We start from the raw sequence: 57671 nt of genomic DNA on the forward strand, positions 1-57671 counted from the left end.
ATATCAAATACTATAACGAACAAAGAATCAAAGAAAAACTAGGCTGGAAGAGTCCTGTCAAATACAGGCTGTCCTTGTCCGCGGCATAAAAAAGTAACGAGATAGCAAAAACTACCTCGTTACTAAAGTCTAACTTTTTGGGGTCACATCAGAACCCCTTGTCACAAGGGGTTCCTGGTAATACGAAATTTGAAAAGCCGTTGTAAGACAGCATATTTTAGGGGAATTTGTGCCAATTGACCTGCCTCCAGGCAGCACAATTTGCGAAGAAACAACACGGGGAAAATACATCTGAACAATTTACGAAATGGTACGTTGTACTGCTAAAGCCAACGCCAATTACGTCGGATTGACCGAAGATGTCGTTCTGGGTGAAAAGAATAATGACGAAACCTTTAATTCCGGCAGATTGACAGTCCAAAAAGATGACAAAGGCAACGCTATTACAATCAATAAAGAAGATGAAAACGGTGTTGGCGACGGTTTGGTTTACCGAAACGAAGATGGCACAGTCAACAAAGTGGATATCTATCTCGACCAAGGCGGTACGGTCATTCACAATGTGGCAGCCGGTACGGCAGATACGGATGCCGTCAATGTCAGCCAGCTCAACGAAGCATGGGATCAGATCAACAACAATACGACGGCTATTACCAACATCGGCAACAAAGTCGGCGAATTAGACAGCCGCATTGATGAAGTCGGCGCAGGTGCAGCTGCTTTGGCGGCCCTTCATCCGCTGGATTTCGACCCTGACGACAAGTGGGATTTCGCCGCAGGCTACGGCAATTACCGCGGTGAAAACGCTGTGGCTATCGGCGCATTCTACCGTCCGAATGAAGACACCATGTTCAGCGTCGGCGGTACTGTCGGCAATGACGACAACATGGTCAATGCCGGTGTGTCCTTCAAGATTGGACAAGGAAACGGCGTATCGACGTCCCGCGTCGCCATGGCTAAGGAAATCAAAGACCTGCGTAAGGAATTGGAAGCCATGAAGTCAGCGATGCTCGACGTCAACGCCGGCCGCAGACTGGATACGTCGAAGCTTCAGCTCTTCCCAGACGTGCCGCAGAACCACTGGGCGTATGAATACGTTGCGACCCTGGCTGGCAACGGCGTCATCGAAGGCTATCCTGACGGGAATTTCGACGGCGCTCGTCCCATGACGCGGTATGAATTTGCAGCTATGTTGTATAAAGCGATGCTCAACGGCGCGAAGTTATCCGATAAGATTTTGACGGAATTTGCGCCTGAATTAGAACGATTCACTGTCGACGTTGTTCACAAAGATAAAGACGGCAACCCGACGGTCGAACGCGTCCGCGTCGTAAAACGGGACGACGCAGCAAAATAAGCTTGCGTTTTTGACGCTGTATGTGCATACGGAACAGACACTGCCCTCGTTTGGCAGTGTCTGTTTGCGTTAAGCAGAAGATTACATCTGGGAGGTAGTATCGCTCTGCAAAATGTAGCGTCGAAGGCGTAACAACTGCATATACAAATAAATCCCTATAAAGCGATGGAGCTTTACAGGGATTGTTAGTATGCAAATGGATATATCGTTTTTTTATACTATATTGACAGCATGTCCACCTGTCAAGTATCATCTTAATACAGGCATGACGCATACAACGGCAGGCGGTTATGTCGCCCCTATCCATTTGAAATGAATGGGGGTGATGCCCATGAACGATACGAATCTTTTTTTAGCATTGCTTATCGTTTTAGTGCTTCTTATCCAAAAGAAATGACCGCCCTCTAGTCTCCAAACTTAGGCGGTCTATTTCTCGCTTTTTAGTATAGGGGCTATAACCGTTTGTCGGCGTCATGCCTCTTTTCATGTTTATTATATGCTGTCGGCCTCGTAGTCGTCAAGTAAAATCGAAGCGTTTGACGATGAGACGGCGGCGTGGCTTGCATTTTTATGTTTTTTTTGCTATTCTTTTGAAAAATGAAATATCGATTCGGCTGTTGCCGGACAGGGGGAATGACGTATGAATTATCCTGATTTGCGGGGATTGCTGGTGTGCCGGGAATTTTTGTCCGACCCGGTGTTGTTGATTATGGGGGAATATTTGCTGAGTTCGGACAACGTCAATAAGCGGAATGCCGCGGCTGCGGCGCTGCTGGCAGCGGCAGAACGGCTTGGCTTATCGGGGAATGTTTGGCGGCAGTATCTGCTGTATCTGCTGTGCCGCGGCAACAACATCGCCGCGACGGCTATCGAGGACTGCGGTTCCTACGGGGCGGGGCTGCTGCGGGCTTTGCAGAAGGACATGCATTTGCTGCGGCCTTACTTGCAGGCCAAGCCTTCCGATTTCCGCTTCGACGCCTTCTTGGACGACTACGAGCCTGCTGCTCCGAAGGAATATGAGTTCTTGCAGGCTTTGACAGAGGCCATGGAAGAGGCCGACGCGGCGCAGATGGCCGAAGCCCTGCTCCATCACTACAAGGCCTACGGCCGGGGCGATATGGCCCGGTATATGGCCTTTTACCTGCTGCCGTCAGGAGAGCTGAAGGGCATCGAGACATTCCGCCATCGCGAATGGGACGACCTCATCGGCTACGCCGTACAGAAGGAAAAGCTCCTGCGCAATACGGTCAATTTCATCGAAGGGCGGCAGGCCAACAACGTCCTCCTGACGGGCGCCCGCGGCACGGGGAAATCGACGGCCGTCAAGGCCTTGGTGTACAAATTTCACAAGGAGGGCCTGCGCCTCGTCCAGGTCGAGCGGGGGCAGATGAAGAAGCTGCCGCCTCTCATGGAGCATCTCAGCGCCATCAAGAGCAAGAAGTTTATCCTCTTTTTCGACGACCTGTCCTTTGATGAAGATGAAAAGGAATACAAATACCTGAAATCGGTCATCGACGGCGGCATTATCCCCCAGCCGGATAACGTGGTCATCTACGCCACGTCCAACCGCCGCCACCTGCTCAAGGAAACGTGGCGCGACCGGCGCGACGATCTGGACGAGGTATACCGCGACGACAGCCAGAACGAATCCATTTCCCTGTCGGACCGCTTCGGCCTCATCATCCACTACGCCGCGCCGACGCAGGACGAGTATCTGCAGATCATCGACCACGAGCTGCGCAAGGCCGGCGTTGTCCTGGAGGCTCACGAGCTACGCATCCTGGGATTGCGCTGGGAAATGGAACATTCAGGCCGCAACGGCCGCATCGCCCGCCAGTTTGTCCGCTGGTACCTTGGAAATCAAACATGAAATAAACGTTTTACTTAACAAATGCAACGTTTAACTTTGCTTTTTTGAGAAAAATGTAAGTAAAATGTATTGACAAACGGGACGGCATTTTGTAGAATAAGTTCAAGTTCTTCAGAAGGATGTCCTTCTGAGGGCGACATAGATGAAATCTGATGATGGGAAAGAGTAATTGCCTCAGTCAATTCACAGAGAGCCGGCGGGCGGTGCGAGCCGGTAATTGCAGGGCCGTGAAAATCATCCCGGAAGAGGAGCGCTGAAGTACGTATTAAGCGCTGACGATTTTTCCACGTTATAGGAAACGCGTATGTTGGTACGTTGTAGAGAGCCTGGGTCCAGTAATGGATTTGGGAATCAGGGTGGTATCGCGGAATTCAATCCGTCCCTCAGTGAGGGACGGATTTTTTTATTTCCCTATTGCAGTATTCTCTAAAGGCCAACGAAATCATTACTTGTTACATACAAAAGGAGAGATGTTCAAATGGCAAAGGTATTTTATGATCAGGACGTAAATTGGGATGTCATGCACGGCAAAAAGGTAGCCATCGTCGGCTACGGCAGCCAGGGCCACGCGCACGCGCTGAACCTGAAGGAAAGCGGCGTCGACGTCGTCGTCGGCTTGTACGCAGGCAGCAAATCTGCTGAAAAAGCGAAAGCCGCAGGCCTGGAAGTCAAAACGGTAGCTGAAGCAGTAAAGGAAGCGGACATTACGATGATCCTCATTCCCGACGAAAAGCAGGCCGACGTATACAACGCCGAAATCGGGCCGAACTTGAAATCCGGCAGCGCCCTGGCCTTTGCCCACGGCTTCAACATCCACTTTAAGCAGATCGTGCCGCCGGCCGACGTCGACGTATTCATGGTAGCTCCGAAGGGGCCGGGCCATCTCGTACGCCGTACCTTCGTGGAAGGCGGCGGCGTTCCCGACGTATTCGCCGTCGAACAGGATGCTACGGGCCAGTGCTTTGACATCGCCCTCGCTTATGCCCGCGGCATCGGCGGTACCCGGGCCGGCGTCATCCAGACGACCTTCCAGGAAGAAACGGAAACGGACTTGTTCGGCGAACAGGCCGTCCTCTGCGGCGGTATCTGCCAGCTCATCACCAACGGCTTCGAAACGCTCGTCGCCGCAGGCTATCAGCCGGAAATCGCCTACTTTGAAACGTTCCACGAAATGAAGCTCATCGTCGACCTCATGTACGAAGGCGGCATGGCCAAGATGCGCAAGTCCATCAGCGACACGGCGGAATACGGCGACTACACGGCCGGCCCGAAGGTTATCCCGGCTGAATCGAAGGCGGCTATGCAGAAGATCCTGAGCGATATCCAGGACGGCACCTTCGCCAAGGACTGGCTCCTGGAAAACAAGGCCGGCGGCCGGGCCCACTTCATGGCGATGCGCCGCCAGCATGCGGAACACCCGATCGAACAGGTCGGCGCGAAGCTGCGCGACATGATGCCGTGGCTTCATGAAAACGACACCAACGACTAATCATTCCAATACATAGAAAAGAGGGTATGTGCCTATGAAAATGACCGGAGCACAAGCGATCATCGAAAGCTTGAAACGTGAACAAGTACAAGTCGTCTTCGGCTATCCCGGCGGATCTGTTCTGACCTTGTACGATGAATTATACAAAGCCAAATTTCCCCATATTTTAACAGGCCACGAACAGGGCGCCGTCCACGCTGCCGACGGCTACGCCAGGGCGACGGGCAAGGCGGGCGTATGCTTCGCCACGTCGGGCCCCGGCGTGTGCAACATGGTCACGGGTATTGCGACGGCCAACATGGACTCTATCCCTCTCGTCGTCATCAGCGGGCAGGTCGCGACGCCCCTCATCGGCCGCGATTCCTTCCAGGAAGCCGACATTTCGGGGATTACGACGCCTATTACGAAGCACAATTACCTGGTAAAGAACGTCAAGGACCTGCCCCGCGTGCTGCGGGAAGCCTTTTACATCGCCACGACGGGCCGGCCCGGCCCGGTCCTCGTCGACGTAGCCAAGGACGTATTCGACGCCGAATTCGACTATGAATATCCCGAAACGGTAGAGCTGCGGGGCTACAGCGGCGTATATACGGGGCAGGCTTACGATATCGACCGCACCGTGGCGGCGCTGGAACAGGCGAAGCGCCCCGTCCTCCTGACGGGCGGCGGCATCATCCTTGCCGATATGGCCGCACCCCTGTGGGACGTCGTCCAGAAGACGCAGGTGCCGGTCATTACGTCCCTCATGGGCAAGGGGGCCGTGCCCGATTCGTACGACGCCCATCTGGGCATGGTAGGCATGCACGGCTCGTACGCCGCCAACATGGCTGTGACGAAGTGCGACCTGCTCATCGCCGTAGGCACGCGGTTTGACGACCGCATTACAGGCGACGTGGAAAACTTTGCGCCCAACGCCCAGATCGTCCATTTCGACATCGACAAGGTAGAAATCAACAAGATCGTTCATGCCGACATCAGCGTCAACGGCGACCTCCGCTGGTCCCTGCCGCTGTTCGATGAAAAGGTACGGCAAAGCGGCGTTGATTTCGCCGCCCAGTTTGCCGACTGGCGGAAGGAAGTCCTGGCCATGAACGAGGTCCATCCCTTTGCGACGCGGGACCTTCCCGACGCCGTATCGCCGCAGAAGCTGTTTGAAGCCGTCAACAGCCGTTTGGGCGCAGACGACTTCGTCGTCACCGACGTAGGCCAGCATCAGATGTGGGCCGCTCAGTTCTGCGACATTTCCAAGCCCCGCCACTTCATTACCTCCGGCGGCTTGGGAACTATGGGCTACGGCCTGCCGGCGGCCATGGGGGCTAAGCTGGGATGCTCCGGCTCGACGGTCGTGCTGTTTACCGGCGACGGCAGCATCATGATGAACTGCCAGGAATTTGCGACGCTCCATAAATACGGCGTCGACGTCAAGGTCATCGTCCTGCACAACAGCGTCCTCGGCATGGTAAACCAGTGGCAGCGCCTGTTTTACGGCCAGCATTATTCCCAGTCGGTCATCGCTGACAACCCGGATATTACGGCCGTATCGGGAGCCATGGGCGTGCCGGGGCGGACTGTCCGCAAGCCTGAGGAACTGGCACAGGGCCTGGACTGGCTCTTTGCCTCCGAAGGGGCGGCGCTGCTGGACGTCTACATTCCGGCCGATGAAAACGTATATCCCATGGTACCGGGCGGCAAGCGCCTGGACGAAATGGTCTTAGGAGGAGAAGCACAATGATGAGACAGCACTTGGCTATTTTAGCCGACAATAAACCGGGCGTACTCACCCACGTGGCCGGCCTCATCAGCCGCCGGGCCATCAATATCGAATGCATCAACGCCGGCTATACGGAAGAGCCGGACGTGACGCGCATCAACATCGTCGTATCCGTTGAAAACCGCTGGGAGCTCGACCAGGCCGTCAACCAGCTGGCCAAGCTCATCGACGTCATCAAGGTCGTCAATCTGGACGACGCGCCTCTCGTCAGCTACGAGCTGGCTATGGTCAAGGTAAAATGCGATACGCCGGCTGTGCGGGACGAGCTGACCAATATTGCCAACTTGTTCCACGCCAAGGTCGTCGACGTACAGCGCGACTCCCTGATTTTCCGCCTGACAGGACGGGAAGACCATATCGAGGCGCTGCTGCGGATGCTCGACGACTACGAGGTCATTGAAATCGCCAGAACGGGGCAGATTTCCTTGTCCCGCGGCGTCATCCCCGTCAAGCAGATGCGCATGAGATAATATACCCTATATACGAAAGGATAGTTGATATGAGAAGCGACGTAGTAAAAAAAGGAAGCACCCGTACGGCCCACCGCACCTTGTTTCACGCCATGGGCTACAGCGACGAAGACTTGCAGAAGCCGTTGATCGGCGTGGTCAACGCCTTTAACGAAATCATCCCCGGCCACATGCACCTGCGGGAAATCGCCGAAGCTGTCAAGCTGGGCATCGCCGCCGCCGGCGGTACGCCTATCGAATTTCCGGCCATCGGCATCTGTGACGGCATCGCCATGGGGCACGACGGCATGAAATACCCGCTGGCCAGCCGCGAGCTCATCTGCGACTCCATCGAAGCCGTCGCCAACGGCCACGCTTTCGACGGCCTCGTCATGATTCCAAACTGCGATAAAATCGTGCCGGGCATGCTCATGGCTGCCGGACGCATCAATATCCCGACAGTTGTCGTCAGCGGCGGCCCCATGCTGGCCGGACGCCACAAGGGCAAGGATATCAGCGTCAGCACCATGTTCGAAGCGGCCGGCAAGGTCGAATCGGGCCAGATGACGCCGGAAGAAATGCATCTCATGGAACACGAAGCCTGCCCGGGCTGCGGCTCCTGCGCCGGCATCTTTACGGCCAACACGATGAACTGCATGACCGAAGTCCTGGGTATGGGCCTTCCCGGCAACGGCACCATTCCGGCGGCTTATTTCGGAGCCCGCCGCATGCTGGCTAAGAAGGCCGGGGCCGTCGTCATGGAGCTGGTGAAGAAAAATATCTGCCCGCGGGACATCATGACGATGGAATCCTTTGAAAACGCCATCGCCGTCGACATGGCTATTGGCGGCTCGACCAATACGGTGCTCCACCTGCCGGCTATCGCCCATGAAGCGGGCCTCGACCTGCCGCTGCAGAAGTTCGACGAAATCAGCCGCAAGGCGGCATACATCTGCAAGATGAGCCCCGGCGGCACATACCACATGCAGGACTTGAACGAAGCCGGCGGCATCAGCGCCGTCATGAAGGAGCTGACGAAGCTGGGCATCATACATACGGAAGCCAGGACCGTGACGGGAACCATAGGCGAGCGCATTGACCAAGCGGATATCGAACGGCCTGACGTCATCCACAGCGTAGACAATGCTTACATGAACCGCGGCGGTATCGCTATCCTGTCGGGCAACCTGGCTCCCGACGGAGCGGTCATCAAGGAAAGCGCCGTCGAACCGGACTTGCTGGTCTATCAGGGCACAGCCAAGTGCTACGACTCGGAAGAAGAAGCCATCGAAGCGATTATCGGCGGCGACATCAAGGAAGGAAACGTCGTGGTCATCCGCTACGAAGGGCCGAAGGGCGGCCCAGGGATGCGGGAAATGCTCAACCCGACGGCAGTCATTACGGGCATGGGCCTGAAAGTGGCCTTGATTACGGACGGCCGGTTCAGCGGAGCCAGCCGGGGCGCGTGTATCGGGCACATTTCTCCGGAAGCGATGGAAGGGGGACCTATCGCGCTCATCGAAGACGGCGATATGATTTCCATCGACATTCCGAACCGCAAGCTGGAACTGCTGGTAAGCGACGAAGAACTGGCGGTCCGCAAGGCGGCCTGGAAACAGCCGGAACCAAAGGTCAAGACGGGATACCTGTCCCGTTACGCCCGCTTGGTTACGTCGGCCAATACGGGAGCCGTATTGAAATAATTCCTTTCTTTGCAGGATACAGGATATACGACAAGCCCCGGCGCTCGGAAGCCGGGGCTTTGCTGTAGGCAATATACGCAGATGATCTGTACGTTAGGACCGAAGGGGGAGCGAGTCCTGCAGGGCCTGGCGCAGGTGCCCGATAAACTGCAGGCATTCTTCCGACAGCAGGGCGTCTTTCCGCTGCAGATAGCCGACGCAGAGATTCCACGGCACGTCCAGGGGGACAGGGACGATATCCGGCGGAATAAAGCCCTCGCTCAGGCAGCCCGTGCCGAGGCAGTAGCTATCCGTATGGACGATGAGGTAGTTCATCGTCGCCCGGTCTTCGACGAAGATTTGGCGGGACGCACGGCGGAGGGTGAAATAGCTTTCCGTAATATCGAGAAGCGTATCGTCCTTGCGGAAGGTGATATAGGGGTAGGGCGCGAGCTGTTCCGGGCGCAGTGTGGAAAAGGCCGACAGGGGATGGCGTCTGCTGAGGATGACGTGCTCCGGCAGCGTCGCCAGCTGCGTGAAGACCAGCCCATAGGCGGCCAGCTTGCGCTCCAGTACGGCCTGGTTGAGGGATGAGGCGCACAAGATGCCGACGGATGCCGCACCGGAGCCGACTTGCTCGACGACGTCCGTTCCCTTTCCTTCGCGCAGGGCGATTTCATAGGAACGATCGGCCATCTCGCCGATCAAAGCGGCCAGGGCCGGCGTGACGAAGTGGTAATGCTGCGAGGCGATGGTCAATTTCAGCGGCGTCGGTTCGTGTTTGCCGGTGAAACGACTGCGCACGGCGTCGGCCTGCTCGACGAGGAGCCGGGCGTACGATGCCAGCTCTTTGCCTTCCGGCGTAAAGTCGACGCCGCGGTTCGTCCGCTTTAAAATCGTGATGCCCAACTCTTTTTCCAGCTCGCGCACGGCCTTCGTAATGCTCGGCTGGGTGACGAAGAGGCGTTTCGCCGCTTCCGTGAGGGAACGGCACCTCTCGATTTCCATGATATAACGACATTGCTGCAAGGTCATACATTTCATCCTTTCGGGTGGCTGATATAACTTCATTCTATGGCCGGGCATGAATAATGTCAAATTTCTTTTTGACCTATCGTATGGTATGCTTGTAGTACAGAGAGGCAAAGGAGGCCATAGCAATATGAAGTATATCGTTCGTCCCTATCGGCGCGGCGAAGAACAGTACGTCGCCGACACCCATTGCCGGCTGAATACGGCTGGGGGCCGGCTTTTACGGAGTATGCCGCGAAGATCGCCGTGGATTTTGCCGGCGCGCAGCAGGAGGGGGAAGCCCTTTGGGTAGCCGAGTGCGGCGGCAGGCTGATCGGCAGCGTCATGCTTTGCCAGCGTGGCGAGGCCGGCGAAGGGCAGGTTCGTCTGTTTTGCGTGGAACCGGACTACCGGCGCTGCGGCGTCGGGTCGGCTTTAATGAAGGTGGTGTTAGACGGGGCAAAGGAAATGGGATATACCCGCCTCATGCTCTGGTCGGCAGAGCCCCTGACCGACGCGATACGCCTGTACGAGAGGGCAGGATTTCATATAACGGAACGAGTGAAAAATACGGAATGGCGTCCTGACGGTGACCCGGTATACGAAATAAAAATGGTCAAGGAGTGCCTGTAAGACGCCGCTAGAAGGGGAGTGCCCTATGGAACTGATAGCATTTTTATCGTATACCTTCGTCATGGCCTTTACGCCGGGGCCAAATAACCTCATGGCCATGTCCGAAAGTCGGCGTCTCGGCTTTCGCGGCGCGGCGCCCCTGCTGTGGGGGTTGTTCGTCAGCTTTTTTATCTTAAACGGCGTGATTTACGGATGTATCCATTCGCTGCAGGCGGCCCTGCCGTGGATAGAAATTCCCTTAAAGGCCGTCGGCTCGGCGTATATCTTATTTTTGACCTATAAGATGTTCGCGCCGTCGGCAGGCGGCGGCAGCGGCAAGGCCGTCGACAAGGGGAAACGGTTTCTGGTCGGCATGCTGCTGAACTTTACGAATGTCAAGGTCATGATCTTCCTGCTCATCGGCTACACGTCCTTTCTCCTGCCCGTATATACGAGCGAAGGCCTCATCGTCGGCCTGGGAATCGTCATGTGCCTGGCCTGCGCGGCGTCCAATGTCGTCTGGGCCTTGGCCGGGGCGGCGCTGGACCGTTTCTTTAAAAACTACGAACGCCTTTTAAACTGGATATTGGCGGCTCTCCTTGTCTTTTCCGTCATAGAAATATGGCTGTAGGCGGCGGAGATGCTGCAGCGTATGAGTACCCCGATGGTCTGCGTGAAACAGGCTGTCGGGGTATTTCTATGCCCTTTGGCTGCCTGGTCATGGCGATGACCTCAGTGGGAGCGGAGTGAATTTGGGACAATAAAAAATGCTCGTATCGTATTTTAAGCGATAAAACATAGGCATTAGACATAATAAGAAACAGGGTGTAAACTAAAGTCATCCTAAAGGAAATAAAAAATTAAAAGCATTGTTTTTAGGATTAATAGCGTAGTTTCTTAACTATTTATTTAAAGGAGAGAGATTCGATGATGAAAAAAGTAACGGCTGCTATCGTATTATGCCTGATGAGCGCGTCTGCCTTTGCCGCCGCGCCGGCCTTTGATTCACCTGAACAGGAAGCTGCCCATTACCAGCAGGAACAGGCAAGACAGGCCTTTGAAGAACGATATACCAACCAGACTGCTTCGGAAAACGCGTCGTATCATGCCGTACGGGCCTTCGATTCGCCGGAGCAGGAAGCGGCCTATTATGACCGGGTGGCCGAACGGGAAGCCTTTGAAGCGTTGTTTCATCAGCCCAGCTACAATTAATTGGCGCCAGACAGATGGAACCTTGCCGATCTGTAAAAATGCTTGCGCCGTATTTCTTTTTATTTAAGGCTATGTCACAACAAACAGTTGATAAATAGCCATTTTTATAGGGGAGTATCAGAACTCCCCTACAAACTGTTATTTGCAGTTATCTATACTCATTTGGAATTTCGATATGAAGTGTCTCACACAATAACTTCACATCATGTGCATCATTTTCATCAAACTCGTATCCCAGATGGAACATTACTTGACTATATGGTTCAATACAGGAAACCTCTATTTCCTCAATTCTTCCTTTACCCGAAAAAGTTTCTACCGGAAAACAATCCCCATCATAAAGAATTTCACCTTCGTCCGTATATTCAAAACAATGCAAATCAATAATTCTGTTTTTCAAATCTTCCCATACAGTATGGTTCAATGTTGTATATTCCATCTTAATCTCATAAAAGCCATTAGCTTTCATTATTTCTATAAAGTTCTGATAATCGTTCTTTTCTACAAAAATGTCAATATCATTATGGGCTCTTGACTGATATCCAAGAAGAGCATCTACACCCCAGCCACCATCAAGAAAGACTTTAATCTCCGCATCTATTGCAAATTGAAGAATCTGTTTTACATCTGTTATATTGACCATCTTATCATCTCCACAAATTCTAATTAGGCGACCAGAGGAACTGCTGGTCTGTTTGATAAATCTCTGCATTTAGCAGTTTTCAATGTTGCCAAAACGAAAGTTAAGAAGATGTTCCTTTTCTCCATGTCGCTTTCTTTGGCGTAATTTACAAGGTTATTCCACACAAGATAGTTGTTCAGATACTTGGTAGAAACACCGTTAAAGCCACGCATAAACCTCTTTAGCTGGCTATGGTAGCTATTGATATGTTGGATATTATAAATGCCTTTCTTGGCTTTGCCAGTCTTTAACTGCACAAGGTCAATGCCATTGGCATTTGTAAATCTCACATAGGAGTTCATCTTGTCCGTAACAAGAGTGGAATTGGTCTTAATCCTACCATCATAAATATGATGTAAATCTCTTGTAGAAACTCTACCAGTATTCGTAATCTTGGAGATAGACAAGCCATTCCTATTAACCGCACAAGGAACACATACCTTTTCTTGGGACAAGCCTCTGATATGTGTAGAATGACCACGCTTATGAGCCTTGCGTGGCATAGCAAATGTCTTACTCTTGCTATGATTGCCCTTGTACGAGATGGCGAAAAAAGTTTCGTCAGCCTCAATAATGCCGTCAAGGGTAACATCGTCTGCCATATTCTGAAGTGCATCCAAAATCTTGTGTCTCCAAAGGAATGCGGTGTTTCTGTGAATCCCACAAGCAACAGCAGTCTTACGAATGGATAAGCCATTCATCATACAATCAATGTACTGCTCCCACACGGACAAGTCTTTTCTTGTACCAGACACAATGGAGTTCGTAGCAATCACGAAGGACTTGCCACAATCCTTACATACATATCGCTGTGTGCCATCTTTACGATGACCATTGCGAACCACATGGATACAGCCACAAAGAGGGCATACACGACCATTTGCAAAGCGTTCCTTTGCTACGAAATCTTCAATATTCAAAGACTTTACAAAGGCAGGACTTAAAAGCATTGTTTTAAGGCTTTCCTGCTCTGCGACAGTCAACTTACCGATAATATCTAATGCGTCTTTGATAGTAGGCATATCCAATTACCTCCTTCGGTGGTACTGTTTCTTACTATTATTATACGCTATTTCTCGTCAAAAATCAACCATTTGTTGTGACAGAGCCTTATTTAAAACAAGCATTAGCCCCACCGTTATGGAAGGGATACAATACGTATAGAGGCAGGTGCTGTACGGCGGCTGCTTGGTATATGTATAACGTTTTGTATTAAATTGCTATGGGACAAGGAGGAATCATGCCATGCGTGAGGGATTTACATATACGCGGCGGGAATTTTTGAAAAAAGCCGGGCTGGCCGGCGGCGCTATGGTCATGGCCAATGTGGCCGGCGGCATCCCGTCGGCTGCGGCGGCGATGGAAGAAGGGCAGGGCGCTGCGGACGAACTATTGAAGGGAGTCTGCGACATCCACATCCACGCCGCGCCGGATGTTAAAGGGCGGTGCATCAATGAATTTGACTTTGCCTGCAAGGCTAAGGACCTGGGCTATCGGGCCGTCATGTACAAGTCGAACGAATGGAGCTGTCACGACCGGGCCTATCTCATCCGCCAGGCCCTGCCGGATTTTGAAGTGTTCGGCAGCTTCTGCATGAATTACGCCGTCGGCGACAAAATCAACGTCCACGCGGCGAAGATGGCCGTGGAAACGACGGGGCACTGCTGCAAGTGCATCTGGATGCCGACGATGGCCGCCGTATATCCTAACGCCGTCGAAGGCCGTGCGGGACAGGGGATTCCCGTCGTCCAGGACGGCAAGGTCCTGCCGGAGGTCGTACAGGTCATGGAAATCTGCGCCGACCACGACATCATCTTTGCGACGGGCCATTCGTCGCCTCAGGAGAGCCTGCTCATGGCGGCCAAGGCCAAGGAAGTGGGCGTACACAAATTCGTCGTCACCCATGTCAATTCCCTGATTTGGCGCATGACGGCCGATGACATCAAGCGCTGCGTCGAGCTGGGCGCATATATCGAGCTGTGCTACCTGCCTCGCGTATGGGGAGCCGGCACGGCGATGAGCCAATATGAACGGGAATCAGCCCGGGATTTTATGAATTACGTTTCCGTCGCGCCGGAACGGAGCTTTATTTCTACTGATATGGGCCAGGCGAACATGCCCGACCCGTCGGAAGGAATGCGGGCCTGCATCGGCGAGCTGCTGGACGGCGGCGTGTCCCAGCGTGTCGTCGATACGCTGGTGCGGCAAAATCCGGCCTACTTACTCGGACTGGAGGGATAAGGAAATGGCGATGAACCGACGAGATTTTCTCAAAAGCGCGGCCCTGACCGTCGCCGCCGGCATGGTCATGGGGCCGACGGCCCTGGCCAAGGATAAGCAGGAAAGCGTTGCAGAAGACGGCAAAGACATATTAAATTACAATCCTAAGATGAAGTACCGGCCTATGGGTCAGACCGGCGTCAAGGTATCAGCCCTGGGCTTCGGCATGCTGCGCCTGCCCATGCTGGCCGACGGCAAGACCATCGACATGAACCAGACCGTCGATATGGTCCATCGGGCCATCGACGGCGGCGTCAACTACATCGACACGGGACGGGTGTATCTGGGCGGACAGAGCGAGCTGGCCGTAGGCAAGGCCCTGGCCAACGGCTGGCGCGACCGGGTATACGTCACGTCGAAGTCGCCGTGGTGGATCATGGAGACGCCTGACGATTTCGAAAGGATGTTTGACGAATCGCGGCGGGCTATCGGCACGGACGTCATCGACTTTTACCATATCCACATGATCATGCACCGCGGCTGGAAGGAAAAGGTCATTCCCTTCGGCCTCATTGAAAAGATAGAAAAGTTGAAAGCCCAGGGAAAAATCCGCTTCATGGGATTTTCCTTCCACGACCGGCTGGAGCTGTTTAAGGAGGTCGTCGAAGCGGCGGACTGGGATTTCTGCCTTATTCAGCATAATTATCTGGATTACGAATACGAAGCCGGCGTATTGGGGCCGAAGTATGCGGCGGCAAACGGCATGGGCCTGGCCGTCATGAAGCCGGCGCGGACGGGCTTTTTGGCGAACCTTCCTGAGTCCATGCGCGAGGCCCTGGCCTCGACGGGCATCCATAAGCCCGACAACGAATGGGCCTTGGATTACTTGTGGGATATTCCTGAAGTCAGCGTCGCCGTCAGCGGCATGGGCTCCATGAAGGACGTAGAAGCGAACCTGCAGTACGCTGCAAAGGCCAAACCCAACATGCTGACGCCGGACGAACGGGAAGCCCTGGGGCGGGCGATCCGGGCCTACCGCGAAACGCCGGGTCATATCGACTGCACGGGCTGTTATCAATGTATTCCTTGTCCGGAAAACGTAGCCATCGGCTATATCTTTGCCTACGTGTACAATAACTATTTGCTCCACAAGGATTTAAAGCGGGCCATGTTCGATTACACGACGTCCATGTCGCCGATCCAGCGCGGCGATCCTGCTTCGTCTTGTACGAACTGCGGCCAATGCCTGGCCAAGTGCCCGCAGGGACTGAACATTCCAGCCTTGTTAAAGCGAATCGAAAGGGCCTTCGGCAAATAAGAGGATAATAAAAAAATCGGAGTCAGACGAGAGTGTCTGCTCCGATTTTTTGTCGTGTTATTGCGTTACGGGGATAGGCAGTTCATTCGTAATGATCTTTGCCCCGCCTTCGGTCGTCTTCACGTTCAGCTTGGAAATGCTGCCGCGGACGGCTTCGATGTCCGTAGGAATCCGCTTGTACGGCAGCTTGGCTAGGACCTCGTCCATGGCCTTCCCTAAGATTTCGTAGGGATTGTTGAGGATAGACGCCGATTCCCGTTCGCGGCCGCGAGAGCTGTAGCTCTTCAGCGTGTCCTGCTGGCGGTCGTAGGCGTAGACCGAGAGGTAGTAGGCGCAGTCTGTGACGATTTCGCCGTCGAAGCGGAAGAAGAATTGATACTGCCGCCAATACCAGGTCTGGACGACGGGAACGACGACGATGTCGGCGTTGTATTTTTCCGATAAAGCCCGCATGGCGTCGATGGTAATGCCGTCGGGAGCGAGCTGTTCCTGCGCCTCTACGCGGTCCCAGTAGGGGATGCGGAACGGTTCTCTCAGCCGTTTCAGCATGTACTGCGCTTCGGCTCCCCGCTGCGTCGTAGATACGATGAGGGCCGTGCGCATGTTGTCAAAGCGCGGCTCGCTGTCAGCGGCGAAGGCCGACGCCGTCATAGTGAACAATGCCAGGATGAGAAGCAGGAACTTTTTCATAGGAAAGACCTCCTATCAGAAATTACCGGTGTCGTTTAAGAGGGGACGCACGTTGTCGGCCCGGGGAATATACCGTTCCAGCGTAGCCAGCATGGCGTCCTTATCCATCGGCAGGGTGCCGCCGACGGGGACGAGGTTGGACACGTGATTGCTGCGGAAAATGCAGGGATTTTTCATGTCCGTATGGCTCAGAATCATATGGAGCTCTTCGAGGAAGCCCCGGGCCGTGAGAGGCGTAAACTTGCCTGTGACGACTTCTTCGTACAGCGGCACGTTGCCGGGGATGATGAGGGTCAGGGCGCTGAGCATGGTCGGGTTGATGGCCGATACGACTTCTGCCGTATGGAGGGCGTGCTCCTTCGTCCGCTCCTTGCCGCCCAGGCCGATGAGGATCATGGCCGACAGCTTCATGCCGGCGTCGAGGGCCTTTTTGCCGGCTTTGACAGTCAGCGCGCCTGTCGTGCCTTTCTTGACGTGGCGCAGGACTTCATCGTCGCCGCTTTCGATGCCCATGTACACGATGCCCAGGCCGGCTTCGCGCAGGCGCTTCAGGTCTTCCGGCGATTTGCGGTTCAGGTCGGCCGGCGTGGCGTAGGCCCCGATGCGGTTAATATTGGGGAACGTAGCATAGCATTTTTTCAGAATATGGATCAAATCGTCCGTCGGCAGGACGAGGGCGTCGCCGTCGGCGAGGAAGACGCGGCGCACGAAGGGGTAGGCCTGGGCGGCCCGCTCGATAATGCCGTCGATTTCCTCGAGGGAACGGACGCGGTATTTGGAATCTTTGTACATCGCACAGAACGTGCACATATTATGGGAACAGCCGATAGTCACCCGCAGGATAAAGCTGCGCGCTTCGCTGGGCGGCCGGAATACGAGGCCTTCTGCGTTATCAATCATCATATAAGCAAACCATCCTTTCTCATGTATATTATACACAATTATACGCATATAAGTAAAATTTTCAAATAGTTTTTTCGGTCTGGCCATGGCAGGAAATGGCAGGGACAAAGAATCACGCCGCCTGAGGACAGCTATGCAAATTTATAATCGTACCGCCCCTTTGAAGCCTTTGCGTTATATGATACAATAAAAATGATATTTCTTTTTAATACTATTTGCTTTTTGAGCGGAGGTGACTGTTTCCTTCGGGAAACGCTGTACTTGGATTATTTTGAGATAACTTTCAACATCATTTTGATTTTAGCCTTAGTCGTGCTGAACGGTTTCTTCGTAGCGTCGGAGTTTTCCATCGTCAAGATGCGCCCGTCGCGAGTCGATACGCTGCTTAAGGAAGGGAATAAGAGCGCCGTATACGCCCGCACGGTGACGGAGCATCTGGACGCCTACCTGTCGGTGACGCAGCTGGGCATTACCCTGGCCTCCCTGGGGCTGGGCTGGATCGGCGAGCCTGCCGTGGCCAAGATGCTGGCGCCGGTGTTTCATTTTTTCCAGGTGCCCGTACAGCTGGAGCACACGCTGGCCTTTATCGTCGGCTTTTCCCTGATTACGGCCTTGCACATCGTATTGGGCGAGCTGGTGCCGAAATCCCTGTCGATTCAGAAGACCGAAGCCGTGGTGTTGTTCGTATCGCGCCCGCTGATTCTGTTTAACAAGCTCATGTACCCGGCCGTCTGGACGCTGAACCATATCGCCAACTGGACGCTGCGCCGCATGGGCATACAGGCTGCCAGCGAGGCGGAAGAAGCTCATAACGAAGAAGAAATCCGCATTTTGATGAAGGAAAGCTATAAATACGGCTATATCGACAGAAGCGAGCTGACCTATCTCGACAACGTCTTCGATTTTTCCGACCGCAGCGCCGGCGAGATCATGGTGCCCCGTACGGATATGGTCTGCCTGTATCTGGACGACAGCTTCGACGACTGCGTCGAGACGGCCCTGAACGAGCGCATGACCCGCTACCCTATCTGCGACGGCGACAAGGATCACATTATCGGGTTCCTGCACATCAAGGACTTGCTGCGGTCCTTAAAGGACGGGAAAAAATCGGACTTGCGGACCTTGGCCCGCGACGTGCTGGAAGTGCCGGTCTTCATGCCTATCAGCAAGCTCCTGCGCCAGCTCCAGAAGGAACGGAAGCAGTTGGCTGTCCTCATCGACGAGTACGGCGGTACGGCCGGCATGGTGACGATCGAAGATATCCTGGAAGAGCTCGTCGGCGATATTCAGGACGAATTTGACGAGGAACGGCCGGAGGTAGAGGAAAAGACCGATAAGATCTACTCCGTCGACGGCAAGATGCTGCTGGAAGACGTAAACGACCTGTTCGAGCTGGAGCTGGAAGACCAGCAGTGCGACACTATCGGCGGCTGGGTCTACACGCAGCTCAACACGCAGCCCGAAGCCGGCCAGATGGTCAAGCTGCCCAAGGCGGAAATTTACGTGGAAGAAGTGGAAAATCTCCGCATTACGCGCTTGAAGATCAAGCTGCTGAGCGAGCTGGACGACGTTAGCCAGGATATGCTCGACGAGCAGCTGAACAAGGATTGACGGGCCTCCGCCCTTCGGCGCTGCCGGATAGATGATACGTTTTACTGACTTTAAAATATAAAGTTAAACGATTAATTTATTTAGTAAACTTCGTAAAATTTTAAAAATGTATTGACTTTGAAGGATTTAAGCGTATAATAAGCTTCAACGAATACAAAACAGTGTTGATTGGGAATAGTACTGCTGCCGCAGAAATTACAGAGAACCGGCCGTATGCTGAGAGGCGGGATGGAAGCGCTGCAGGAAGTCGCCCAGGAGCAGCTGCCCGAACGCTTATCTTTCCAGTTAGTAGACGCAGCCGGCAGGCATCCGTTATCATGCCGGGCATTAAAAGGATTTTCCGGAGATGCCGACGAGGGGTCCCGACGGGCAACAAGAGTGGTACCGCAGAGTATATGATACTTTGTCTCTTTTTGAGGCAAAGTATTTTTTTTCGCCAATCGCCGTTTTGCTGTTCGTTATACGTAAGATAGGGGTACAGAAAGGGGTTTTTTGTATGATGAAATGGATTGGAATGCTGAGTGGATTTGTTGGACGGTATTTGACGTATATCGTCTTCTTGGTCGTCCTTTGGGCGTACTTCATGCCCGGCGCGTTTTTGTGGTCCGTGCCCCATACGGTTACGCTTCTCGGCATTATCATGTTCGGCATGGGCATGACCCTGCACGCCAAGGATTTCAAGCTGGTCATCCAGCGGCCGAAGGAAGTGCTCATCGGCTGCACGGCTCACTACACGATTATGCCCATCGTGGCCTATGCCCTGGTGCTGGCCTTTGACCTGACGCCGGAACTGGCCGTCGGCATGGTATTGCTCGGTTCCTGCCCCAGCGGCACGGCGTCCAACGTCATGAGCTTTCTGGCCAAGGGAGACGTCCCCCTGGCCGTATCGATTACGACGGTCTCGACGCTGCTGGCGCCGATTATGATGCCCTTTATCGTCTGGGCCCTGGCAGGCCAGTGGGTCGAAGTCTCGTTCTTGGCCATGGCCATGACCGTCATGAAGGTAATTCTCGTGCCGCTGGCTGCCGGCCTGATCGTTCACAAGATCATCGGTGAAAAGCACATCGCTTCGTTGTCCAAGGTACTGGTCCTCATTTCGGCCTTCGGCGTGCTGACCATCGTCGGCGGCGTCATCGCCATCAACGGCGCGAAGATTTTGGAATTGGGCTTCTTCATGGTCCTCATCGTATTGGCTCATAACCTGTTCGGCTTCGGCATCGGCTACTTCGTGACGGGCAAGCTGGGCCTGGGACAGCGTCAGCGCCATTCCGTTACGCTGGAAGTAGGGATGCAGAACGACGCCCTGGCTATTTCCCTCGTATCGGTCTTCTTCGCTCCGGCCGTGGCGATTCCTGCGGCTATCGGCGCGGCTATTCACCAGGTCACGGGTTCGATTCTGGCTGGTATCTTCGCCCGCAAGATGGACGCCATAGAAGCGCGGAAGGCCGCCGCAGCGGAAGCCGTTCCGGCGCCGGCCCACCACTGAGCCGCTGCACTTTATAGAATATTATTTATGGCGTAAAAAACAGCGTATGTCCGATAAAAAGAGAATGGACATACGCTGTTTTGCATATCTTAGGTTTTGAAATTTTTGTATACTACGCAGGCGATAAAGAGAAGCCCGGCGTAACCGATGGCCGGATAGAGGACGGCGACTAAGCGGCCGAAGGAAAAGAGGCTGACGACGTAGGTAAACAGGGCGACGACGACGGCAAAGGCGACGTTGCCCTTCTTTCCCCAGCGGGTGACGCGGCTGCAGATGGACCACATCATGACGGACGACGAGGAAAAGATGCCCAGGATCAGTGTGATGGAAAAGGCCGCGCCCAACAGGGGATGGAGCTTTTGCGCCAGGTACAGGACGGGGATGTCCAGCCCTGCGGCGGCGCTACCGTTCAGCAGGATAGCCGTGGTCATGACGGCGATGCAGAGGATGACGACAAAGGCTCCCAGGAACGCGCCGGCCCGCAGCTCCTGCTTGGAAGAAGCGGAGACGCCCAGGCGGGTAAAGTACATGCTGGGCGGAAAGAAATTCAGGCTCAGGTGCAGGACGGCGCTCAGGAACCAGTTGGGGGCCGCCTGATAGGGGGCGAGAGCCGATTCGTATTCTCCTATGTGGGAAAATTGGCCGTAATCGACGGCAATGGCGCCGCAGCCTATGCTCAAGGAAAAGACGATGATGACCGGCCCGATAGAGGAAATGACCTGGATGAGGCGCTCGAATCCCATGAGGTAGGCCGCCAGCAGCAGGCCGGTCATGACGGCGGAGCCGAGAGGCTGGGGCACGCGGTAATATTCGTATAAGGTAGCCCCTGCGCCGGCGACGAGGACCGGCATGAGCAGGATCAGCGTGGCGATGATGAGCCACGTATAGACGAGGCCGAGCGTTTGGCCGCAGAAAAATGGAAAGGGATTAAAGCCCGGTTCTTTTTTGTGCTCGAAGCCTGTCCGCATCAGCAAGTAGGCCATTCCTAAAAAGCCGATTAAATTGACGGCGACAGCCCCGTACCCATAAAGGCCGAAGCTGGCGTAAAAACGCAGCATTTCCTGGCCCGTGGCGAATCCGGAGCCGATGACCCAGGCGATGAAAGATCCGGCGATGCGGATGCTGTTTCTGATGTTGAGGGTGCTGGCAGGCATGGGAATTCTCCTTTACATTACCGGGAAGGCCACTGTACTACGATGAGGAAGACCGTGGCCAGGATGCAGACGAAGCCGGCGAGCTCGACGGGGTGGAAGGCCGTGCCCAGCCAGGCGGCAGAGACGACGGCGGCCGTCACCGGCTCCAGCGTGCCGATGAGGGTGGATTTCATCGGGCCGACGAGGCGGATGCCCTGTACGAAGAGCGTAAAGGACAAGGCCGTGCCGACGAGGATGATAAAGGCGACGGTGAGCCAGCCGACGGCGTCCAGCTCCGGCGTCATGCCCCAGGCCTGCACGCCCAGGCAGAGGGCGGAGCCGCCGATAATCATGCCTGCGGCGTTGACCGGCACGGCGCCCCACTGGATGGCCAGGCCCTGGGACAGGGTAGGGTAAGCGACGCAGCCGACGGCTCCGATGAGGCCCCATGTCAGCCCTTGAGGAGACAGGACCATCGTCGACGGGTTACCGTTCGTCGCGACGAGGAATACGCCCAGAACGGCCAGGGCGACGGAGACGAGCTCGCGGGCCGACGGCCTGCGGCGGAAGCGGACGGCTAGGAAAAAGGACATGAGGACGACGTTGAGGGTCTGCAGCACCGTCGCCGTTGCCGAATTGGAATATTTGATGGCCGTCAAATAGGAATACTGGCAGAGCAGGAGTCCGAAAATCGACAAGAGGAGAAGATTGCGGAGACTGGCCGGGTCGTGAAACATGCCGTAAAAGGCGTTCCGTTGCTTCGGGAAAAACAGGACTAGGAGGACGACGCCGGCGGCAATCATGCGCAGCGCCGTAATCCAGGCCGAGTCGACGACGTAGTGGGTGAAGAGATATTGGCTGACCGTACCGTTGACGCCCCAGGTGACGGCGCCGAGGACGCAGTATAGAATGCCTTTATAAAGAGACGATAGAGCCATACTGTAACAAACTTCCTTTCACGTGTATGTTTAATCAGTATAGCATACCTTGACGGAAACGGGAATAAACGATACCAATTTCTTGACCTCTGCTAAGGGGCGTGCTACAATTCGTGTACTACACAGAAGGGGAGGATGACATCGTGCTGAGTCAACAGCTGCAAGTCTTTTTACAAGTCGCAGACAGCGGCAGTTTTGCCAAGGCTGCCCAGCGCCTTTTCGTCACGCCGGCGTCGGTCATGAAGCAGATGAACGCCCTGGAGCGGCGGTTGGGCCTTACGCTGCTGATGCGGAACAATCAGGGCGTTTCGCTGACGGCGGCAGGCCGCTCCCTGTATGAAGACGGCCTGAGGCTGCAGGCCTATGCCGCCGACGCCGTGACCCGGGCGAAGCAGGCCGGCGGCCGGGACGGCGTGACGATCCGCGTCGGATCTTCCCTGCTCAACCCCAGCAAGGTGCTGACGGACCTGTGGGCTCCGCTGCGCGAAACCTATGGGAACTATACGTTCCGCATCGTCCCCTATGAAGATACGAAGGAACAGATTCTGTCGGTCATCACTTCCCTGGGCGACCGCATCGACGTCTTAGTGGGCTCCTTCAACTCCCGCAGCATGCAGGCCAGGGCCAATTACCTGCCCTTGGGGACGTATCGGTTCTGCATCGCCCTTCCCGAAGGCCATCGCCTGGCGTCGCGGAAGACCCTGACGCTGGACGACCTTCACGGCGAGCGCGTCGTCATGGTAAAGAGCGGCGATACAGAGCGGATAGACGAGTTTCATCGCCTGCTGAAACGGGAGCATCCCCAGATTATCATCGAAGAGGCAAGCTATTATTACGACGTCGATACGTTCAATCTCTGCGGGCAGCAGGGCTTGCCCCTCCTGACGCTGGACGCCTGGGCAGGCGTGCATCCCTCGCTGATTACGCTGCCCCTCGTCGATTTGGATTACGGCGTTTCCTACGGGATTTTATATGCCCGGAAACCGTCTGAGGCAGTACGGGGATTTATCGACATCATTCGGCGGCACGTTGCCGGCTCGGCAGAATAAAGATATATGACACACAGGGTCGGTCCTTGCGGGGCCGGCCCTGTGTGCTGTATGGAGAAGTATTTTGTAACTTGTAAGACAATGCTGGTAAATGGTTCTTAGGATTGAACGCATATTGCGTTGACTTCAATCATGTACCTTATACGCATTCAGCAGCATGTCGCCCATGCCCGGCGTTTCCGGGTCGTGGCTGCCTTTTCCCGTATCGAGGCCGCGCATCCGGGCCATGTCTTCGTCAGTCAGGGAAAAATCGAAGATGGCGATATTGTCGGCCATGTGCTGAGGATTGGTCGACTTCGGCAGGACGACGAAGCCTTCCTGTACTTCGAAGCGCAGGATAATCTGGCCGGCTGTCTTATTGTATTTATGGGCCAGGGCCGTGACGAGGGGATGGGTGAGAAGGGCTTCGTCGCCGTGGCCTAAGGGGAAATAGGCTTCCAGTGCTGCGCCGCAGGTATCTAATACTTCCCGCAGCTGTTTCTGCTGGAAGAAGGGATGGCATTCGACTTGGTTTACTGCCGGCATCGTGTCGAACTGGGGAACGAAATGGTTCCAGATGTTGGGCGTCATGTTGCTGACGCCGATGGATTTGATCTTTCCGGCTTTTTGGGCGTCTTCCATGGCTTTCCATGCGCCGGGCACGTCGCCGTAGGGCTGATGAATCAGGTACAGGTCCACGTAGTCGAGGCCCAGCTTTTTCAAGGACGCATCGATGCCCTTGCAGGCGGCGTCGTAGCCGTAGTCCTGAAGCCAGAGCTTGCTGGTGACGAATATTTCGTCACGGGGGATGCCGCTGTCACGGACGGCCCGGCCAACTTCGTCTTCATTGAAATAGGCCGCCGCTGTGTCGATGTGGCGGTAGCCGAGATGCAGGGCCTTCGTCACGGCGTCATAGGTGCTGCCGTCGTTGGGAATGAGAAATACGCCGAAGCCGACGGCGGGGATAGTATTTCCATCACGTAAGGTTATGTATTCCATCTGAGTATCCTCCTTGGTATACAGGTTATTCGTTCAGCCAGCAGGCGAGCTGATGCACTTGTTCTAAGTAATCGGGCCGGTTTGCGACGTCGCCGGCATTGGGGATATGGTTGAAGATGAGGGTTTGAAATTGTTCGGCTCCCATTTGGCAAAAGCCGCTTACTGTCCAATCGGCATATTTTTTTACCTCCTCTTTGGGGCTGTCCCAGAAGGAGCAGACGAGGGCCGCTTTTTTGCCGTATTTCGCCGTATTGGACATGCCCTTTTTACTGAAATCGAACCAGGGATAGAACCGCTCGATAAACAGCTTTGCCAGCGACGATACCTGCTGGTTGTAAATGGGAGTGGCGACGACAATGGCGTCGCAGGCCTCGATGACCGGCAGCAATTTCGTAATGTCGTCGTCCTGCACGCAGTTCTGGTCTTCCCTTTCCTGGCAGGCGCCGCAGGCTTTGCAGTACCGGCAGTCTTTGTCCCGCATGGTAAAGACGACGACGCGCTGGTCTTTCAGATCTTCCGCTAAATTTTGAGTGATGATTTCCGAGTTGCCCTTGGCTCTGGGGCTGGCGTTGACTAGTAAAATCGTTTTCATGATGTATCCTTTCTGTTTACTCGTGAATTTTATGACGGTTTAAGAACTGGACGACATCGATGTTCAAGTGGTCGATGATTTCCGTACGTCCCGTGTCCAAGGCGGCGATTTGGGACATGTCTTCGCTGTCGAGCTCGAAGTCCCAGACGGCCATGTTTTCGATGAGCCGGTCCTTGTGAACCGTCTTGGGGATGACGATGACGCCGCGCTGGAGGGTAAAGCGCAGGGCGACCTGGGCGACGGTTTTGCCGTGCTTTGCGGCGATGGCTTTCAGGACGGGATTATTCCAAATGTCGTGGCCGCCTTCGGCGAAGGGACCCCAGGCCATAGGCGCGACGTGCAGCTTTTTCATGACCTCCAGGTCGTAGGCGCGCTGGTAAAAGGGATGGCATTCGATCTGGTTGACGGCCGGAAGGATGTCGGCGTTTTCGCAGAGGTCGGCCAGCCGGTCGGGATAGAAATTGGAAACGCCGATAGCCCGGATGGTTCCTTGGCGGCACAATTCCTGCAATGCCCGCCACGAGCCGTAATAGTCGGACAGCTGCTGATGGAGCAGTACTAAGTCGACGTAGGGCATGTCCAGCTTTTGCAGGGAAGCGGCGACGGCGCGCTTCGTCTGTTCATAACCGAAGTCCTGTACCCAGACCTTCGTCGTGATGAAGATGTCTTCGCGGGGAATGCCGCTTCGCTTGACGGCGCGGCCGACGGCTTCTTCGTTTCCGTAGGCGGCGGCCGTGTCGATGAGGCGGTAGCCGGCGCGCAGGGCGTCCCGTACGATTTGTTCGCAGCGGGACGCGTCGTCTATTTGAAATACGCCGAGGCCGAGTATGGGCATTGCGACGCCGTTGTTGAGGGTTACTGTGTTCATGTTTGTCGCTCCTTTTGCTATGACGATTGAAAAACTGTGTATATCTATATTGTAAGGTGCCCGTCTCTGCTGGGGAATAACCAAAAAAGCTACGACGTATTGACTAAAGGTAAATGCAGAATTGTCAAAGCGCTGCAGACGGCAGACGAAAAACAGCCGCCTGTATCAGGCGGCTGTCGCTGCAATAAGCATATTTACTTTTTCTTGCCGTGTTTCTGTTCGAAAGCGATCATATGGGCTTCTTCTTCGCTGTGGCCTTCGGCTTGGGCCTGGGCGATGAGGGAGACCATTTCTTCGTATGCTTCGGGGATGACTTTCGTAATCCGCGATACAGTGTCTTCCCAGTTTTCCAGCAGCATGTGGCCGAGGTTGCTGTCCGTGTAGGCGACGTGCTTTTCCAGGAGCGATTTGACAAACTGCTGTTCGTCCGGGTCGGTCAGGTCTTCCAGCTTGACCAGATCGGGGTTGCACTTGGCCGGCTCTAAGTCGTAGACATAGGCGATGCCTCCGGACATGCCGGCGGCGAAGTTGCGTCCCGTGCTGCCGAGGATGAGGACTCGGCCGCCAGTCATGTATTCGCAGCCGTGGTTGCCTACGCCTTCGACGACGGCCGTCGCGCCGCTGTTGCGGACGCAGAACCTTTCGCCTGCCGTGCCGTTGATGTAGGCTTCGCCGCTCGTCGCGCCGTAGAAGGCGACGTTGCCGATGATGATGTTGTCTTCAGCCGGGAAGACGGAGCCCCGCGGCGGCGATACGATGATCTTGCCGCCGGACAGGCCCTTGCCGACGTAGTCGTTGGCGTCCCCTTCAAGGGATAAGGTCAGGCCCTTGGGGATGAAGGCGCCGAAGCTTTGGCCGGCAGAGCCGACGAAGGACAGGCTGATCGTATCCTCCGGCAGCCCCTTTTCGCCGTAGCGCCGCGTGATTTCGCTGCCCAAGAGGGCGCCGGTGACGCGGTCCGTGTTTTTGATGCGCAGGCGGGCGCAGATGTGCTTTTTCTGTTCCAGCGCCGGCCGGCACATGCGGATAAGCTTGGACATGTCCAGGGTGGCGTTGATGCCGTGGTCCTGGTCCATGGTGCAGTGATGGCCTACGGAGGCGTCCGTATAGGGGCGGAAGAGGAGGTTTTTCAGGTTGACCGTCGCAGCCTTCCAGTTGAGGACGTGCTGCTTTTGCTTCAGGCAGTCGTAGCGGCCGACCATTTCGTCGATGGTGTGGAAGCCGAGGCGGGCCATGATTTCCCGCAGGTCCTGGGCGACGAAGCGCATGAAGTTGACGATGTATTCCGGCTTGCCCTTGAAGCGCTTGCGCAGCTTTTCGTCCTGCGTGCAGACGCCGTAGGGGCAGGTGTTGAGGTGGCACACGCGGAGCATGTGGCAGCCGATGGTCAGGAGCGGAGCCGTGCCGAAGCCGAAGATTTCCGCGCCGAACAGGGCGGCGATGGCAACGTCCCGGCCGGTGAGCATCTTGCCGTCGACTTCGACCTTTACGCGGTCGCGCAGCTTGTTGAGAAGCAAGGTCTGCTGCACTTCGGCCAAGCCGATTTCCCAGGGCAGGCCGGCGTGGCGCAGGCTGGTCCGCGGCGATGCGCCCGTGCCGCCGTCGTAGCCGCTGACGACGATGTTGTCGGCCTTGGCCTTGACGACGCCGGCCGAGATGGTGCCGATGCCGGCTCCCGACGTGAGCTTGACGCCGACGCGGGCTTTGGGATTGACGTTTTTAAGGTCGAAGATGAGCTCAGCCAGGTCTTCGATGGAGTAGACGTCGTGGTGGGGCGGCGGCGAAATGAGGGCGACGCCCGTCGTGGCGTGACGCGTCTTGGCGATATCCGGGTAGACCTTGCTGCCCGGCAGGTGGCCGCCTTCGCCCGGCTTTGCGCCTTGGGAGCATTTGATCTGCAGCTCGTCGGCGTGGATGAGGTAGTTGCTCGTCACGCCGAAGCGGGCCGAGGCGACCTGCTTGATTTTGTCGTTCGTTTCCGTGCTGAACCGGGCTGCGTCTTCGCCGCCTTCGCCGGTGTTGCTCATGCCGCCGAGGCGGTTCATGGCCGTGGCGATGCATTCGTGGGCTTCCTTGCTGAGGGCGCCGTAGCTCATGGCGCCGGTGCGGAAGCGCTTGACGATGGAGTCGACTGATTCGACTTCTTCGATGGGAATGCTGCAGCCGGCGGGATATTCGAATTCCAGCAGGTCGCGGAGGCGGAAGATGGAAGACGTATTGACCCGTTCGGCATATTCCTTATAGATATCGTAATTCTTTTCCTTGCAGGCCTTCTGCAGCAGGCGGACCGCTTCGGGGTCGATGATGTGAGGCTGGCCGCCCTTGTGGTACTGGTAGAAATCGCCCCGTTCCAGCGCGTCGTCGGAGCCGTAGGCTGTTTCGTGGCGCAGGGCGTTTTCCCTGGCGATTTCCGTAATGCCGATGCCTTCGATGCGCGACGGCGTGTTGCAGAAATACTTATTGATCAGGTCCTGCTTGATGCCGACGGCTTCAAAAATCTGCGCGCCGTGGTAGCTGTGGACCGTAGAAATGCCCATCTTGGACATGACGGCCAGGATGCCCTTGACGGCGGCGTCCATGTAGTTGTCGCGGGCCTTTTCGTAGGTCATCTTGCCCAGCTTGCCCTTGAGAATCAGTTCCTTGATGGATTCGAGGGCGATGTAGGGGTTGATGGCCGTGATGCCGTAGCCGATGAGGGTGCAGAAGTGGTGGATTTCCCGCGGTTCGCCCGATTCGAGGATGAGGCCGACGTCGGAGCGGACCGTCTTGTCGATAAGGTAGTGGTGCAGCGCTGCCGAGGCCAGGAGGGCCGGAATGGCGGCCATGCGGGAGTTGACGCCCCGGTCGGACAGGACGAGGATATTGGCACCGTTCTTTATGGCTTTCAAGGCGTCGATGCACAGGGATTCGATGGCCGTTTCCATGCCTTCGGCGCCGCTGTTGACCGGATAGAGCATGGACAGCGTAGCGGCCCGCAGCTTCTTCGACATGAGGGACTTGACGACGGCCATTTCTTCATTCGTAATGAGCGGCGTTTTTAAGTACAATGCCGCCGTGGCCTCTTCGTTGGGGTCCATGATGTTGGCTACGTTGCCGGCCATGACGGCCGTCGCCATGACGATGTTTTCGCGGACGCCGTCGATGGCCGGGTTCGTAACCTGGGCGAAGTTTTCCTTGAAGTAATCGTATAAGAGCTGGGGCTTGTCGTTGAGGACGGCCAGGGGCACGTCGACGCCCATGGAATCAATGGGCTGCTTTCCGTCGCGGGCCATGGGCAGGATGACCTTGTCCATGTCTTCCTGGGTATAGCCGAAGACTTTTTCCTGCTCCTTCAGGTCGTAAGGAATCAGGGTGTCGTTGTCCGTGATGAGCTGGTTGTTCATCAGGTCGTCCAGGTGGACGATGTGCTCTTCGTACCACTGGTGGTAGGGGTGTTCCGTTGCGATTTGCCGTTTGATTTCGTCGTCATCGATGATGCGCTGTTCCTTCGTGTCGACGAGGAGCATCTTGCCCGGTTCCAGCCGGCCCTTGTAGAGGATTTCGTCGGCCGGGATGTTGACGACGCCGACTTCGGAGCTGGCGATGACCCGGTCGTCCCGCGTGACGTAGTAGCGGGCCGGGCGCAGGCCGTTGCGGTCCAGCATGCCGCCGATGACCGTGCCGTCGCAGAAGCCGATAGCCGCCGGGCCGTCCCAGGGCTCGAGCATGAAGTTATGATAGCGGTAGAAATCCCGCTTTTCTTCGCTCATGAGCGGGTCCCGTTCCCAAGGCTCGGGAATCATCATCATCATGGCGTGGGGCAGGGAATGGCCCGTCATGTACAAGTATTCCAGACAGTTGTCGAACATGGACGAGTCGCTGCCCGTAGCGTCGACGACGGGGAATACCTTTTCCATATCGGGGAAGAATTCCGATTTCGACTTGCTTTCGCGGGCGTTGAGCCAGTTGATATTGCCCTGGATCGTATTGATTTCACCGTTGTGGACGATGTAGCGGTTCGGATGGGCTCTGGCCCAGCTGGGGAAGGTATTGGTGCTGAACCGCGAATGGACGAGGGCCATAGACGTCGTGACGTCCAGGTCGGACAAATCAAGGTAGAAATGGCGGAGCTGTACCGACGTCAGCATGCCCTTGTACACGATCGTCCGCGACGACAGGCTGGCGATGTAGAAATCGGTACCCTTTTCCTGGCTGATGGGGACGATGGCCTTTTCGGCCAGCTTGCGGATGATATACAGCTTGCGTTCAAAGTCCATCTGGTTGGTCATGGACGGGCTCTTTTGGATGAAGACTTGCAGGAAATGGGGACGAGTCGTCTTGGCGATATTGCCGATCAGGCTTTCGTCGACGGGAACGTCGCGCCATCCCAAAATAGACAGGCCTTCGGCCCGGACGATGTCTGAAAAGGCCTCCATTTGTTTCTTGCGGAATTCTTCATAGCGGTGGGCGAATATCATGCCGACGCCGTATTCGCCTTCGGCAGGCAGGGAGAATCCCAGGGTTTCGCATTCGCGGCAGAAGAATTCGTGGGGAATTTGAATGAGTATCCCCGCGCCGTCGCCGCTTTGGGCGTCGGCTCCTTCTGCGCCGCGGTGCTTCAGGTTTTCCAAGATCGTGAGGGCGTCGTCGATGATGTCGTACGATTTTTTTCCTCGTATATTTGCGACGATACCGATGCCGCAGGCGTCGTGTTCAAACGACGGGTCGTACAAGCCTTGCGGCTCCGGCAGGTCGCGCAGTTTTTTATACATATATAGTTCCCCCTTCTCTATAAAAAAACAGGCCTGAAAAACCGCACGCGCGTGATATTCCAGCCCCGCTTATAGGTTTGCATTCAATTATAAACAATTCATAATAAAAATGCAATGGCTTTTTAAATAATTTACGGAAAATATATAAAAATACCTAATATATTTTTGTAAAGTAACGATGATTTACTGTAATAAAGAAATAAAGACTTTTGTTTGGGCATGAAAAAACACCCGGCCGCGAATTACGGGCGGGCGTTTTCAGAAATCCATTGGGCAAATTGCTGGCGGAATAAGCCGGCTCCGCCGTTGGCCGGATGGCGCATGACGGCGGCGGCCAGGCCTTTTTCTTCCAGCATGAGGGCTGATTTGCGGCCGATGGCTCCGATGAGGATATCGGGACGGCACAGGCCTAAGAGCTCCTGTGTGTACGTAAGGCCGGCGGCCAGCTCGGCGTCTGTCGGCGTGCGGTTGCTGAAGGGCGAGTCCTTGTGGGGATGAAAGGGGAATATATTCCAGAGGATGACGTCGTCCGGCGAAAGGCCGTTGTCCAGAATAGCTCCCCATACGTACGTATCCGTCGGTTCGTTCATGCCCTGCCGCCGCTGGGGATTGCTGGTCATAAAGGGGCAGTCGGGCCGGCTCGTCCGCTGGCCGTCGTAGCCCAGGACCATGGCGCTGGTCACCTGCTTGTGAGCGTTCAGGAGCATGCGCTCGCACGTAATGGCTACGCCTGTAAAGCGGCAGCCCTGATAGCCGGCGGCTTCGGCGACGAAAAGGTATTTGGCGCGGCCGATACGGCGGCGAAGGTAGTCCGTCAGCTGGCGGCTGCGGATGAGGGGCGCGTCGGGGCCGCAGTCGCAGCGCTCGTCGTAATCGCGCCAGGGATTATACACGCCGTCGCCTTCATACTGCCGCAGTGAAGAGAGAAAGGTTTCAATCGTAGACATAGGGGCCTCCTATAAGGTAGTAAACACGGTGTACGTGCCGAATTTTCCCAGCTGGCGGGTCAGGGGGAAGAAGGGCGATGCGACGTAATCGTCGTACCGGCTCCGCGGCACGATGAGGGTCAGGGCTTCGCGGCGCTGCAGCTTATCCATGACGCTGCGTTCTTCTTCCGTCGGGAAGAGATGCTTTTTCGACCAGACGGCGTCCCGTTTCAGGCGGGCGTTTTCGTCAAAGCTGGCCGGCGCGGTCCAGACGGCGCCCTTGTCCGTGTAATAGACGAAGGACGTGCGGTATTCTTCGAAGAAATATATCTGGCCGGGGAACTTCGACGAGGCTTCGATGAGAGCTGACGACGAGCGGTATTCGTAAAAGGGCGTCAATACCTGGAAGGTCAGAAGCCCGTATATGACCATGGTGCCGGCGGTGATGACGATGGGAATTGCCGGCAGGGCCTTCTGCCATTGGGAGAAGACGAGGATTGCCATGGCCAGGGGAATGAAGACGATGAGCCAGAACAGGTCTCCCAGGACGACGGCGCCGGGCTTGGCGAACAGGGCCGCTCCCAAAAAAAGGAGCCAGAAGAAGATAGCCGGGCCAGTGACGATTGTCCAGAGTTTGCACGAGCTCTTTTCCTGGAGATCCATGACGGCCAATGCGCCGAGGTACAGGAGCGGCATATTGGCGATATAGGCGTAGGTCGGGTATTTCGTCGCCATGGCCGTGTAGAAGAGGATGGTCCCGACGGCCCAGACGGTCATGAAGACGTATTCGTCCGTCCAGCCGCGCCGTTTCCACAGGCCGTACAGGCAGGGGCCGGTCCAGGGCAGCAGGCTGACGGGAACGAGGACGACGTAGTAATACCAGACGTTCATTTCCGGGTGCTCCGACACCGTAGCCCGCACGACGTTGTTAAAGCCCAGGAAGCTGTCGATAAAGGCCGCGCCGTGGCGGGCGTACATCGTGCCGTACCAGGACAGGACGACGAGGAGAAACAGGACGATGCCGACAGGCGGAAAGAGGCGCTTGATATACTGCGTATTGCGGCGCAGGGCGATGAAGACGAGGAGGAACGTTCCCGGCAGGACGATGCCGACGGGGCCCTTGGTCAGCACGGCGAATCCGGCCATGACGTAGGCGGCGACGACGTACCATTTTTTCCCCTCCGTCAGGCCGATATAGGCGAAGAACATGGCCGCCGACGTGAAGAAGAAGAGCATCTGGTCGGTAATAATGGAATGGCTGATGGCCCAGACGGCCAGAGATGTCACGGTCATGGCAGCCACGATGAGGGCGGCCGTCATGCGGCCCGTGCGGCGCAGCATATACCATGCCGCCAGCACGACCGACGCCGTGCCGAAGAGGGCGCCGGGCAGGCGGGAGGCGAAATCCGTAAAGCCGCACAGCGTGTAGGAAATACACAGCATCCAATAGATAAAAATAGGCTTATCGAACCAGTACGTGCCGTAAATCTGCGGAGAAATCCAGTCGCCGGACAAGACCATTTCCTTTGCCGTCAGGGCGTAGTTGGACTCGACGGGGTCGGTGACGGCCAGCTGGCTGTTGCCGAGGAGCAGAAACAGGAAGCAGAGGACGGCGAGCAGGAAAAATACAGGGCGGTGTTTCATTGCATACCTCCTATGGATGATTGATGAGAATGACTTGAGCCGGCAGATCTGCCGCCATGCCGTATTGCCGCAGTTCGGGCACCGTTTGATTGAGCTTGAGGAAGGACGTCTTGGTCATGACGATGTAGGCCTTATCGGGAGACGTCAGCAGGGCGGCGAAGTCGGGCAGGTCGTCCTTTTGCCACTCTATGCCGTGCAGGTTGCTGTAATAGGCGATGCCTGGGCGGAGAAATTTTTCGATGTATAAGTCGGACCGGCCGTCGTATACGTCGTGGAGGATATAGGCCGCTTCGTACGACGTCGTGTGCTCGGCGATGCGGGGCATGACGAAGCCGAAGGCCGCCCAGGAAAAGACGACCATGAGGACGATGGCAGAGGCGAAGGCCTGCTTCCATAGCTGCCGATACAGCAGGAAGGCCGGCAGAAACAAGGCCGTGCTCAGCAGGACCGAGCCGATGAGGATTGGCTGGGCGAAAAATTCCGCCCCTTTGTTCAGCGGAATGGCGTTGCAGAGCAACAGGCCGACGGCCAGGATATAGGCGGCAGCGATTGCGCCGAGAGGCGGGCGCTTTTCCAGATAGCAGCGGTACAGATACCAGGCGATGATATAGGCCGCCGGCGGAAAGGCCGGGGCGATATACGTGACCAACTGCGTATGAGACAGGGAAAAGAAGACGAAAATAAAGGCCGCCCAAATCAGGCAGAACAGCACCGCGTCGTTAAAGGGGTCGCGTTTTTTGAACAAGCGGCGCACTGCCGGAGCCAAGGCCGGAATCCACGGGACCATCGCGCCGATAAAGACGGGAATGAAGAAGAAAATACTGTTTTGTCCCGGATGCTCCGGCGCGATGAAGCGGACGAGATTGTGATAGCCGAGGAAGGTCTGCAAGAATATATCGCCGTGGGTCTGATACATAAATACGTACCACGGCAGGCCGACGAGAAAGGCGATGCAGAGGCCCTGGGGGATTTTCATCGTCCTGAGAAGGGCCCATTGGCGGGTAGCGGCCATATACAGCAGCATGATGAGCGCCGGAAAGGCGTAGCCGACGGGGCCTTTGGCCAGCAGGGCCAGGCCGCAGAAGGCATAGGCCCGGTAATGTTTTCCCTGATACAGGGAGATCATGGCGACGGTCAGGGTGAGCATGAGGGTCATGTCCGTGACGGCGGCTTTGCCGACGTACATGAAGCCGACGCTGGTCAGCAAGATGAGCGTCGCCATGAAGGCGATGGTTTGATTGAACAGGTCCTTGCCCTGGACGTAGACGAATAAGGCCGTCGTGACGGCGGCGACAGCGCTGGGCAGGCGGGACGACCAGTCGGAAATGCCGAGGAGGCTGTAGGACAGCATTTCCAGCCAATAAAACAGAGGCGGTTTATCGTACCAGAACTGGCCGTAAATGCGGGGAGAAAGCCAGTCCCCGGCCAGCAGCATTTCCTTGGCCGTTTGCCCGTATACGGGCTCGTTGGGATCCGTCAGGGGGGCAATACCCAAAAAAGGCAGCAAAATAATTGCTGCCATACAGGCGACCGTCAGGCCGTGTCGATTTTCAAAAAGCCAATGTTTCATTTTGCCAATCTCCCGCGGCGCCGTTTCCAGAGGAAGAGGAGGGCGCAGACTGCGCAGATGGCGACGATGACGGCGAGGAAGATGTGGTTGTACTGAATCAGGTCCTTCCAATGGCTTCCCAGAATTGAGCCGGCCCACACGAGGAGAAGCGTCCAGGGAATCGTGCCGATGATGGTGAAGACGACGAAGCGTCCGAAGGGATAGCGGGCCACGCCGGCTGGAAAGGAGATAAAGGTCCGCACGCCGGGCAGGCAGCGGCAGATTAAGACGGCCGCTCCGCCGTATTTATTGAACATCGTTTCTGCCATATTGAATTTCTTTTCGTTGAAGAAGATGTATTTCCCGTATTTCAGCAGCAAGGGACGGCCGCCGTACGAGCCGAGCCAGTAGCTGACGATGGAGCCGACGACGCCGGCCAGACAGGCGATGACGACGGTGGTCCAAAAGTCGAAGATGTTTTGGGAAATGAGAAATCCGGCGAAGCCGAGGACGACTTCGCTGGGAATGGGAATATTGGCATTTTCCAGTACCATGGCGATGAACATGGCGATATACCCATACGATTCCATAAGCTGCAATAACGTGTCCATGTAATGTAAGCACTCCTGTTCTTATGTATTATATAGTATCACTATTAGAAGAAAGACTGCGTAACGTCGCGTATGCTTATCATAGCATAAAACGCGGAAAATTTGATAGAAATATGCAAAAAACGCAAATCACCGTCGCAAAAAGCATGAATCAGCAAGTGTCAGCGCGTTTTGAAGCAAGGCAGATGACGCAGGGCGTATTTGCATATCATATACCCGTAGAGGAACGATAAGGCCAGCGTCAGGACGAATTTCAGCGGCATGCCGAGAGACAGGGGCTGGAGAAAATAGGCCGTGTTCTGAATCAGCGTGTCGCTGACGACGTACAGCGGATAGGCCAGGCCGGCGGCCAGCTTTGTCTTGTCTGTTTCTATGTCTCCCCATTTGGCAAAGGCCGCTAGCAAGGCCAGGAGCAGGGGAAGCTGCAGGAGGGAAAAGAACAGCAGCAAGGGAAACAGCGTGCCGGAAATAAATACGGAAATTCCCATCGTAATATAGGACGAGGCGACGATGACGCCCAACAGCAAGGCCGCGCCGATGATGTGAACGGCAGACGGCACGTAGCCTCCGGCTGTGAACCAACGATGCCTGAAGGCATACACGCCGAAGCAGAAGTACAGCCCGCTCATCGCCGCAAGGTACAGCACATACAGGGGGAACCAAAGGTCCGGCGTGCGGTGCGCCGCCAGCAGCAGCCCGAAGAAGGCCGCGGCCACGACGAGCTGCAGGGCGTAGAAGCCGGCCAGGATTCCTGCTGAGGGAGGCGCGGCTGCCGCCCGCTGAAAGAGGGAACGCCGCCATTTCTTTGCGCCCATCAAGGTCAGATGAAACAGCAGGAGCAGCCCGATACAGAAGAAGGGGCTTTGGAAATAGGCAGACCAGAACGGCAGGTGGACGATCGAGAACGCCGGGCCGTCGCCGTGACTGCCGCAGCTCCGGCTGGCAAGGTACAGGAGCTCCGGCGCCAGGAGAATTGTACCGGCCAGCCAGGGCCAGCCGAGACGGGTCCACTTGCTCTTGAAATAGGGCCGGATCATGTGGATGCGCAGCGAAGACGCGCCGAAATAGGCGCTGATAAAAAAGATTGCCGGCACGATGCATGCGATGGCTAAATTGTACAGGAAATCAATGGCCAGCCCTTCAATGGAGTGCATCGGAGCGGGAACATAGGGATGCAGCAGGGGAAAGGGCCTGAAATTTCCCAGTGCGGCGAAGCAAATGCCGGCGAATACCAGGCAGGTGCGGAGATTATCCAGATAATGTATGCGTTTACCCATCGGTAAGACCTTCTTTCTCATGTATAGGCCAGCTTCCGCAAGAAGCTGACATACATTATAATATACCTATCTAAACAAATATTAAAGATAGAAGAAAAAAATCATAAAAAGGAGACGAGGCATATGGTAATCAGTACGACTGACAGCATTATCCGCCTGTGCGTGGCCCTGCTTTTGGGCGCGATCATCGGGTATGAACGGCAGGCGCAGAATAAGGCGGCAGGCCTTCGGACGCACACCTTGGTCTGCGTCGGCTCCTGCCTGTGCATGATCATATCGATCAACATCGCCATGGACCATTTCTTGCTGTACGGCTACCGCAACGCCGACCCCGAGCGCATCGCCGCCCAGGTTATTTCCGGCGTCGGCTTTTTAGGCGCCGGTACGATACTGGCAAACCAGAAGGCGCGCAATGTCCGCGGCCTTACGACGGCGGCCGGACTGTGGGCCGTCGCGGCTATCGGACTCGTCGTAGGCGCGGGATATTTGGCCGTGGCCGTCGCGGCGACAGTCCTCATCTTCGTCGTGCTGACCGTCTTCATCCGCTTGGACAAGCGCCTCAGCAGCCAGCACCGCCGGGAATACACGGTACATATTATCATGAAGAATACGATTGGGCAATCGCGGCGCCTGGCCGAATACTTGGAGAACCGACAAATGAATGTCAAAGCCTTCCGCATCCTGTCCGACGAGGACAGCGAGCAGGCCGAACTAGCCGTCACGCTCATCGCCAACGACGGTATAGAGAGCGATGAAATCATACGGCGGCTCTTAACGGTAAAAGGCGTGACGCTGGCGGAGCTGGAGAGCCCTGGCGATGCAGAAGGCCGGAACTCGGGACAAAGTACAGAAACATAAATCATTAATATAACAGAAACATGCAAAACGGCAGCGGAAACGGATCCGCTGTCGTTTTATGTTGACGGTGAAAAGCATACATTAAAGCTTTTTATGGTTTTATAGATAGTGTTTAAAGGGAAGACTGATTGTGTATAAAGAATACATAGATTTTTTGCGCTTTTCGTATATTCATTTTGGGCAGCATATAGTATAATAAAAAAGCATGCAACTCAAGGAGGGATTATATGTCTACGTTTATGGCTGCGTCCAGCAGAGAAGGAAAACAATTACACGACGCCGTGTTTCAATTCGGCCAGGCTGCTCAGGCGGCGATGGCGGCATACGGCCGGGAGCGCGTCGTCAACGCCACGGTAGGCTGCTATGCCGGCGAAGATGAAGTATTGGGGTGTCTTCCCGTCGTAGAAGAAATCTATCGGTCCCTGCCGATGGCTGATTTTATTACGTACGCGCCGCCTGTCGGCCTGGCGGACTACCGCAAGGCGGCGATAGACGAAACGTTCGAGGCATATCGTCCCGAAGGATATATAGACGCCGTAGCGACGGCCGGCGGCACCGGAGCCGTTCATATCGCCATCGCCAACTATTCGGAAGTCGGCGACGACGTCCTGGCATCCGACTGGCGCTGGGGCATATACGGCAGCTTGTGCCAGGAAATCGGCCGCAGGCTTACGACGTTTGCCTTGCTCGATGAAAGCGGCGCATTCAATATCGAGTCTTTTTCCTCGGCCGTAGCCGATGTGCTGCGCAAGCAGGATTCCCTGCTGATTATCTTGAATACGCCGGCTAATAACCCGACGGGATTCGCCTTGTCCGATCAGGATTGGGCGGAGGTGCTGCAGGTCTGCCGCTTCCATGAAAAGCAGGGCAAGCGCATTTCGATTCTCGTCGATATCGCCTACATTGCCTATGCCGGCGAAAAGAACGAAGTCCGTACCTTTATGAAGCAGTTCAGCAACTTGCCGCCCCATTTATTCATTATGGCGGCGTTCAGCATGTCCAAAGGCTATACGCTGTACGGACAGCGGGCCGGCGCCCTCGTCGGCGTGTCGTCCAGCGAGGACGTCATCAAGGAATTTACGGAATTAGGCCGCTATTCGGCCCGTACGTCCTGGTCCAACGTCAACCGCGCGGCCATGACGCTCCTCACGACGATCCGGGGCGACGCCGCCTTGACGAAGCGTCTCGACGAGGAACGGATGGAATTTTTCCGCATTATTCAACAGCGGGCATCGCTGTTTACGGAAGAAGCGGCGCAGTGCGGCCTGCGCGTCATCCCCTACCATGCGGGCTTCTTCATTTCCATTCCTGCGGCCAACTCCCAGGCGGTCTGCGAAGCGCTGCAGGACGAATTGGTCTTCGCCGCGCCGTTGGCCCTGGGCGTACGATTGGGTGTATGCTCCGTACCGCTGCCGAAAATCAAAGGCTTGGCGGCCAAGATAAAGAAAGCCGTCGATAAATAAAAAATACGAATGGCATATATACGATGCAACCCCTGCGGATTAGCTAAGAATCTGCAGGGGTTTATCATTAGAAAATATCGTCGTCTAATTGTTTCAGGTACTCGAAGAAAATGGACAGGCTTTTTTGGACGTTCGGCCGCGGCGTCTTATGGGTAAGGATATAGGCCGTCAGTGGTTCCGGCGGGTCTGTCAGGTATTGGTAGGCAAACGTGCCTTTTTGGCAGGCGTACTTGGCGAAGAACAGGGGCATGACGGCCCAGCTGCCGCTGTGGGCCATGATTTGCAGGGCCAGCTGGGCGCTGGCTACATAGCTGGGATGAAATTGGTCGGCAGGCCAGTACGTTTCATGCCACTGCGTAAAGGACGGCGGCCAGTTGATGTACAGCTCTTTCGTGCAGTCCAGCCGGCGGGGATCGACGGGAGCCTGGGCCGACTCCTGCGGGTCGCCGGGCATGACGCAGACCAGGGGAGACTGTCGCCATGGCTGGCAGGAAAGCTCCGGCGACGCCGAATCGCGCCAGCCGATGGCCACGTCGATGACGCGCTGCTCGACCAGCGGGGGAAATTCGATGGCGTGCTCCGTATGGATGTAGAGGTTCATGCCGGGCGAATGGGTCAGCAGGCGGGAATAGAGGGCGGGAAAGACGTAATCGTTTAGGATCTGTACCGACCCGATCGATAAGGACAGTCGTTCCCCCAAGCTTTTGAACCGCTGCGTTTCTTCCCACACGGCGTTCCAGCGCTGGGCGATGGACAGGAAATCGCGTCCCGACGGCGTCAGCGTCGCTTCCTTGATGCCCCGTCCCCGATCCAGCAGGGGGATGCCCAGCTCGTCTTCCAGCGTTTTCAGCCGCCGCGTGACGGCCGTTTGGGAAATATATAATTCATCGGCGGCTTTGCTGATGGTTCCGTATTTGACGATGGCCAAAAAGGCCTGTATATCGTGAAAGTTCATGGCATGCTCCTTTTGAAATATGCAAAAAGCTGCTATTTAAGCTGATATATTCATATTTTACATTATATTTGACTGCCTGTACAATAGAGGTACGGTAAAGATACAAAGACAAGCAGATGCTTGTTTGACTGCGTATATTCAAAAGGAGGACCTACGTTGACAGATACTTTATTATTGGACATTGGCATTATCGTGCAGATTATTTTGATTGACCTGGCCCTTGGCGGCGACAACTCCATCGTCATCGGCATGGCGGCGAAAAATCTGCCGCCTCGCTTGCAGAAGAAGGCTATTTTATACGGCACGGCCGGGGCGATTCTCCTGCGGTTCCTGCTGGCGTTCATCGTGTCGTGGCTGTTGTTCATCCCGTTCCTGAAGACCGTCGGCGGCGTGCTGCTCGTCGGCATCGGCATCAAGCTCATCGGCGCCCAGGGCAAGGAAGAGACGCACCACATCGAGGCGAAGGATTCCTTAGGCGCGGCGATTAAGACGATTATCTTGGCCGACGTGCTCATGAGCCTCGACAACGTCCTCGGTATCGTCGGCGTGACGAACAACCACTGGGGCCTGCTCATCTTCGGTATGCTGATTTCCGTGCCGATCATCATCCTGGGCAGCACCATGGTCATTAAGATCATGAACAAGTTCCCCATCCTCATCTACGTCGGCGGCGCCATTTTAGGCTGGGCGGCCGGCGGCATGATCGTGACGGATACGTACCTGGCCGAATACGTCCCCTTCGTGGCGGCCAACGCGACGGCGATGAAGGTCGGCTTGTTAGCTGCGACGCTGGCCGGCGGTGCCATCTGGAAGTACGGCGGCTGCTGGAAAAAAGAAAGCGTGGCATAACTGCATATTCTATAAAACTGAAAAGACTGTACGCGAAGTGTTATAGCACTGGCGTGCAGTCTTTTTTCCGTATATTTGACAAACGCGGCGGCAGCTTGTATAATACACACTATGCTGTATATTTTTGTATAGGAGATAGGGATTCATGGTTGAAGCAGAATATATTTTGGCGCGCAACGTTATCAAACTGGCCAATGTCATCATGACCATACGAAACAGAGAAATTAAAGAACTCGGCTTGACAGCGGAGCAGGCGGACAGCCTTATATTTTTTTCTCAGCATGCCGGCGCGTCGGCCGTGGATTTGAAAGCCTATCTGGGCGTTGCCCATCAGACTGCCCGCGGCATTGTGGAGCGGATGGCGGCCAAGGGGCTGGTGACGACCCATGTTTCCGAACGGGACGGCCGCTATAAGACCGTCGCGCTTACGGAAGAGGGCCGTGCGTTATGCGCTGCGATGGCTGAGAACGGCACGTATACAGGCCGGACGTTATTGCAGGGCATGAGTGAGGATGAAAAAAAGCAGTTTTTTTCTCTGTTAACCAAGGCGCTGCAAAATATAACGACGCAGCCGTGAGCGATTACGTCTATCCTAATATACAGCATGCTTCATACTTGCGCTGTGGCTGCTGCTCATAGAGGCAGGCATACATAAAAAGAAAGAGAGATGTATCATGTTGGGATTTCGTAAGGAAACAATAGAACGTTTTATCTGGTACGTATTGGGACTGAATCTGATTGCCGTCGCCGTCGTGCTGAATATCCGCTACGTCATGGGCGTCGCGGCATTTAGCTCCGTCATGTATGCCATATCGCAGATTTATCATATTTCGTTGGGGACGGCGTCTATCCTTTGTTATCTGCTGTTTGTATTGATACAGTGCGTGTTGTCGCGGAAAATTAAAGCGGTGTATTTGCTGGAAATTCCCTTGTCGCTGGCTTTTGGCGTCGTGACGGATGTATATGACTGGCTGATACCGGAATTTCACTTTCCGGCCTATATCAGCATGACCTTATTTTTACTGACTATGTTTGTTACAGCCTTAGGCGTATTTTTGTGCGTAAAAACCAATTTTGTGCTGACGCCGACAGAAGGCATTGTGCAGACGATTTCTGAAGTATTTCATATTGCCTTTTCTGCTGTAAAAAATACATTTGACGTCTCCTTAGTCGTTATCAGTACGCTTCTTTGTGTATTTAATGATACGGAGCTGTACGGCATTGGCGCCGGGACCGTCTTATCGGCCCTGTGTATAGGACGAATTATCGGAGTATATGAAAAGATGTTTCGCTGGAAAAAGCTGAATCAGCTCAAGCAGCTGCGGCGCAGCCGGTATGCTGCCTGCTGACCATGAAGGGAGGTTTTCTGCCGCGCAAAAACGAGGAGCCTGGACGTTATGTCCGCGGCTCCTCGTTTTTGTATGATGAAATTCCCCCGATAGCTGTATTATTTTTCGTCCATAATGGCTTCCGGCCCCCTGTCGCCGGTGCGGATGCGGACGGCGTCTTCGACGTCGAAGACGAAGATCTTGCCGTCACCGACCTTGCCGGTCTTGCAGACGCGCTGGGCCGTTTCGATGACTTTTTCTACAGGCACCTCGCATACGACTGTTTCGACCTTGATGTGCGGCAGCAGGTTGATGGCGTATTTCTGGCCCCGGTATACTTCGACGTGGCCTTTCTGGAGGCCGCAGCCGTAGACCTGGCTGACGGTCATGCCCATGACGCCGATGGCGTTGAGGGCATCCTTCAGTTCTTCCAGCTTGCTGGGCCGGGTTACGATGTCTATCTTAGTAATTTTTCTGTCCATGCATATCACTCCCTATAACTGATGACCGCTGACGCCGATGTCGCTGATCGTAGACGGCGAGACGACGGGTGTATTCAGGCTTTCGCCGAAGGGGCTGCCGGCTGTAATGGCGTAGTTGTAGCCACGTTCGCCGTGTTCGGTAATGTCCAGGCCGGAGATTTCTTCTTCCTTGTCGGCGCGGACTTTCATGATAGAGCTGATGATCTTATACAGGATAATCGTGCCGACGATGGCGAAGACGTAGGCGACGACTGTCGAGACGACCTGAGCGAAGAGCAGATGCGTTTCGCCATAGAATAAGCCGTTGGCTCCGGCCGGGTTGACTTCCGTCGTAGCCCAGAGGCCTGTGGCGATGGAGCCCCAGGTCCCGCCGATGCCGTGGATGCCGAAGGCGTCGAGAGAATCGTCGTAGCCGAATTTGGCTTTGACGACGGCGACGGCAAAGTAACAAACTGCGCCGCCGATGGCGCCAATGATGACGGCGGGAAGCGGAGCGACAAAGCCGGCTGCCGGCGTAATGGCTACGAGGCCGGCGATGCAGCCGGAAGCTGCGCCGAGAATGGTCGGTTTACCATTGACAGCCCATTCGATAACGACCCATGCCACGGTCGCTGCCGCAGCTGCGCCCTGGGATGCGATGAAGGCGTTGGCAGCCAGGCCGTTGGCGCCGAGGGCGCTGCCGGCGTTGAAGCCGAACCAGCCGAACCACAGGAGAGCCGCGCCGAGAACCGTCATGGGCAGGTTATGGGGCAGCATGGGGATGCGGCCGTAGCCCTGGCGTCTGCCGAGAAGAATGCAAAGCGTAAGACCCGAAACGCCGGACAGGATATGAATAACCAAGCCGCCGGCAAAGTCGAGAGCGCCGAGCTGGGCCAGGAAGCCGCCGCCCCATACCCAGTGGGCCATGGGATTGTAAATGAAAATAGCCCAGAGCAGGATGAACACTGTAAACGCATGGAATTTCATCCGTTCGGCAAACGCGCCGGTAATCAAGGCCGGCGTAATGACGGCGAACATACACTGGAAGGCGACGAAAGCCAGTTCGGGAATCGTGCCGTTAGCCAGGACAGACATGCCGACGCCCGTCAGGCCTACTTTGTCTAAGGAACCAATAAATCCGTTAATATCCGAACCAAACGTCATAGCGTAGCCGATTAAAATCCATTCGACAGAAATCATGGCGACGATGAAGAAACTCTGCATAATGGTCGTCAGTACGTTTTTATTGCGGACCATGCCGCCATAGAAGAAACCTAAACCAGGCGTCATAATAAATACGAGCGCCGCGCTGATGAGGACCCAGGCTGTATCGCCTGTGTCGATGGCCGATGCCGGATCGGCGGCAAATGCCGTCGGCGCGGACAAGGCCGTGCAGGCCAGAGCCAGGCGCAAAATGGACCACCCTTTTGTCATTAAAATCATCCCCCTATCGTAAGAAAAAAGGCGTCTATGCGGAAACTACCCCCTCGTACTTTCCCATAGACGCCGTTGTCTGTACATATATTGTTTTATCAATAGAAAAACAGAAAGGCTCCGGCATCATCGGGTACCTCGATATGCCAGAGCCTCATTGCTCAACTCGTATTCTATTGATGTGCCTTATTATACGGCGTTTTCGGCAGATTGTCAAATGTTTTTAAGTAAAAAATAATAAAATTAACAGTTTATATTTATAAAATAGAAATTCACTTTATTATTAAACGAACAGGATGTGGCCGACGAAGATATAGAACGTCAGGGAGATGGCGCTGAGGGCCGTCGTGTTCATGACGATCTGCGTGGCGTAATCGGCGTTGTTGCCGAATTCGATAGCAAAGAGGGCCGTATTGACCGCCGTCGGAATGGCGCAGTAGATGAGGAAGACCATGGCGCTGACTGCCGTAAAGGTGCCGGGCATCAGGGCGTTGGCCGCGTATATCATGACCAGGCCGAAGAGGGGCAGGACGGTCATCTTCAGCAGGCTGATGATCCACACGTCCTTGTCAAACCAGTGTATCTTCGTCTGGGACAGCTGCGCTCCAATGCTGACCATGGCGACGGGCAGCAGCGATTTGCCGGCCATTTCCATGATGGGCCAGAAGAAGAATTCTTCGGCGTTCCAGCCTGTCGAGCGGACGAGGAGGGCCGCGGCGAGGAAGTAAATCATGGGCATGCGGAACATGACGCGCAGCGTATCGGCAGCTGACAGCCGCCCGCGGCCGGCCTGATAGAGGCCGAGGGTATTGAGCGATACGCTTTGGACGATGAAGATGATGATTTGGACGACCATGGCTTCGGCAAGGTAGGGCGTCTGGCCGTCGACGACGAAGGGGGCATGGGAAAAGACGAGGATGATGAGGGCTACGCCCAAGTTGCCTGTGTTATTGAACATGAGGGCGTTGCGGCACGACTGTATCATGCCTTCGTCATAGCGGCGCCAGTGGCTGACGAGATTGGCCAGGAAAAAACAAAAGACCATGAAGACGGTCATGGCGGCGATCATCGTCACGCTGGCCGGGGGAAATTCCGTTTCGTATACGTTGGTGAAAATGAAGCTGGGAATGACCAGGTAAAACATGAACTTGGACAGGGTTTTTACGTCTATGTGAAATTTCCGGTCTAACAGGAAGCCGATGAGGACGAGCCCGAAGATAGGCAGCATCGTATGCTCGATAATAAATAGGAACACCATTGTCAAAACCTCTTTTCATCAAAGATAGGTTTTATTATATAGCAAATAAAAAATATAGCAAATAAAAAAAGACGGCAGGGCAGAATAGGAAATACGGTAAGGTTTTCCTATCCTGCGCCTGCCGCCTGAGGGGGATGAGCGCGCTATTTGTAGCTTGCGAAATAATATACGACGTTCAGCAAGGTTTCGCACATGTATTTCAAGGCGTTGCTGTCCCAGTGGAAATCGGGCGAATGGCCGACGACAGGTTCGTCGCCGCAGACGCCGACGTAGTAAAAGGCGCTGGGGACGGCGGCGCTGAAATAAGCGAAGTCCTCCGAGCCGGAGCCGCGCTGCATAGGCACGACGTCGACGCAGTCGGCGCATTGTTCCGTCAGGATCGCCGCTACGCGGGCCGTGACGGCTTCGTCGTTGACGCAGACCGGCGAGAAGGGGACGACGTCCAGATCGTAGGAGCCGCCGTAGGTCAGGGTGACGGCGCCGAGGACGTGGCGGAGCTTGTCGAGGATGTCGCGGCGTTTGGCTTCGTTATACGTCCGCAGCGTTCCTTTTAATTCCGCCGTATCAGGGATAACGTTGGGATTGCGCCCTGCCTGGAACTGGCCGAAGGTCAGGACGACGCCGTCGCCGTCGGCGCGGCAGTTGTACACGTAGCTTTGAATCATCTGGATGACGTCTACGCCCATCTGAATCGGGCTGATGCATTCCGACGGCTGGGAGCCGTGGCCGCCCTTGCCGTGGAGGGTAATGGTGAAGTCGTCGCACGAGGCGGAGATTTCGCCGCTGCGGATGCTGACATAGCCCTTGGGAAGGGCGCCGGCTACGTGGAGCCCGAGGGCGTATTCGACGGGCGGATTATTGAGGATGCCTGCGTCTATCATGCGGGCTGCGCCGCCGTTGCCTTCCTCGGCAGGCTGAAATGCCAAGCGGACCGTGCCGCGCAGGCAGTCGCGGTGCTTGTTCAGGATTTTGGCGATGCCCAGCAGGTTGGCCGCATGGCCGTCGTGGCCGCAGGCGTGCATGACGCCGGGGACGAGGGACGCGTACGGACAGTCGTACTTTTCCGTCAGCGGCAGGGCGTCGATGTCGGCGCGGAGCAAGATGACCGGGCCGGGATGGGCGCCGCGGATGAGGCCGGTGACGCCGGTGCCGGCTATGATTTTTACGTCTTCAATGCCCATGAGGGAGAGCTCTTGGAAAATGGTTTTGCACGTATCAAATTCTTTTTCGCTCAGTTCGGGATGGGCATGGAAATATTCACGCATTTCCATCATATAAGGCAGTGTCTTGCGTACGGCTTCGTGGATGTTGAATGTAGGTGTAAATTGGCTGCTCATATGCCTTATGCCTCCTTTGTTGAGCCTGACGCTGCTTTCATCGTGTCTATATTACTTCTATACGGCGCGGGAAAAATCCTGCCGGCCGGCGAAGTTTTTCCGATTATTTTACAGAAGAGGCGGCCCCTTCTTTTTTGCGGAAGGAAAAGCGGAGGCGGTGTTTTTCAATCCATACGAAGATGATGGGGATGATAAACAGGGTGAAGACCGTCGACGTCAGGAGGCCGCCGATGACGACGACGGCCATGCTGGCTCTCGTTTCCGAGCCGGCTGTCATGGACAGGGCCGTAGGCAGCATGCCGACGACCATGGTCAGCGTCGTCATGAAGATCGGCCGCAGGCGGACCTTGCCGGCCTCGATAATGGCGCTGCGCGGGTCGAGGCCCCGTTCCATCAGGGTCAGCGTATAGTCTAGGAGGAGGGTGCCGTTTTTGGCGACCAGGCCGTCCATGACGAGGATGCCGATGAGGGAATACAGGTTGATCGTGTTGTTCGTCAGGAATAAGAGGAACAGCGAGCCGATGAGCCCCAGAGGCAGGGAGAACATGCGGATAAAGGGCGTTTTCACCGATTCGTACAGGATAGCCAGGATCATGTAGATCAGGATGAGCGACAGGACGAGGGCTTCGCCCAGGTCGCGGAACGTCGTGGCCATCTGGTCGGCCTGGCCTGTAAATCGGTACGTGATGCCGCCCATATCCGTCGCGTCGAGCTTGGCCGAGATTTCTTCCATGACCTCGTTCAGGGGACGGCCCTGGAGGGTGCCGCCGAGGGTAATGGCCCGTTCCTTGTCGGTGCGGCGGATCGTGACCGGGCCGGTGGCCGCCTTGATGTGGGCGACGTCGGCAATGTAGATGATGCGGCCGTCGGCGTTCAGCGGAATCGTTTCCAAGTCGGAAATGCGGAAGCCGTCGGCGCCTTTAAAGCGGACGTAAATATCCGTGTCGTTGTTGTCGTTTTTGACGTCGTTTGCCAGGACGCCGGCCTTTTGGCCGCTGATGGCGTTGGAGAAGGTCTTGGTCAGTTCGCCTAAGGACGTGCCGTACTGCTTGAGCTTATTGCGGTCTACGTCGAGCTGGTATTCGGGCATGCCGTCTTCATAGGAGCTGCTGACGTCGCGGACGCCGGGGATTTCTTCCTTCATCATCTGCTGTACTTCCCGCGACTTGGCGATGAGCTCGTCCATGTTTTTGCCGCGCAGCTCGAGGCGCAGGTTGCCCGAGCCGCCGCCGAAGCCGCCTGACGTGCCCGATACGGAGGCCTGGTCTTCCTTGACCCGGACGTCGCCGTCCAGAATATTCTTAGCGGCGAAATTGCGGACGTCGTTGGTAATCTGCCAGATCGAGCGGGAGCGGTCCTGCCGGTCCTGAAGGGTGACCTGTATATTGGCTTCATTGAGGTTGCGGCCGCCGACCATGGCCGTCGAATAGACGACTTCCGGTACCGTCGCCAGATATTCTTCTATCTGGCGGGCCGCCTTGTCGGTCCGTTCCAGGTTGGCGTTCGTAGGCAGCTGGAGGGTGATGCGGAAGCCGCTTTCATCGGTCTGGGGCATGAATTCCGAGCCGACGAGGCCCGTCGGGATGAGGGCTACGGACAGGGTAAAGCACAGGAGGACCGGGAGGACGAGGCGCTTGGCATGGTCCAGGCTCCAGGTCAGCATGCGGCCGTAATGGCTGCGGGCCCAGTCTTCGATGGCGTCCATGCGCCGCCACAAGGGCGTGTCGGGGATTTTCAGGCCTAAGCGGAAGAGCCGCGACGCCAGCATCGGCGTCAGGGTGAAGGAGACGAAGAGAGAAAAGAAGGTGGCGAAGACGATAGTAAGGCCGAACTGTTTGAAATACTGGCCTACCATGCCGGTCATGAAGGCGATAGGCAGGAAGACGACGATGTCGCACAGCGTAATGGCGATGGCGGCCATGCCGATTTCCGTCCGCCCGTTCAGGGCCGCTTTTTTCGGCTCTTCGCCGTTCATGAGGTGGCGGTGGATGTTTTCCAGTACGACGATGGAGTCGTCGACGAGGATGCCGACGCACAGGGCCATGCCCATGAGGGACATCATGTTGAAGGTGAAGCCGGCGATGTACATGGCGAAAAACGTCGAAATGAGGGATGTCGGGATGGCGATCATGACGGCCAGGGTCGAGCGCCAGCCCCGCAGGAAGAAGAACAAGACCGTCCCTGTCGTGATGAGCCCTTCGATGAGGGTCTGCAAGGTGTTGTGCAGGGAGTTGCGGACGTACGACGCCGATTCGTTCGTTACAGTAAAGGTATAGTCCGGGTTGTCGCGGCGCAGCGTTTCCAGCTTTTCCGTCACGTTGTCGACCGTAGAGACGACGTTGGCGTCGCTGTTTTTGTAAATGACCATGACGACGGCGTCTTCGCCGTTGACGCGGGCGTAGCGGCTGACGCGCTGGTCCTTGCGCTTGATGTCCGCCACGGCTGTAATGGGAATCTGCACGCCCTTGGCATTCGTGACTTGTATCTTTTCGATTTCATTTTCGTCGGCGAACTGCGCCTTGACCCGCACGTCCGTCGTCGTGGCGTCGGAGTAAATCGTGCCGGAGGGCATGAGGACGTTTTCTTCGCGCAGGGCCGAGACGACTTCGCTCAGGGTCATGTCGTAGTGGATGAGCTTAGCCTTGTCGACTTCGACGGCGATTTCCTTGTCGCGGCCGCCGTTCAGCTCGATTTCCGACACGCCGTCGGCCTGCTGGAGGACGTCCTGAAAGTCGTTTTCCGCTTTCGAGTAGATGTCGTCCAGGGACTGATTGGATTGGACGGCGATAAACATGATCGGCGTGGCGTTGACGTCGCGCTTGATGACGACGGGCTCGTCGATTTCATCGGGAAGCTGGCCGCGGATGGCGTTTATCTTTTTCGTGGCGTCGATGGCCGCCGCGTCGGCGTCGGCGGAGAAGTCAAGCTCCAGGGTGATGCGGGCCTGGCCGTAGGAGGCCGTCGACGTGATGTGTTTCAGGTTGGAGACCGACGACAGGGCGTCTTCGATGGGCTTTACGACCTGCTGTTCGACCGAGTCGGCATTGGCCCCGTCGTAGTTGACCGTGACCGTGACGTACGGCGTGTTGAGGGCCGGCAGCAGCTCGACGCCGATGCGGTAAAAGCTGAACAGGCCGAGGACGACGAAGAAGGCGACGGCCATGCAGATGCCGATGGGCCTGTCGATGGAAAATTTCGTAAGATTCATGACGTCACCTGATTTCTTTTTCAATGGTTACGGATACGCCGTCGCGGAGGCGGGCCAGGTTCGTCGTGGCAATCTGCTCGCCGTCGGACAGGCCTTCGAGGATTTCTACGTAGTTGTTGTTGCGGAGGCCCGTTTTAACCGTGCGGATGGCGATGGTGTTGTCCGGGTTAATGACGTAAAGCTGGCTGATGCCGTTTTGTTCGACTAAGGCGTCCTTCGGTACGAAGAGGGTATTCCGTCGCTGCAGTACTTCCAGCGACGACTGGGCGAACATGCCGCCGCGCAGGAGATTGTCCGGGTTGGACAAGGTGATGCGGACGATATAGGTCTTGTTCGTCGGGTCCATGGCCGGGCTGACGTAGGTAATCGTGCCGTCGTACGTGTTGGCCAGCGATTCGACGGATACGGATACGGTCATGCCGGGCTGGATGGCGGCGACGTCGGCTTCGGCGACGGGGCAGTCGATGTAGATGCCGCTGGTATCCGTAATGGTCAGCACCTTCGTGTTGGCGGCGGCCATGGCGCCGGCTTCGGCGTTGCGGTAGGAAATGACGCCGTGCCGCGGCGCGCGGATGGTCAGGTCTTCCAGCTGCTTGGACAAGCTGTCGACGGTATATTTGGCCTTGGCCTGGGCGGCCTGCTTGCCGGCGATGAGAGCCGGCGTGTCGCCGACGTTCTGAAGCTGCAAGTTATCCAGGGCGGCCTTGGCGACGATGAGGGCTTGGTACATCGTGTCCAGCTCCTTCTGTGATACGGCGCCTTCGTCCTTTAAGATGACGTAGCGGTTGTAGTTCATCTTGGCCGTGGCGTATTCGACCTGGGCTTTCTGCAAGTCCGAATAGAATTGTGACTGGGCCGATTTTGTCTCGGCTGCAGCCTGGGCCCAGGCTGCCCGGTTCTGGGACAGCTGGAGGCTCGTGTCGACGGGGTCCTGCTCCAGCAGGACCTGGCCTGGCTCTACTGTGTCGCCTAAGTCGACGTACACGGCCGTAATATTGCCGGCGTATTTCGTCGACAAGTCCACCTGGGCTAAGGGGACGGTCTGGCCCGATAAGGAAATGGTGCGCATCATATCGCGCCGTTCGGCCCGGTAGGACTGGACGGACGCGTTGGTCAGGGCCGAGCTGCTTTTCGCCGCCCGGTCCGAGTGGCTGATGACGTAGATGCCGGCGCAGGCCAGGAGAAAGACCAGGCCGAAGGCGACGAGCTTATTGCGGCTGCTGTGGAGCAGGTTGTGGGAAGAAAAGGGAAAATGTGCCATAGTCAGAACCTCGCTATCGTTTCTCTATATAATACATAAATAATATGCATGATTCGGTACTTTAGTCAGATAAATCTTTACTATAAATATAAAGAGTCGGCGCTTAAAAGGCAATATGAAAATCGTAAAATTTAAAGAACTGTAACAATAGCCGTCCATGCGGTGACAATAGGCCGACGCTGCCGTGTGTCGCAATTTGACTTCCTATGGTATAATATCGTCAAAACATGCGGGGAGTGACAGGATATGCATATTAACAGACAAGTCGCGTCGGCCTTGGATGCGCTGAGCCATTGGCCGCGGTTTCGCCTGCGCCTTTTTGCCGAAGGGGCGCTGGTCGGCGTCGTGTCCGGCGTCATTATCAGCTTTTTCCGATGGGCGCTGGATGCGGGGACGCGCGTGCGGGAATACATGTACGAGGCGGTGCTCCTGCCGGGTGGATGGCTGGAAAACGGCCTTTGGTTCGCGCTGCTCTTAGGCGCGGCCTACATGCTGTGGCGGTTCAGCGCCTATGAGCCCAATGCCGGCGGCAGCGGCATTCCCCAGGTCAAAGGCGTTATTTTAGGCGTTATCCGCCTGCGCTGGCTGCGCATCTTATGGGTAAAGCTCGTCGGCGGCATCGTCGGCATCGGCTTGGGATTATCCCTGGGACGGGAAGGGCCGTCTATCCAGATTGGGGCCGTAACGGCCCAGGGCATCAGCCGGAATCTCGGCCGGTTCCGCATTGAAGAGCGATACCTCCTGACGGCAGGGGCCAGCGCCGGTTTGGCTGCTGCCTTTAACGCGCCCTTAGCCGGCGTCATGTTTGCCCTGGAAGAGCTGCACCGCAATTTTTCCGGCGTCGTCCTGGCGCCGGCCATGGCCGCGGCCCTGCTGGCGACGATGGTCAGCCGTCTTGCCTTTGGCCGCGCGCCGATTTTTGAGTTCGGGACGGTACCGGTCCTGCCGCTGCAGTATATCTGGATCGCCGTCGTCGTCGGCATAGCCGCCGGACTCGCCGGCATTGTCTTCAACAAGGGGCTGCTGAATATTCCGCACTTTTACAGCCTGCCCTGCTTTCGCGGGTATGGAAAGTTTGCCTTTGCCCTCGCGGCGGCCGGCGTATTGGGATATGTGTTCCCGCAAGTACTGGGCGGCGGCAACGAATTGATCAACAGCCTTCATACGCTGCCTCTGTCCTTGTCCCTCTTTGCGGCCCTGCTCATCGGAAAGTTTTTGTTTACCCTGGTCAGCTACGGCTGCGGCGCGCCGGGCGGATTTTTCCTGCCCATGCTCGTACTGGGTGCTCTTACGGGCAGCGTCGTCGGCATCGTCCTGATACAGCTGGGCGTCGTCGGCCCGGAATACTTGTCGAATATCGTCATCCTGTCGATGGCGGCGTTTTTCTCGGCCTCCGTCCAGTCTCCCGTTACGGGCACGATCCTCATCATGGAAATGACGGCTTCGTACGAGCATTTGCTCGTCTTGTGCACGGCATCCCTCGTGGCCCTCGTCGTCGCCCAGGTCTGCGGCGGCCAGCCGATTTACGAAGCGCTGCTGCAGCGGATTTTGGCGGCTCACCGGCCGGAGATCCTGGCGTCGGAGCGGCGCCATCTGCTGGAGCTGACCGTGGCCAGCGGCAGCGCCGTAGACGGCAAATACGTGGGGCGCATCGCCTGGCCCAGCCACGTCGTCCTCGTCGATATCAAGCGCAGCAGCGGCGACGTACTTCCCGGCATGGACATCCGCCTGCAGGCCGGCGACTATTTATACGTCCTTACCGACTCAGTAGAAAGCGCGGAAGCCGTCCGCTGTCTTGTAGAAGTGGAAACAGTGTAGTTTTGCATAATAATTATAAAAAATAATACCAGGTCTTAAAAATATAAGCAGAAAGTATGAATTTATTGAGCTAAGAGAAAACAAATGCGGATAGCATCGCGTATAAAGTTGTGAAAAATAACGCATAAAGATTTGTTTTTTTGACTTATCCTTCAATCTTTGGTATAATTTTTTCTGAAAGTTGATGTTTAGGTATGGATATTTCAAAGAGGTGGTTGTTTGAAGAACCGTATACTGATTCTATTGACGCTCATATTTGTTTTTGCATGTTCCTCACTGGTTTGTGCAAAAGTCGAAATGGGAATGAACGGCTCTGCAGTACAGAGCGTACAATACATGCTCATGGATACCGGGTATTTGGCCGGCGGCGCCGACGGAATTTTCGGCAGCGCGACGGAAGACGCCGTAAAGCGTTTTCAGGCCGACTACGGGTTAGATGTAGATGGCATTGTCGGTTCGCAGACCATGGCGGCTCTTTCAGAAGCCAGTGGACGCGAAGCCCCTGCCGAAGAAGGGGTTGGCTCCTACCAGCGGCGTATCGTGATGGACGCATCGGCTTACACGGCCGACGATCCCGGCAACAGCGGTTTTACGGCGACGGGCCTGCGCCTGCGCCGCGGCATGGTGTCCGTAGACCCGGATGTCATTCCGTTAGGCTCGCAGCTGTACATCGAAGGGTACGGCTACGCGACGGCTGAAGATACGGGCGGCTCTATCGTGGGCAACCGCATCGATTTGGCCATGGACTCCATTACGGAGGCCCTGAATTTCGGTAGAAGAGAAGTCGTCGTATACGTGCTGTAAGCGGCAGATTAACTGAGTAAAAAAGAAAAGCGGAGAGGTTTCGGCCTCTCCCTTTTGTTTTCACGGCGGAAATCGTCGAAATTCCCCCTGTTTTTTGTAAAAAAGTATGTATTTTCCGTGCTATTTGTGTTATTCTGAAAAGGACATGACAGTTATTTGTTTCAGGGAGGCTAATACTGAATGAAAGACATTATTGCACTTATTTTAGCTGCCGGAAAAGGAACGAGGATGAAATCCAGCATGCCTAAAGTTCTGCATAAGGTCGGCGGCGTGCCGATGGTGGAACAGGTGCTGCGGGCCGTTAAAGCGGCGGGAACGCAGCGGCAGGTCGTCGTCGTCGGCTTCGGCGGCGAAGCCGTGCAGGAATATCTGGGCGACAGGGCGGAAACTGTCGTACAGGAACAGCAGCTGGGAACGGGCCATGCCGTCATGCAGGCAGAACCGCTGTTGTCCGGCCTTTCGGGCACGCTGCTCGTGACGTGCGGCGATACGCCTTTGGTAACGGAAGACACCTTCCGCAGCCTGCTGGCCCATCATGAAGCCACACAGGCGGCCGCTACGGTACTGACGGCGGTCATGCCCGACCCGACAGGCTACGGCCGGGTTATCCGCAATGAAAAGGGACAGGTCGTCAAGATTGTCGAGCAGAAGGACGGCTCGCCGGAGGAATTAGCCGTGCGCGAAGTCAACGCCGGTATTTACTGCTTCGACATGGAACTCCTGTGGCAGATGCTTCATAACGTGACGAACAACAACGCCCAGGGCGAGTATTACCTGACCGATATCATCGGCATGCTCGTCGATGCCGGCAAGGTTGTCAGCGCCTTCGCCGCGCCGGATTATAAAGAAACGCTGGGCGTCAACTCGCGCCTGCAGATGGCCGAAGCCGAGCAGGTGCTGCGCCGCCGCAAGCTGGAACAGCTCATGACGGACGGCGTGACGGTCATCGACCCCAATAACACCTACGTCGATACGACCGTTTCCGTAGGCCGCGATACGGTCCTGTATCCGGGAACGATCCTGGAAGGCAGCACCGTCATCGGCGAAAACTGCCAGGTCGGCCCGTACGTCCGCATGACGAACGTCGTCATGGGCAGCGGAGACCACCTTCAGTTTACGTACGCCCACGACTGCGAAATTAAAAACGGCTGCGAAATCGGACCCTTCGTCCACTTCCGGCCCAATACGGTCATCGGCAACGACGTCAAGGTCGGCAACTACATGGAAGTCAAGAACTCCACCGTCGGCGACGGCACGAAGCTGCCCCACTTAAGCTATATCGGCGACAGCGACGTCGGCTGCGGCGTCAATATCGGCTGCGGCACCATCACGGTCAACTACGACGGCAAGGAAAAGCACCGCACGACAATTTGCGACCACGCCTTCGTAGGCTGCAACAGCAATCTTGTATCGCCGGTCACCGTCGGCGAGTACGCCTATGTCGGCGCAGGCTCGACGATTACGAAAAACGTGCCGCCGAAGTCTTTGTCTGTCGCCCGGGCTAAGCAACGCAACATCGAAGGCTGGGTCAAAGACGATACGTATAAGAAATAGCATATACCCATTTACCTAGTATAGAAATCATAAATTTATTTTAGGAGGCTCAACAAATGAGTTACGAAGACGGGAAAAAGCTGAAAATTTTTACTGGCAACGCCAATCCGAAGCTGGCTAAGGAAATCGCCGATTATTTAGGCCTGGAACTTGGCAAGGCCTTCGTCGGCAAGTTCAACAACGGCGAAATCCAAATCATGATCGACGAAAGCGTCCGCGGCAAAGACGTATTTATCGTACAGCCGACGTGCCAGCCGGCCAACGACACGATTATGGAACTGCTTATCATGGCTGACGCCTTCAAGCGCGCTTCGGCAAAACACATTACAGCCGTCGTTCCTTACTATGGCTATGCTCGCCAGGACCGCAAGACCCGGGGCCGCGAACCGATCACGTCCAAGCTGGTCGCCGACCTCATGTCCGTCGCCGGCATTACCCGCGTCGTTACGATGGACCTTCATGCCGGCCAGATTCAGGGCTTCTTCGACATCCCTGTAGACCACCTCGGCTCGGCGTCGATTATTGCGAAATACCTGAATCAGAAAAAATCGGAAATCGACTTGGGCGACATCGTCGTCGTATCTCCCGACCTCGGCGGCGTTACGCGGGCCCGCGATTTAGCCGACCGCATCAACGCTCCTATCGCTATTATTGAAAAACGCCGTCCCCGTCCCGGCGTAGCCGAAGTCATGAACATCATCGGCGATATTAAAGGCAAGACCTGCATCCTCATCGACGACATCGTCGATACGGCAGGTTCCCTGTGCGGCGGCGCCAAAGCCCTGAAAGATATGGGAGCGGCCCGCGTGTACGCTGCCTGCGCCCATGCCGTACTGACTGACCCGGCCGTACAGCGCATTCAGGATTCCGTCATTTCCGAGCTGATTATTACCAATACGATTCCCTTGCCCGACGAAAAGAAAATCGACAAGATCAAGGTCTTGTCCGTTGCTCCGCTCTTAGGGGAAGCGATCATGCGCATTTTCCATGAAGTATCGGTAAGCAAGCTCTTCGACAAATAAGGGTAGTTACGGTGCATATGATTGTTGGCCTGGGAAATCCCGGCCGAGAATACGAAACGTCAAAACACAATACGGGCTTCCGCGTCGTCGACGAGCTGGCGAAGCGCTGGAACGTGACGCTGTGGCAGAACCGGATGGACGCCCAGGTTGCCCAGGCCGACGTAGACGGGGAAAAGGTCATCCTCGTCAAGCCGCAGACTTACATGAACAACAGCGGCCAGGCCGTAGGGCCCCTCATGCGCTGGTATAAGCTGGAGCAGGCCGACGTCTACGTCGTCTACGACGATATGGATTTGCCCGTAGGCCGTCTCCGCATCCGCAAGAACGGCAGCGACGGCGGCCATAACGGCATCAAGAGCCTCTTTGCCAACGGCTGCCGCGATTTCATCCGCTTTCGCGTCGGCATCGGCCGGCCTTTGCCGCACCGCGATGTCATCGACCACGTGCTGACTCCGTTTCCGGAAGACATGCTGCCGGAATACGAGGAAGGCCTGAAGGCGACAGCCGTCGCTATTGAAGGCTGCCTGAAGGTCGGCGTCGACGTCGGCATGAACCGGTATAACCCGCGGAAAAAGAAGAAAACGCCTAAGCCGGAAGAAACGGCTGAACAGCGTATGGAAGAAACTACATAATATAAAAACTGCCGCTAAGCAACAGTTATGCTGTACTTAGCGGCAGTTTTTATATGAAGCCTTATAAAATTTGCAGTCCTTCCAGGAGGATTTTTAAGCCGATGAGAATCAGGACGGCCCCGCCGACTCTCTCCGCCTTGGATTTATATTTAAGTCCGAACAGGCTGCCGGCTTTTACGCCGACGGCGGAACAGGCGAAGGTGACGCAGCCGATAGACAGGGCGGCCGGTATAATCGATACGTTCATGAAGGCGAAGGTGACGCCGACGGCTAAGGCGTCGATGCTCGTCGCGACGGCCAAGGCGAACATAGCCGGCACGGCCATGTTCGCGTCGGGACAGTCTTCCTCTTCGAAGGATTCCTTGATCATATTGGCTCCGATCAAGGTCAGGAGGGCGAAGGCGATCCAGTAATTATACGACGTGATGATGTCGGTAAAAAACGTTCCCAGATAATAACCTGCCGTAGGCATCAGGGCCTGAAAGCCGCCGAACCATAAGCCCGCCAGGGCCATATGCTTCCAATGGATGCTCCCCAGCGATAATCCCTTGCAGACCGATACGGCGAAGGCGTCCATGGACAGGCCCAGGGCCAGCAGTAACAATTCCAATCCATTCATGGTCATCTCTCCTATGCGATTTCATATGACGGCAAATAAAAAAGACCTAAAGGCAGCGCAAATACTGCCTTTAAGTCTCATCATTTCAAATAGCACCGGGCCCTGAGGCCAGTATGTCGATACTACTATAC

Annotated in this window: 49 protein-coding genes and 1 other annotated feature; of the genes, 25 read left to right on the forward strand and 24 right to left on the reverse strand. The window is 55.8% G+C overall.

Features of this window, described 5'->3' with window-relative positions:
• Nucleotides 1–2 precede the first annotated feature (2 nt).
• The 7 genes from OCV58_RS12220 to ilvD all read left to right on the forward strand — a co-directional run bounded on the left by OCV58_RS12220 (nt 3) and on the right by ilvD (nt 8639).
• The gene (locus OCV58_RS12220; RefSeq protein WP_353866910.1) at nt 3–89 is read left to right on the forward strand and encodes an IS3 family transposase; all 87 of its coding nucleotides are present in this window, start codon (nt 3–5) and stop codon (nt 87–89) included.
• A gap of 218 nt (nt 90–307) precedes the next feature.
• A complete protein-coding gene (locus OCV58_RS07830; protein WP_154877485.1) occupies nt 308–1357 on the forward strand; it encodes an S-layer homology domain-containing protein in 1050 nt (349 codons plus the stop codon).
• 640 nt (nt 1358–1997) lie between these two features.
• Complete coding sequence (locus OCV58_RS07835) at nt 1998–3227, forward strand: ATP-binding protein (RefSeq protein WP_154877486.1); 1230 nt, start codon at nt 1998–2000, stop codon at nt 3225–3227.
• A 143-nt stretch (nt 3228–3370) separates the two neighbouring features.
• Nucleotides 3371–3614: a binding site (T-box leader), on the forward strand.
• 91 nt (nt 3615–3705) lie between these two features.
• Nucleotides 3706–4716, forward strand: coding sequence for a ketol-acid reductoisomerase (gene ilvC, locus OCV58_RS07840; RefSeq protein WP_087477615.1), 1011 nt, complete (start codon nt 3706–3708; stop codon nt 4714–4716).
• A gap of 34 nt (nt 4717–4750) precedes the next feature.
• Nucleotides 4751–6448: a biosynthetic-type acetolactate synthase large subunit gene (gene ilvB / locus OCV58_RS07845; protein ID WP_154877487.1), complete on the forward strand. Its 1698-nt coding sequence runs from the start codon at nt 4751–4753 to the stop codon at nt 6446–6448.
• Nucleotides 6445–6957, forward strand: a complete 513-nt coding sequence (ilvN, locus tag OCV58_RS07850) for an acetolactate synthase small subunit (RefSeq protein ID WP_198643509.1) — start codon at nt 6445–6447, stop codon at nt 6955–6957. The genes ilvB and ilvN overlap by 4 nt, the downstream gene beginning before the upstream one ends.
• Nucleotides 6958–6986: 29 nt before the next feature.
• The gene (ilvD, locus tag OCV58_RS07855; RefSeq protein ID WP_154877488.1) at nt 6987–8639 is read left to right on the forward strand and encodes a dihydroxy-acid dehydratase; all 1653 of its coding nucleotides are present in this window, start codon (nt 6987–6989) and stop codon (nt 8637–8639) included.
• A 93-nt stretch (nt 8640–8732) separates the two neighbouring features.
• Here ilvD and OCV58_RS07860 read toward each other — a convergent pair whose 3' ends face one another.
• Entirely contained in the window at nt 8733–9653 is a 921-nt protein-coding gene (locus OCV58_RS07860) for a LysR family transcriptional regulator (protein ID WP_158221382.1), read from the reverse strand.
• 186 nt (nt 9654–9839) lie between these two features.
• On the opposite strand from OCV58_RS07860, the gene OCV58_RS07865 reads away from it, so the two are divergent.
• The 3 genes from OCV58_RS07865 to OCV58_RS07875 all read left to right on the forward strand — a co-directional run bounded on the left by OCV58_RS07865 (nt 9840) and on the right by OCV58_RS07875 (nt 11453).
• Nucleotides 9840–10262, forward strand: coding sequence for a GNAT family N-acetyltransferase (locus OCV58_RS07865; protein ID WP_154877490.1), 423 nt, complete (start codon nt 9840–9842; stop codon nt 10260–10262).
• Between the two features lie 25 nt (nt 10263–10287).
• Nucleotides 10288–10872: a LysE family transporter gene (locus OCV58_RS07870; RefSeq protein ID WP_154877491.1), complete on the forward strand. Its 585-nt coding sequence runs from the start codon at nt 10288–10290 to the stop codon at nt 10870–10872.
• Nucleotides 10873–11168: 296 nt separating this feature from the next.
• The gene (locus OCV58_RS07875; protein WP_154877492.1) at nt 11169–11453 is read left to right on the forward strand and encodes a hypothetical protein; all 285 of its coding nucleotides are present in this window, start codon (nt 11169–11171) and stop codon (nt 11451–11453) included.
• Nucleotides 11454–11601: 148 nt separating this feature from the next.
• Here the strand turns inward: OCV58_RS07875 and lnu(C) are convergent, their stop codons facing one another.
• Together lnu(C) and OCV58_RS07885 are read right to left on the reverse strand one after the other, a co-directional pair.
• Entirely contained in the window at nt 11602–12096 is a 495-nt protein-coding gene (lnu(C), locus tag OCV58_RS07880; protein ID WP_019543803.1) for a lincosamide nucleotidyltransferase Lnu(C), read from the reverse strand.
• A 23-nt stretch (nt 12097–12119) separates the two neighbouring features.
• Nucleotides 12120–13157 (reverse strand): IS1595-like element ISSag10 family transposase, encoded by a 1038-nt coding sequence (locus tag OCV58_RS07885; protein WP_002837184.1) that lies wholly within the window; start codon nt 13155–13157, stop codon nt 12120–12122.
• A 223-nt stretch (nt 13158–13380) separates the two neighbouring features.
• On the opposite strand from OCV58_RS07885, the gene OCV58_RS07890 reads away from it, so the two are divergent.
• Both OCV58_RS07890 and OCV58_RS07895 read left to right on the forward strand, forming a co-directional pair.
• The gene (locus OCV58_RS07890) at nt 13381–14376 is read left to right on the forward strand and encodes a DUF6282 family protein (protein ID WP_154877493.1); all 996 of its coding nucleotides are present in this window, start codon (nt 13381–13383) and stop codon (nt 14374–14376) included.
• Between the two features lie 4 nt (nt 14377–14380).
• The gene (locus tag OCV58_RS07895) at nt 14381–15673 is read left to right on the forward strand and encodes an aldo/keto reductase (protein WP_267312844.1); all 1293 of its coding nucleotides are present in this window, start codon (nt 14381–14383) and stop codon (nt 15671–15673) included.
• A gap of 57 nt (nt 15674–15730) precedes the next feature.
• On the opposite strand, the gene OCV58_RS07900 is transcribed toward OCV58_RS07895, so the two are convergent.
• Both OCV58_RS07900 and OCV58_RS07905 read right to left on the reverse strand, forming a co-directional pair.
• Entirely contained in the window at nt 15731–16363 is a 633-nt protein-coding gene (locus tag OCV58_RS07900) for a hypothetical protein (RefSeq protein ID WP_154877494.1), read from the reverse strand.
• A gap of 15 nt (nt 16364–16378) precedes the next feature.
• A complete protein-coding gene (locus tag OCV58_RS07905) occupies nt 16379–17266 on the reverse strand; it encodes a radical SAM protein (protein WP_087477606.1) in 888 nt (295 codons plus the stop codon).
• Nucleotides 17267–17527: 261 nt separating this feature from the next.
• Between OCV58_RS07905 and OCV58_RS07910 the strand changes: the two genes are divergently transcribed.
• Both OCV58_RS07910 and OCV58_RS07915 read left to right on the forward strand, forming a co-directional pair.
• Nucleotides 17528–18877: a hemolysin family protein gene (locus OCV58_RS07910; RefSeq protein WP_198947422.1), complete on the forward strand. Its 1350-nt coding sequence runs from the start codon at nt 17528–17530 to the stop codon at nt 18875–18877.
• A gap of 496 nt (nt 18878–19373) precedes the next feature.
• The gene (locus tag OCV58_RS07915; protein WP_087477604.1) at nt 19374–20363 is read left to right on the forward strand and encodes a bile acid:sodium symporter family protein; all 990 of its coding nucleotides are present in this window, start codon (nt 19374–19376) and stop codon (nt 20361–20363) included.
• An 89-nt stretch (nt 20364–20452) separates the two neighbouring features.
• On the opposite strand, the gene OCV58_RS07920 is transcribed toward OCV58_RS07915, so the two are convergent.
• The gene (locus OCV58_RS07920) at nt 20453–21517 is read right to left on the reverse strand and encodes a YkvI family membrane protein (protein ID WP_154877495.1); all 1065 of its coding nucleotides are present in this window, start codon (nt 21515–21517) and stop codon (nt 20453–20455) included.
• A gap of 17 nt (nt 21518–21534) precedes the next feature.
• Nucleotides 21535–22434: a DMT family transporter gene (locus OCV58_RS07925; RefSeq protein WP_087477603.1), complete on the reverse strand. Its 900-nt coding sequence runs from the start codon at nt 22432–22434 to the stop codon at nt 21535–21537.
• Between the two features lie 143 nt (nt 22435–22577).
• Here OCV58_RS07925 and OCV58_RS07930 point away from each other — a divergent pair, with 143 nt between their 5' ends.
• On the forward strand, nt 22578–23483 hold the full coding sequence (locus OCV58_RS07930) for a LysR family transcriptional regulator (protein WP_154877496.1): 906 nt from the start codon (nt 22578–22580) through the stop codon (nt 23481–23483).
• 126 nt (nt 23484–23609) lie between these two features.
• Here the strand turns inward: OCV58_RS07930 and OCV58_RS07935 are convergent, their stop codons facing one another.
• The 9 genes from OCV58_RS07935 to OCV58_RS07975 form a co-directional block, all read right to left on the reverse strand.
• Nucleotides 23610–24461: an aldo/keto reductase gene (locus OCV58_RS07935; RefSeq protein ID WP_154877497.1), complete on the reverse strand. Its 852-nt coding sequence runs from the start codon at nt 24459–24461 to the stop codon at nt 23610–23612.
• Nucleotides 24462–24486: 25 nt separating this feature from the next.
• Nucleotides 24487–25053 (reverse strand): flavodoxin family protein, encoded by a 567-nt coding sequence (locus OCV58_RS07940; protein ID WP_154877498.1) that lies wholly within the window; start codon nt 25051–25053, stop codon nt 24487–24489.
• Between the two features lie 16 nt (nt 25054–25069).
• Nucleotides 25070–25921 carry an aldo/keto reductase gene (locus tag OCV58_RS07945; RefSeq protein WP_154877499.1) on the reverse strand — a complete coding sequence of 284 codons (852 nt, stop codon included), beginning with the start codon at nt 25919–25921 and terminating at the stop codon, nt 25070–25072.
• A 194-nt stretch (nt 25922–26115) separates the two neighbouring features.
• Complete coding sequence (gene gltB / locus OCV58_RS07950; protein WP_154877500.1) at nt 26116–30672, reverse strand: glutamate synthase large subunit; 4557 nt, start codon at nt 30670–30672, stop codon at nt 26116–26118.
• A 242-nt stretch (nt 30673–30914) separates the two neighbouring features.
• Nucleotides 30915–31619: a uracil-DNA glycosylase family protein gene (locus OCV58_RS07955; RefSeq protein ID WP_087477597.1), complete on the reverse strand. Its 705-nt coding sequence runs from the start codon at nt 31617–31619 to the stop codon at nt 30915–30917.
• A 9-nt stretch (nt 31620–31628) separates the two neighbouring features.
• The gene (locus OCV58_RS07960) at nt 31629–33242 is read right to left on the reverse strand and encodes an ArnT family glycosyltransferase (RefSeq protein ID WP_154877501.1); all 1614 of its coding nucleotides are present in this window, start codon (nt 33240–33242) and stop codon (nt 31629–31631) included.
• A 10-nt stretch (nt 33243–33252) separates the two neighbouring features.
• Nucleotides 33253–34812, reverse strand: a complete 1560-nt coding sequence (locus tag OCV58_RS07965; protein ID WP_154877502.1) for an ArnT family glycosyltransferase — start codon at nt 34810–34812, stop codon at nt 33253–33255.
• Complete coding sequence (locus tag OCV58_RS07970) at nt 34809–35402, reverse strand: DedA family protein (protein ID WP_087477594.1); 594 nt, start codon at nt 35400–35402, stop codon at nt 34809–34811. Before OCV58_RS07970 ends, OCV58_RS07965 begins: the two co-directional genes overlap by 4 nt.
• Nucleotides 35403–35563: 161 nt before the next feature.
• Nucleotides 35564–36679: a hypothetical protein gene (locus OCV58_RS07975; RefSeq protein WP_154877503.1), complete on the reverse strand. Its 1116-nt coding sequence runs from the start codon at nt 36677–36679 to the stop codon at nt 35564–35566.
• Between the two features lie 123 nt (nt 36680–36802).
• Between OCV58_RS07975 and OCV58_RS07980 the strand changes: the two genes are divergently transcribed.
• Both OCV58_RS07980 and OCV58_RS07985 read left to right on the forward strand, forming a co-directional pair.
• Entirely contained in the window at nt 36803–37537 is a 735-nt protein-coding gene (locus OCV58_RS07980; RefSeq protein ID WP_154877504.1) for an MgtC/SapB family protein, read from the forward strand.
• A gap of 227 nt (nt 37538–37764) precedes the next feature.
• Nucleotides 37765–39000 carry a pyridoxal phosphate-dependent aminotransferase gene (locus tag OCV58_RS07985; protein ID WP_239478100.1) on the forward strand — a complete coding sequence of 412 codons (1236 nt, stop codon included), beginning with the start codon at nt 37765–37767 and terminating at the stop codon, nt 38998–39000.
• 67 nt (nt 39001–39067) lie between these two features.
• On the opposite strand, the gene OCV58_RS07990 is transcribed toward OCV58_RS07985, so the two are convergent.
• On the reverse strand, nt 39068–39955 hold the full coding sequence (locus OCV58_RS07990; RefSeq protein ID WP_154877505.1) for a LysR family transcriptional regulator: 888 nt from the start codon (nt 39953–39955) through the stop codon (nt 39068–39070).
• A gap of 156 nt (nt 39956–40111) precedes the next feature.
• Here OCV58_RS07990 and OCV58_RS07995 point away from each other — a divergent pair, with 156 nt between their 5' ends.
• The 3 genes from OCV58_RS07995 (at nt 40112) to OCV58_RS08005 (ending at nt 42153) form a co-directional block, all read left to right on the forward strand.
• Entirely contained in the window at nt 40112–40804 is a 693-nt protein-coding gene (locus tag OCV58_RS07995; protein WP_087477590.1) for a TerC family protein, read from the forward strand.
• Nucleotides 40805–40949: 145 nt separating this feature from the next.
• Nucleotides 40950–41381 (forward strand): MarR family winged helix-turn-helix transcriptional regulator, encoded by a 432-nt coding sequence (locus OCV58_RS08000; RefSeq protein WP_095630049.1) that lies wholly within the window; start codon nt 40950–40952, stop codon nt 41379–41381.
• A 97-nt stretch (nt 41382–41478) separates the two neighbouring features.
• Nucleotides 41479–42153 (forward strand): YczE/YyaS/YitT family protein, encoded by a 675-nt coding sequence (locus tag OCV58_RS08005; RefSeq protein ID WP_198643513.1) that lies wholly within the window; start codon nt 41479–41481, stop codon nt 42151–42153.
• Between the two features lie 98 nt (nt 42154–42251).
• On the opposite strand, the gene OCV58_RS08010 is transcribed toward OCV58_RS08005, so the two are convergent.
• From OCV58_RS08010 to OCV58_RS08035, 6 genes are all read right to left on the reverse strand, one after another.
• On the reverse strand, nt 42252–42614 hold the full coding sequence (locus tag OCV58_RS08010) for a P-II family nitrogen regulator (protein ID WP_087477588.1): 363 nt from the start codon (nt 42612–42614) through the stop codon (nt 42252–42254).
• A 12-nt stretch (nt 42615–42626) separates the two neighbouring features.
• The gene (locus tag OCV58_RS08015) at nt 42627–44027 is read right to left on the reverse strand and encodes an ammonium transporter (protein ID WP_087477587.1); all 1401 of its coding nucleotides are present in this window, start codon (nt 44025–44027) and stop codon (nt 42627–42629) included.
• A gap of 283 nt (nt 44028–44310) precedes the next feature.
• Nucleotides 44311–45285: an AEC family transporter gene (locus tag OCV58_RS08020; RefSeq protein WP_154877506.1), complete on the reverse strand. Its 975-nt coding sequence runs from the start codon at nt 45283–45285 to the stop codon at nt 44311–44313.
• A 143-nt stretch (nt 45286–45428) separates the two neighbouring features.
• The gene (locus tag OCV58_RS08025; RefSeq protein WP_154877507.1) at nt 45429–46622 is read right to left on the reverse strand and encodes a M20 metallopeptidase family protein; all 1194 of its coding nucleotides are present in this window, start codon (nt 46620–46622) and stop codon (nt 45429–45431) included.
• 103 nt (nt 46623–46725) lie between these two features.
• A complete protein-coding gene (locus OCV58_RS08030) occupies nt 46726–49830 on the reverse strand; it encodes an efflux RND transporter permease subunit (RefSeq protein ID WP_095630046.1) in 3105 nt (1034 codons plus the stop codon).
• Between the two features lie 4 nt (nt 49831–49834).
• Nucleotides 49835–51091, reverse strand: coding sequence for an efflux RND transporter periplasmic adaptor subunit (locus OCV58_RS08035; RefSeq protein WP_154877508.1), 1257 nt, complete (start codon nt 51089–51091; stop codon nt 49835–49837).
• Between the two features lie 246 nt (nt 51092–51337).
• Between OCV58_RS08035 and OCV58_RS08040 the strand changes: the two genes are divergently transcribed.
• The 5 genes from OCV58_RS08040 to pth all read left to right on the forward strand — a co-directional run bounded on the left by OCV58_RS08040 (nt 51338) and on the right by pth (nt 56921).
• Nucleotides 51338–52909 carry a chloride channel protein gene (locus tag OCV58_RS08040; RefSeq protein WP_154877509.1) on the forward strand — a complete coding sequence of 524 codons (1572 nt, stop codon included), beginning with the start codon at nt 51338–51340 and terminating at the stop codon, nt 52907–52909.
• 219 nt (nt 52910–53128) lie between these two features.
• On the forward strand, nt 53129–53713 hold the full coding sequence (locus OCV58_RS08045) for a peptidoglycan-binding protein (RefSeq protein ID WP_232818806.1): 585 nt from the start codon (nt 53129–53131) through the stop codon (nt 53711–53713).
• A 180-nt stretch (nt 53714–53893) separates the two neighbouring features.
• Nucleotides 53894–55267, forward strand: coding sequence for a bifunctional UDP-N-acetylglucosamine diphosphorylase/glucosamine-1-phosphate N-acetyltransferase GlmU (glmU, locus tag OCV58_RS08050; protein ID WP_087477580.1), 1374 nt, complete (start codon nt 53894–53896; stop codon nt 55265–55267).
• Between the two features lie 56 nt (nt 55268–55323).
• Nucleotides 55324–56289 carry a ribose-phosphate diphosphokinase gene (locus tag OCV58_RS08055; protein WP_087477579.1) on the forward strand — a complete coding sequence of 322 codons (966 nt, stop codon included), beginning with the start codon at nt 55324–55326 and terminating at the stop codon, nt 56287–56289.
• Nucleotides 56290–56306: 17 nt separating this feature from the next.
• Entirely contained in the window at nt 56307–56921 is a 615-nt protein-coding gene (gene pth, locus OCV58_RS08060) for an aminoacyl-tRNA hydrolase (protein ID WP_154877514.1), read from the forward strand.
• A gap of 61 nt (nt 56922–56982) precedes the next feature.
• Here the strand turns inward: pth and OCV58_RS08065 are convergent, their stop codons facing one another.
• Nucleotides 56983–57540 carry a manganese efflux pump MntP gene (locus OCV58_RS08065; protein ID WP_154877510.1) on the reverse strand — a complete coding sequence of 186 codons (558 nt, stop codon included), beginning with the start codon at nt 57538–57540 and terminating at the stop codon, nt 56983–56985.
• Nucleotides 57541–57671 lie beyond the last annotated feature (131 nt).

It is taken from the genome of Megasphaera stantonii (genome assembly GCF_025567065.1).
Taxonomy (GTDB): Bacteria; Bacillota; Negativicutes; order Veillonellales; family Megasphaeraceae; genus Megasphaera; species Megasphaera stantonii.

Bases quoted from the DNA above. Each gene is read 5' to 3' on its own strand.
- OCV58_RS07830 (WP_154877485.1), top strand. From the start codon at position 308: ATGGTACGTTGTACTGCTAAAGCCAACGCCAATTACGTCGGATTGACC.
- OCV58_RS07835 (WP_154877486.1), top strand. From the start codon at position 1,998: ATGAATTATCCTGATTTGCGGGGATTGCTGGTGTGCCGGGAATTTTTG.
- ilvC (WP_087477615.1), top strand. From the start codon at position 3,706: ATGGCAAAGGTATTTTATGATCAGGACGTAAATTGGGATGTCATGCAC.
- ilvB (WP_154877487.1), top strand. From the start codon at position 4,751: ATGAAAATGACCGGAGCACAAGCGATCATCGAAAGCTTGAAACGTGAA.
- ilvN (WP_198643509.1), top strand. From the start codon at position 6,445: ATGATGAGACAGCACTTGGCTATTTTAGCCGACAATAAACCGGGCGTA.
- ilvD (WP_154877488.1), top strand. From the start codon at position 6,987: ATGAGAAGCGACGTAGTAAAAAAAGGAAGCACCCGTACGGCCCACCGC.
- OCV58_RS07860 (WP_158221382.1), bottom strand. From the start codon at position 9,653: ATGACCTTGCAGCAATGTCGTTATATCATGGAAATCGAGAGGTGCCGT.
- OCV58_RS07870 (WP_154877491.1), top strand. From the start codon at position 10,288: ATGGAACTGATAGCATTTTTATCGTATACCTTCGTCATGGCCTTTACG.
- OCV58_RS07875 (WP_154877492.1), top strand. From the start codon at position 11,169: ATGATGAAAAAAGTAACGGCTGCTATCGTATTATGCCTGATGAGCGCG.
- OCV58_RS07885 (WP_002837184.1), bottom strand. From the start codon at position 13,157: ATGCCTACTATCAAAGACGCATTAGATATTATCGGTAAGTTGACTGTC.
- OCV58_RS07890 (WP_154877493.1), top strand. From the start codon at position 13,381: ATGCGTGAGGGATTTACATATACGCGGCGGGAATTTTTGAAAAAAGCC.
- OCV58_RS07895 (WP_267312844.1), top strand. From the start codon at position 14,381: ATGGCGATGAACCGACGAGATTTTCTCAAAAGCGCGGCCCTGACCGTC.
- OCV58_RS07900 (WP_154877494.1), bottom strand. From the start codon at position 16,363: ATGAAAAAGTTCCTGCTTCTCATCCTGGCATTGTTCACTATGACGGCG.
- OCV58_RS07905 (WP_087477606.1), bottom strand. From the start codon at position 17,266: ATGATGATTGATAACGCAGAAGGCCTCGTATTCCGGCCGCCCAGCGAA.
- OCV58_RS07915 (WP_087477604.1), top strand. From the start codon at position 19,374: ATGATGAAATGGATTGGAATGCTGAGTGGATTTGTTGGACGGTATTTG.
- OCV58_RS07920 (WP_154877495.1), bottom strand. From the start codon at position 21,517: ATGCCTGCCAGCACCCTCAACATCAGAAACAGCATCCGCATCGCCGGA.
- OCV58_RS07925 (WP_087477603.1), bottom strand. From the start codon at position 22,434: ATGGCTCTATCGTCTCTTTATAAAGGCATTCTATACTGCGTCCTCGGC.
- OCV58_RS07935 (WP_154877497.1), bottom strand. From the start codon at position 24,461: ATGGAATACATAACCTTACGTGATGGAAATACTATCCCCGCCGTCGGC.
- OCV58_RS07940 (WP_154877498.1), bottom strand. From the start codon at position 25,053: ATGAAAACGATTTTACTAGTCAACGCCAGCCCCAGAGCCAAGGGCAAC.
- OCV58_RS07945 (WP_154877499.1), bottom strand. From the start codon at position 25,921: ATGAACACAGTAACCCTCAACAACGGCGTCGCAATGCCCATACTCGGC.
- gltB (WP_154877500.1), bottom strand. From the start codon at position 30,672: ATGTATAAAAAACTGCGCGACCTGCCGGAGCCGCAAGGCTTGTACGAC.
- OCV58_RS07955 (WP_087477597.1), bottom strand. From the start codon at position 31,619: ATGTCTACGATTGAAACCTTTCTCTCTTCACTGCGGCAGTATGAAGGC.
- OCV58_RS07960 (WP_154877501.1), bottom strand. From the start codon at position 33,242: ATGAAACACCGCCCTGTATTTTTCCTGCTCGCCGTCCTCTGCTTCCTG.
- OCV58_RS07965 (WP_154877502.1), bottom strand. From the start codon at position 34,812: ATGAAACATTGGCTTTTTGAAAATCGACACGGCCTGACGGTCGCCTGT.
- OCV58_RS07970 (WP_087477594.1), bottom strand. From the start codon at position 35,402: ATGGACACGTTATTGCAGCTTATGGAATCGTATGGGTATATCGCCATG.
- OCV58_RS07975 (WP_154877503.1), bottom strand. From the start codon at position 36,679: ATGGGTAAACGCATACATTATCTGGATAATCTCCGCACCTGCCTGGTA.
- OCV58_RS07980 (WP_154877504.1), top strand. From the start codon at position 36,803: ATGGTAATCAGTACGACTGACAGCATTATCCGCCTGTGCGTGGCCCTG.
- OCV58_RS07985 (WP_239478100.1), top strand. From the start codon at position 37,765: ATGTCTACGTTTATGGCTGCGTCCAGCAGAGAAGGAAAACAATTACAC.
- OCV58_RS07990 (WP_154877505.1), bottom strand. From the start codon at position 39,955: ATGAACTTTCACGATATACAGGCCTTTTTGGCCATCGTCAAATACGGA.
- OCV58_RS08000 (WP_095630049.1), top strand. From the start codon at position 40,950: ATGGTTGAAGCAGAATATATTTTGGCGCGCAACGTTATCAAACTGGCC.
- OCV58_RS08005 (WP_198643513.1), top strand. From the start codon at position 41,479: ATGTTGGGATTTCGTAAGGAAACAATAGAACGTTTTATCTGGTACGTA.
- OCV58_RS08010 (WP_087477588.1), bottom strand. From the start codon at position 42,614: ATGGACAGAAAAATTACTAAGATAGACATCGTAACCCGGCCCAGCAAG.
- OCV58_RS08015 (WP_087477587.1), bottom strand. From the start codon at position 44,027: ATGACAAAAGGGTGGTCCATTTTGCGCCTGGCTCTGGCCTGCACGGCC.
- OCV58_RS08020 (WP_154877506.1), bottom strand. From the start codon at position 45,285: ATGGTGTTCCTATTTATTATCGAGCATACGATGCTGCCTATCTTCGGG.
- OCV58_RS08025 (WP_154877507.1), bottom strand. From the start codon at position 46,622: ATGAGCAGCCAATTTACACCTACATTCAACATCCACGAAGCCGTACGC.
- OCV58_RS08030 (WP_095630046.1), bottom strand. From the start codon at position 49,830: ATGAATCTTACGAAATTTTCCATCGACAGGCCCATCGGCATCTGCATG.
- OCV58_RS08035 (WP_154877508.1), bottom strand. From the start codon at position 51,091: ATGGCACATTTTCCCTTTTCTTCCCACAACCTGCTCCACAGCAGCCGC.
- OCV58_RS08040 (WP_154877509.1), top strand. From the start codon at position 51,338: ATGCATATTAACAGACAAGTCGCGTCGGCCTTGGATGCGCTGAGCCAT.
- glmU (WP_087477580.1), top strand. From the start codon at position 53,894: ATGAAAGACATTATTGCACTTATTTTAGCTGCCGGAAAAGGAACGAGG.
- OCV58_RS08055 (WP_087477579.1), top strand. From the start codon at position 55,324: ATGAGTTACGAAGACGGGAAAAAGCTGAAAATTTTTACTGGCAACGCC.
- pth (WP_154877514.1), top strand. From the start codon at position 56,307: ATGATTGTTGGCCTGGGAAATCCCGGCCGAGAATACGAAACGTCAAAA.
- OCV58_RS08065 (WP_154877510.1), bottom strand. From the start codon at position 57,540: ATGAATGGATTGGAATTGTTACTGCTGGCCCTGGGCCTGTCCATGGAC.